At 67.8% G+C, this 44,371-nt stretch carries 38 protein-coding genes and 2 pseudogenes (1 of these 40 cut by a window edge); 25 read left to right on the top strand and 15 right to left on the bottom strand.

The annotated features are described in order from the left end of the window. On the bottom strand, window positions 1-140 hold a 140-nt coding region (locus tag RHOOR87_RS19905), incomplete at its 3' end, for a DUF4372 domain-containing protein (RefSeq protein ID WP_155950949.1). 401 nt (window positions 141-541) lie between these two features. Between RHOOR87_RS19905 and RHOOR87_RS0111800 the strand changes: the two genes are divergently transcribed. Together RHOOR87_RS0111800 and RHOOR87_RS0111795 are read left to right on the top strand one after the other, a co-directional pair. Next, window positions 542-754: a DUF2945 domain-containing protein gene (locus RHOOR87_RS0111800; RefSeq protein WP_027485132.1), complete on the top strand. Its 213-nt coding sequence runs from the start codon at window positions 542-544 to the stop codon at window positions 752-754. Between the two features lies 1 nt (window position 755). Further along, window positions 756-1,301 (top strand): DUF488 domain-containing protein, encoded by a 546-nt coding sequence (locus RHOOR87_RS0111795; protein ID WP_027485131.1) that lies wholly within the window; start codon window positions 756-758, stop codon window positions 1,299-1,301. A gap of 743 nt (window positions 1,302-2,044) precedes the next feature. On the opposite strand, the gene gnd is transcribed toward RHOOR87_RS0111795, so the two are convergent. After that, window positions 2,045-2,950, bottom strand: coding sequence for a phosphogluconate dehydrogenase (NAD(+)-dependent, decarboxylating) (gene gnd / locus RHOOR87_RS0111790; protein ID WP_027485130.1), 906 nt, complete (start codon window positions 2,948-2,950; stop codon window positions 2,045-2,047). Window positions 2,951-2,984: 34 nt separating this feature from the next. Continuing rightward, window positions 2,985-4,319: a glucoamylase family protein gene (locus tag RHOOR87_RS0111785; RefSeq protein ID WP_027485129.1), complete on the bottom strand. Its 1,335-nt coding sequence runs from the start codon at window positions 4,317-4,319 to the stop codon at window positions 2,985-2,987. Window positions 4,320-4,497: 178 nt separating this feature from the next. On the opposite strand from RHOOR87_RS0111785, the gene RHOOR87_RS0111780 reads away from it, so the two are divergent. Beyond that, window positions 4,498-8,385, top strand: coding sequence for a glycosyl transferase family 36 (locus RHOOR87_RS0111780; protein ID WP_027485128.1), 3,888 nt, complete (start codon window positions 4,498-4,500; stop codon window positions 8,383-8,385). Window positions 8,386-8,455: 70 nt separating this feature from the next. Here RHOOR87_RS0111780 and ntrC read toward each other — a convergent pair whose 3' ends face one another. The 3 genes from ntrC to RHOOR87_RS20790 all read right to left on the bottom strand — a co-directional run bounded on the left by ntrC (window position 8,456) and on the right by RHOOR87_RS20790 (window position 11,435). Beyond that, window positions 8,456-9,877, bottom strand: a complete 1,422-nt coding sequence (gene ntrC, locus RHOOR87_RS0111775) for a nitrogen regulation protein NR(I) (RefSeq protein WP_027485127.1) — start codon at window positions 9,875-9,877, stop codon at window positions 8,456-8,458. Beyond that, on the bottom strand, window positions 9,870-10,880 hold the full coding sequence (locus RHOOR87_RS0111770; protein ID WP_007510237.1) for an ATP-binding protein: 1,011 nt from the start codon (window positions 10,878-10,880) through the stop codon (window positions 9,870-9,872). The genes ntrC and RHOOR87_RS0111770 overlap by 8 nt, the downstream gene beginning before the upstream one ends. A gap of 285 nt (window positions 10,881-11,165) precedes the next feature. Next, a complete protein-coding gene (locus RHOOR87_RS20790) occupies window positions 11,166-11,435 on the bottom strand; it encodes a hypothetical protein (RefSeq protein ID WP_231381781.1) in 270 nt (89 codons plus the stop codon). A gap of 3 nt (window positions 11,436-11,438) precedes the next feature. On the opposite strand from RHOOR87_RS20790, the gene RHOOR87_RS20785 reads away from it, so the two are divergent. From RHOOR87_RS20785 to RHOOR87_RS0111745, 5 genes are read left to right on the top strand one after another with little or no spacing between them, the layout of a single operon-like run. Next, the gene (locus RHOOR87_RS20785) at window positions 11,439-11,609 is read left to right on the top strand and encodes a hypothetical protein (RefSeq protein WP_231381780.1); all 171 of its coding nucleotides are present in this window, start codon (window positions 11,439-11,441) and stop codon (window positions 11,607-11,609) included. Window positions 11,610-11,636: 27 nt separating this feature from the next. Then, window positions 11,637-12,149: a redoxin domain-containing protein gene (locus RHOOR87_RS0111760; RefSeq protein WP_015446419.1), complete on the top strand. Its 513-nt coding sequence runs from the start codon at window positions 11,637-11,639 to the stop codon at window positions 12,147-12,149. Beyond that, window positions 12,149-12,697, top strand: a complete 549-nt coding sequence (locus RHOOR87_RS0111755) for a DsbA family protein (RefSeq protein ID WP_027485126.1) — start codon at window positions 12,149-12,151, stop codon at window positions 12,695-12,697. Before RHOOR87_RS0111760 ends, RHOOR87_RS0111755 begins: the two co-directional genes overlap by 1 nt. A gap of 49 nt (window positions 12,698-12,746) precedes the next feature. After that, window positions 12,747-14,003, top strand: coding sequence for a M20 family metallopeptidase (locus tag RHOOR87_RS0111750; RefSeq protein ID WP_007510229.1), 1,257 nt, complete (start codon window positions 12,747-12,749; stop codon window positions 14,001-14,003). Window positions 14,004-14,041: 38 nt separating this feature from the next. Next, window positions 14,042-15,271 (top strand): amidohydrolase family protein, encoded by a 1,230-nt coding sequence (locus RHOOR87_RS0111745; protein WP_027485125.1) that lies wholly within the window; start codon window positions 14,042-14,044, stop codon window positions 15,269-15,271. A 52-nt stretch (window positions 15,272-15,323) separates the two neighbouring features. Here RHOOR87_RS0111745 and ygiD read toward each other — a convergent pair whose 3' ends face one another. Continuing rightward, window positions 15,324-16,103, bottom strand: coding sequence for a 4,5-DOPA dioxygenase extradiol (ygiD, locus tag RHOOR87_RS0111740; RefSeq protein ID WP_027485124.1), 780 nt, complete (start codon window positions 16,101-16,103; stop codon window positions 15,324-15,326). 275 nt (window positions 16,104-16,378) lie between these two features. Here ygiD and RHOOR87_RS0111735 point away from each other — a divergent pair, with 275 nt between their 5' ends. The 5 genes and pseudogenes from RHOOR87_RS0111735 to RHOOR87_RS19900 form a co-directional block, all read left to right on the top strand. Further along, entirely contained in the window at window positions 16,379-17,854 is a 1,476-nt protein-coding gene (locus RHOOR87_RS0111735; protein WP_027485123.1) for an aldehyde dehydrogenase family protein, read from the top strand. 225 nt (window positions 17,855-18,079) lie between these two features. Then, entirely contained in the window at window positions 18,080-18,691 is a 612-nt protein-coding gene (locus RHOOR87_RS0111730; RefSeq protein WP_015446414.1) for an NAD(P)-dependent oxidoreductase, read from the top strand. 53 nt (window positions 18,692-18,744) lie between these two features. Then, complete coding sequence (locus RHOOR87_RS0111725; RefSeq protein WP_027485122.1) at window positions 18,745-19,293, top strand: DNA starvation/stationary phase protection protein; 549 nt, start codon at window positions 18,745-18,747, stop codon at window positions 19,291-19,293. A 51-nt stretch (window positions 19,294-19,344) separates the two neighbouring features. After that, window positions 19,345-19,917, top strand: a complete 573-nt coding sequence (locus RHOOR87_RS0111720; protein WP_027485121.1) for an NADPH-dependent FMN reductase — start codon at window positions 19,345-19,347, stop codon at window positions 19,915-19,917. A 19-nt stretch (window positions 19,918-19,936) separates the two neighbouring features. Next, window positions 19,937-20,280, top strand: a pseudogene (locus RHOOR87_RS19900) (cation transporter); the annotation flags it as partial. Window positions 20,281-20,456: 176 nt separating this feature from the next. Here the strand turns inward: RHOOR87_RS19900 and RHOOR87_RS0111705 are convergent. After that, window positions 20,457-20,807: a DoxX family protein gene (locus RHOOR87_RS0111705; RefSeq protein WP_037114865.1), complete on the bottom strand. Its 351-nt coding sequence runs from the start codon at window positions 20,805-20,807 to the stop codon at window positions 20,457-20,459. Between the two features lie 971 nt (window positions 20,808-21,778). Then, complete coding sequence (locus tag RHOOR87_RS0111700; RefSeq protein ID WP_027485119.1) at window positions 21,779-22,768, bottom strand: YncE family protein; 990 nt, start codon at window positions 22,766-22,768, stop codon at window positions 21,779-21,781. Window positions 22,769-22,984: 216 nt separating this feature from the next. Here RHOOR87_RS0111700 and RHOOR87_RS0111695 point away from each other — a divergent pair, with 216 nt between their 5' ends. The 3 genes from RHOOR87_RS0111695 (at window position 22,985) to RHOOR87_RS0111685 (ending at window position 27,918) form a co-directional block, all read left to right on the top strand. Continuing rightward, window positions 22,985-25,657 (top strand): TonB-dependent receptor, encoded by a 2,673-nt coding sequence (locus tag RHOOR87_RS0111695; RefSeq protein ID WP_027485118.1) that lies wholly within the window; start codon window positions 22,985-22,987, stop codon window positions 25,655-25,657. 194 nt (window positions 25,658-25,851) lie between these two features. Further along, on the top strand, window positions 25,852-26,541 hold the full coding sequence (locus RHOOR87_RS0111690; RefSeq protein WP_015446410.1) for a response regulator transcription factor: 690 nt from the start codon (window positions 25,852-25,854) through the stop codon (window positions 26,539-26,541). 3 nt (window positions 26,542-26,544) lie between these two features. Continuing rightward, window positions 26,545-27,918, top strand: coding sequence for an ATP-binding protein (locus tag RHOOR87_RS0111685; protein WP_015446409.1), 1,374 nt, complete (start codon window positions 26,545-26,547; stop codon window positions 27,916-27,918). A 120-nt stretch (window positions 27,919-28,038) separates the two neighbouring features. Here the strand turns inward: RHOOR87_RS0111685 and RHOOR87_RS0111680 are convergent. Next, a pseudogene (locus RHOOR87_RS0111680) lies at window positions 28,039-28,254 on the bottom strand (hypothetical protein); the annotation flags it as partial. A 238-nt stretch (window positions 28,255-28,492) separates the two neighbouring features. Here RHOOR87_RS0111680 and RHOOR87_RS0111675 point away from each other — a divergent pair. The 6 genes from RHOOR87_RS0111675 (at window position 28,493) to RHOOR87_RS0111650 (ending at window position 34,695) form a co-directional block, all read left to right on the top strand. Continuing rightward, complete coding sequence (locus tag RHOOR87_RS0111675) at window positions 28,493-29,023, top strand: sugar dehydrogenase complex small subunit (RefSeq protein WP_027485116.1); 531 nt, start codon at window positions 28,493-28,495, stop codon at window positions 29,021-29,023. 14 nt (window positions 29,024-29,037) lie between these two features. Beyond that, window positions 29,038-30,681 (top strand): GMC family oxidoreductase, encoded by a 1,644-nt coding sequence (locus RHOOR87_RS0111670; RefSeq protein ID WP_027485115.1) that lies wholly within the window; start codon window positions 29,038-29,040, stop codon window positions 30,679-30,681. Further along, window positions 30,678-32,069 carry a cytochrome c gene (locus RHOOR87_RS0111665; RefSeq protein ID WP_027485114.1) on the top strand — a complete coding sequence of 464 codons (1,392 nt, stop codon included), beginning with the start codon at window positions 30,678-30,680 and terminating at the stop codon, window positions 32,067-32,069. Before RHOOR87_RS0111670 ends, RHOOR87_RS0111665 begins: the two co-directional genes overlap by 4 nt. A 5-nt stretch (window positions 32,070-32,074) precedes the next feature. Then, a complete protein-coding gene (locus RHOOR87_RS0111660) occupies window positions 32,075-33,388 on the top strand; it encodes a carbohydrate porin (RefSeq protein ID WP_051281152.1) in 1,314 nt (437 codons plus the stop codon). 333 nt (window positions 33,389-33,721) lie between these two features. Then, on the top strand, window positions 33,722-34,279 hold the full coding sequence (locus RHOOR87_RS0111655) for a Panacea domain-containing protein (RefSeq protein WP_231381779.1): 558 nt from the start codon (window positions 33,722-33,724) through the stop codon (window positions 34,277-34,279). 116 nt (window positions 34,280-34,395) lie between these two features. Beyond that, on the top strand, window positions 34,396-34,695 hold the full coding sequence (locus RHOOR87_RS0111650; RefSeq protein WP_007510190.1) for a hypothetical protein: 300 nt from the start codon (window positions 34,396-34,398) through the stop codon (window positions 34,693-34,695). Between the two features lie 184 nt (window positions 34,696-34,879). Here the strand turns inward: RHOOR87_RS0111650 and glnA are convergent, their stop codons facing one another. From glnA to RHOOR87_RS0111630, 4 genes are all read right to left on the bottom strand, one after another. Then, window positions 34,880-36,292, bottom strand: coding sequence for a type I glutamate--ammonia ligase (gene glnA, locus RHOOR87_RS0111645; protein ID WP_027485111.1), 1,413 nt, complete (start codon window positions 36,290-36,292; stop codon window positions 34,880-34,882). 197 nt (window positions 36,293-36,489) lie between these two features. Next, the gene (locus RHOOR87_RS0111640; protein WP_027485110.1) at window positions 36,490-37,812 is read right to left on the bottom strand and encodes an ammonium transporter; all 1,323 of its coding nucleotides are present in this window, start codon (window positions 37,810-37,812) and stop codon (window positions 36,490-36,492) included. Between the two features lie 22 nt (window positions 37,813-37,834). After that, window positions 37,835-38,173, bottom strand: coding sequence for a P-II family nitrogen regulator (locus tag RHOOR87_RS0111635; RefSeq protein ID WP_027485109.1), 339 nt, complete (start codon window positions 38,171-38,173; stop codon window positions 37,835-37,837). A gap of 24 nt (window positions 38,174-38,197) precedes the next feature. Continuing rightward, entirely contained in the window at window positions 38,198-38,959 is a 762-nt protein-coding gene (locus RHOOR87_RS0111630; RefSeq protein ID WP_027485108.1) for a TorF family putative porin, read from the bottom strand. 362 nt (window positions 38,960-39,321) lie between these two features. Between RHOOR87_RS0111630 and RHOOR87_RS0111625 the strand changes: the two genes are divergently transcribed. Then, window positions 39,322-40,119, top strand: a complete 798-nt coding sequence (locus RHOOR87_RS0111625; RefSeq protein WP_015446399.1) for an undecaprenyl-diphosphate phosphatase — start codon at window positions 39,322-39,324, stop codon at window positions 40,117-40,119. A gap of 44 nt (window positions 40,120-40,163) precedes the next feature. Here RHOOR87_RS0111625 and RHOOR87_RS0111620 read toward each other — a convergent pair whose 3' ends face one another. Continuing rightward, a complete protein-coding gene (locus tag RHOOR87_RS0111620) occupies window positions 40,164-41,135 on the bottom strand; it encodes a LysR family transcriptional regulator (RefSeq protein ID WP_027485107.1) in 972 nt (323 codons plus the stop codon). A gap of 144 nt (window positions 41,136-41,279) precedes the next feature. Here RHOOR87_RS0111620 and RHOOR87_RS0111615 point away from each other — a divergent pair, with 144 nt between their 5' ends. Together RHOOR87_RS0111615 and RHOOR87_RS0111610 are read left to right on the top strand one after the other, a co-directional pair. Next, entirely contained in the window at window positions 41,280-42,527 is a 1,248-nt protein-coding gene (locus RHOOR87_RS0111615) for an efflux RND transporter periplasmic adaptor subunit (protein ID WP_027485106.1), read from the top strand. A 192-nt stretch (window positions 42,528-42,719) separates the two neighbouring features. Beyond that, window positions 42,720-44,371, top strand: the 5' portion of a protein-coding gene (locus RHOOR87_RS0111610; protein WP_027485105.1) for an efflux RND transporter permease subunit. Its footprint extends 1,540 nt past the window's final position; the window shows 1,652 of its 3,192 coding nt (coding positions 1-1,652); it begins with the start codon at window positions 42,720-42,722; the stop codon falls past the right edge of the window.

The raw sequence follows: 44,371 nt of genomic DNA, 5'->3' as shown, positions 1-44,371 counted from the left end.
AAGGCCATGCACAAAAACTGGTCGAGGCAGCCAAAGCGTTTCACGTAGCGATCGCCGTCGTACTTCGCGACGAGGCGTCGGAACGTATGCATAGGCAGATGCCGCATGAGCTGCGTGAACACAAACTGGCCTTCGTGCATGGCGACGCCCTCCCCGTGAGGTCGTCCAGGTTGAGGCCTGCATGGTTGAAATCGCTAACACCCCGGAGCTGTCATTTTTTATCGCATGATCAATCGTTTACTGAGATCGCCGAGCAATTTCCCCGGACAGTACTGAGTACGAGAAATAAAAGCACGTATCACGCTCCTGCTTCCCAATGAGATTCCAGAAGTCGGCGGCCTTTAGGATTTCTGCTCGCGCTGTCAGTGCGCTGCGTGCTGAAAGTGGAGGGTCACAGTCAACTTTCCATTGCCACACACACGAAAGTGCAACCGGACCCTTGTTTAGCTTGTTTGGGAATCCATGCGGCAAGCCCCGCTCCACCTGGGCTGAACGAACGGCGTGCTTCAATGGCCGCTGACCTACCGCCAGGAGAGCCGGCATGGCCCACCCCTACAAGATCGGCGACCACGTGCGCTGGAATTCGGAGGCAGGCTTCGTCACCGGCCGGATCATCGCGGTGCACACGCGCGACACCGATTACAAAGGCCACATGCATCGTTGCAGCGAGGCCGATCCGCAGTACGAGATCCCGAGCGACAAGACCGACCACGTCGCCATGCACAAGGGCGCGGCGCTGCACAAGATCGACTGAGATGCCCGCCGACCCTGCCACGATCTGGACGATCGGCCACTCCACCCGCACGCTTGAGGAGTTCCTCGGCTTGCTATCCGAATACCGGATCGAGGCGGTCGCCGACGTGCGGCGCTTCCCCGGTTCGCGCCGCCATCCACATTTCGCCAGCGACGCGCTGGCCGCCACGCTGCCCGCGCACGGCATCGCCTACCGCTGGATGCCCAAGTTGGGCGGCCGCCGCAAGGTGCAGCCCGGCTCGCCGAACACCGCGTGGCGCAACGCCTCGTTCCAGGGCTACGCGGATTACACGGCCACCGCGGAGTTTGCCGAAGGCCTGGCCGAACTGCTGGCGCTGGCCACCGGCAAGCGCACCGCGATGATGTGCGCCGAGGCGGTGTGGTGGCGCTGCCATCGCTCGATCGTTGCCGATGTGTTCAAGCTGCGCGGCATCGAGGTCATCCACATCCTCGACGCCGTGCACAGCACGGTGCACCCGTACACCTCGCCGGCGCATATCGTCGACGGTCGGTTGAGCTACGCGCCGGCGCAAGGCGGTTTGCTGTAGATCGAAAGGCGAGAGCGGCAAAGCCGGAACAAGAGCTCTTTGGCTCTTTGCTCTCGCAACCGCGCAGCGGTTGCACACCGAGTACGCACCATGGCGAGGGCATGGATGCCCGAGTTGAGGCAACGCAGGAGCGGTTGCCCGATGGCCCGTGCTCTACTGGGGTCCCTTGCGCGGCGGTGAGGCGGGGGCGACTGGCCGCATAGCGGGCGAGTCCATGAATGGACTCGCCTTTTCGCGCGGGCACGATGCCCGCTCGAAAAGCCCGGCCCCGGCTCACGGACTTGCCGCCCACGGCGAGGGCATGGATGCCCGAGTTGAGGCAACGCGGGAGCGGTTGCCCGATGGGCGGCAAGCACCAAGCGGGGTGGCCTTTCTCTTTGGTTACTTTCTCTTTACTCCGGGCATCCTGCCCTACGCCCTTCGGGCCAGCTTCGCTGTTCGCGCACGCAAAGAGAAAGTGACTCGGGCGCCGTAGGCGCACGAAAGCTCTTGCTCTGCCTGCAGGCTCGGCCACAAACATGATGGATGAAGTGCGATGCCTGCCTTCGCAGGCATGACGAGGAGCGGAGATGCGGCGCGAGCGGCCTGCCTTCGGCGGCACGACGAGGTGAGGATGCGATGCCTGCCGGTGCGAACGGTGGGGGGGGGAAGTCAGCCGTTCGGGCACAGGCATGGGCGCGCAAGAGCATCGCCCGCGAGCGGGCTCCTACGGAGGGCATAGGGGCGCGGCGACGCGGGCTGCGTTACTCCTTCTTGATCGCGTGCCCGCCGAACTCGTTGCGCAACGACGCCAGCAGCTTGTCGGCGAACGAGTCGCTGTCGCGCGAGCGGAAGCGCTCCATCAGCGACAGCGTGATCACCGGGGCGGACACGTTGAGTTCCAGCGCGGCGTTCACGGTCCAGCGGCCTTCGCCGGAATCGACCACGTAGGGCGCAATGCCGTCCAGGTTCGGGTTCTTGCCGAGCGCGTCGGTGGCCAGGTCGAGCAGCCACGAGCGCACCACGCTGCCGGTGCGCCAGATCTCGCCGACCTGGTGCAGGTCGAGGCCGAACTCCTGCTTGTGCTTGAGGATTGAGAAGCCTTCGGCGTAGGCCTGCATCATCCCGTACTCGATGCCGTTGTGGACCATCTTGGTGTAATGGCCGGAACCGGCCGGGCCGACCCGGCCCCAGCCCTGGTCCTTCGCCGGCGCCAGCGTCTCGAAGATCGGCCGCAGCGCCTCGACGGCTTTTTCGTCGCCGCCGATCATCATGCTGTAGCCCTCCTTGAGGCCCCACACGCCGCCGCTGGTGCCGCAGTCGACGTAGCCCAGGCTGTGCTCGGCATACCGTTGCGCGCGGCGCAGCGTGTCCTTGTAGTTGGAATTGCCGCCATCGATCACGGTGTCGCCCTTGGCCAGCAGCGGCAGCAGCGCGTCGACGGTGTCGTCGGTGATCTTGCCGGCCGGCACCATCAGCCACAGCACGCGCGGTGCGGGCAGGGCCGCGACCAGTGCCGCCAGCGAGGTCGCCGGCGCGATGCCGTGCGCCGCCGCGGCCTGGCGCGCGTCGGCGCTGGGGTCGAAACCCGCGACCTTGTGGCCGCCCTTCACCAGGCGTTCGGCCATGTTCGCGCCCATGCGCCCGAGACCCACCATGCCAAGTTCCATCGTGTTCACTCCGTAACGGGAAAGGTTGTCGTGTTCATGCTTGCTGCTGGCCGGCATCCAGCCAGCCGCCGTCGAAGCCGGCGCGGCGCAGGCCATCGACGATGGCGCGGCAACCGCGCATCAGTTGCCACGGCAGGCCGCTGCGATGGTTCTCCACCATCAGCACGATCGGGCCGAGGTTGAGGCCGAAGAAATACGGCGAGACCCAGCCGCCCGGCGCCCGGCCGGACGTGTCGGTCCAGGTCTGGTTGAAGCTGGCCTTGAAGCCGTAGGGATGCGCGTCGTGCAGCTGCAGCGTGTGGATGAAGTGGTGCACCGTCGGCAGCACGATCTCCGGCGCGAACGGCAGCGAGGCCGCCACCGCCCACGGCGCCAGCGTGCCGTCGTCGAAGCCGTACGGCACGCCGCGGCCGACGTAGTCCTCGAAGCGGCGTTCGATGCCGTCGATCCTGCGCGTGGCCGGGCCGGGGCCGTCGCAGGCGGTGATGCCCCAGCAATGCTCGCTGTAGCCGTTGAAGCCGAGCGGGTTGTCGATCGCGTAGCGCTGCTGCACCTGGGTGGCGCGGCGGCTGTTCTCGAAGTAGTCGATGCCCTTGTCGCGCATGAACGCGTCCTGGATGCCGCGGAAATCGATCCATGCCTGCGACAGCTGGTGGGTGAACAGCGGGCCGCAGTACAGGTAGTCGATGTCGTAGCAATGCTTCCACTCGTAGGTGGACGACCACGCCGCGTACGCCGCCGGCAGCAACGGATGGGTGGGCGAACCCAGTGCCAGCACGTACAGCAGCAGGCCCTCGTCGTAGCCCTGCCAGCGATGCGGGATGAAGCCGCTCTCCGGGTGCCAGCCGTGGCCGAGGGTGCCGTCCGCGGCCTGCGCCCACGGCCACTCCGCACGCTGGTAGAGGAAGTCCGCGGTGTCGCGGATCTCCTTCTGCTCGGCGCTGTCGCCGTCGAAGTACGCCGCGGCGGTCAGCATGCCGGCGAACAGGAAGGCGCTGTCCACCGTGGACAGTTCGCACTGCCACGCGCGCCGGCCGGTCTGCATGTCGAGGAAGTGGTAGTAGAAGCCGCGGTAGCCGCTGGCGTCGGGTTCGGTGCCCTGCGGGCTGTCGCGGAAGAAGCGCAGCGTGGCCAGGGTGCGCTTGATTGCGGCATCGCGGCTCAGCAGGCCGCGTTCGACCGCCACCGGGTAGCAGCTCAGCGCCAGCCCGGTGGCGGCGATGCTGGCCGGCCAATCCGTTGCGGTCTTGTCCGCCACCAGACCATTCGCCAGGTTCGTCTCGCACCGGAAGTAGGCGAACGCCTTGTCCTGCAGGTGTTGCAGCAGCGGGTCCGCTGCGGACGGATGGCTGGGGGGTCGGGAGGGCATGGATCTCGTCGTGGTCTTTCGCGGTGACCGCAGCATGCAAACGAAAGATGCTGCGACGGCCAATCGCCGGCCGATATCGCGGGCATCGTACTCCGCGACGTGGTGAAGCGCAGGTTGACGCCGCGCATGCCGTGGCCGGCGCATGCTGGTTTTTTTGCCGCCGTCGACAGGAGTCGCCATGTCATCGCCTTCCCCCCGCAGCACCGATGCGGAGCAGCGCTGCCTGCTGTCCAACGGTCGCTACAGCGTGATGCTGGGTGCGAACGGCGCCGGCTTCAGCCGCTGGCGCGGCCTGGCGGTGACGCGCTGGCGCGAGGACCCGGTCGGCGACGGCTGGGGCAGCTACCTGCTGTTGCGCGACGAGGACGGCGGTGAAACCTGGTCGGCCAGCCGGCAGCCGTACGGCACGCACAGGCCGGACGACGCGGTCGCATTCGAGCCGAGCTGCGCCCGTTTCAGTCGGCGCCACCACAGCGTGCACAGCGTGCTGGAAGTCGCGGTGGCGGCCGAGGCCGACGTCGAGTTGCGCCGGCTCACCCTGAGCAATCACGGCGACCGTACGCGCACGCTGTCGCTGACTTCGTACGCCGAGCTGGTGCTCGGCCCGATCGGCGCCGACAACACGCACCCGGCGTTCTCCAAGATGTTCGTGCAGACCGCATGGGACGAGGCGCACCGCATGCTGCTGGCCACGCGGCGGCGGCGCGACGGCAGCGAAGCCGAAGTGTGGGCCGCGCAGGCGCTGCAGGTCGTCGGGGAGGATGGCGGCGATGCCGGCGAATTCGAAACCGACCGCGCACGCTTCCTCGGCCGCCTGCACACGCTGCGCGACGCACAGGCGATGCAGCCGGGCGCCGCGTTGTCGCACACCACCGGCTGCGTGCTCGACCCGGTGTTCAGCCTGCGCCGGCGCTTCACGCTGGCGCCGGACAGCAGCGTGACGCTGCTGCTGTGGACCCGACTGGCCGATTCGCGCGACGGCGCCATCGCCCTGACCGCGCAACTCGGCGATCCGGCCGCCGCCGCGCGGCTGTTCGACGGCGCGGCACGACAGGCCGAAGCCGCGTGCGCGCAGCTCGGCATCGACGCGGCGCAGGCGGCGCGCTTCGCGCGCTGGATGAGCGCGCTGCTGTGCAACGATCCATGCCAGCGCGCGGCGCCCGACGTGCTCGTACGCGGCCACGGCGGCGCGCCGGTGCTGTGGTCCGCCGGCATCTCCGGCGACCGGCCGATCCTCCTGCTGCGCCTCGGCGAGAGCGACGACCTGACGCGCGTGAGCGAGGTGCTGCAGGCGCAGCAGCATTGGCGCCGTCAGCAATTCGCCGTCGACGTGGTGCTGCTGCAGGCCGCCGGCGAGGCGCGGCAGGCCGCGCTCGATTCGCTGGTGGGTGCGCAGCAGGCGCGCCTGAAAACCGACGACCAGCTGCCCAAGGCCGAGCAGTTCGCGTTGCGCGACGACGCGATCGGCGCGGATTTGCGCAGCGGCCTGCTGACGGCGGCACGCGTGGTGCTGGACGAGGCGCCGCCCGCGCAGGCCGCGGCCGGATCGCCAGCCGCCCGCGCCGTGCCCGCGCCGATCCGCGCGACCGCCATGGCAGCGGCCGTCACCGCCAACGCCGATGCGCCGGAATTCGCCAACGGCCACGGCGGCTTCGTCGACGGCGGCCGCGCCTACCGGATCGACCTCGACGAGGCGCATCCCACGCCCGCGCCGTGGGTCAACGTGATCGCCAACCCCGCGTTCGGCTGCATGCTGTCGGCCGAAGGCGGCGGTTATGCGTGGTCGCTCAACAGCCAGCAGAATCCGCTGACGCCGTGGCCGAACGACCCGGTCAGCGACCGCCCGCACGACGTGCTGTACCTGCGCGACGAGGACAGCGGCGCGCTGTGGAGCGCGTGCGCGCTGCCGATCCGCGTGGCCGGCGCGCACTACGCGGCCACCCACGGCAAGGGCTGGACGCGCTTCGAGAACGACGCGCACGGCATCGAGCTGGAGCTGCTGCAGTGTGTGCCGACGGACGACCCGCTCAAGCTGTCGCGCCTGCGCCTGTGCAATCGCTCGCCGCGCTCGCGACAGCTGTCGGTGACTGGCTATGTGGAGTGGGCGCTGGGCGCGAACGGCAGCACGCCGGCGCCGTTCGTGATCACCTCGCGCGACGAACGCACCGGCGCGTTGTTCGCGCGCAACCGCTGGCGGCCCGACTTCGGCGACCGCGTGGCGTTCATCGACCTGGCCGGGCCGGCGCATTCGACGAGCGGCGACCGCCACGAATTCCTGGGACCGCTCGGCACGGTCGCGCAGCCGCTGGCGCTGCGCGACGGCACGCCGCTGTCCGGCCGCCTCGGCGCCGGGCTGGAGCCCTGCGGCGCGCTGCAGGTACGCATCGAACTGCCGCCGGGCACGCAACTCGACCTGCGCTTCCTGCTCGGCGACGCCGCCGACGAAGCCGCCGCGCAAGCGTTAATCGGCAAATATCGCACGGCGGATATCGATGGCGTGCTCGCCGACGTCGCCGCGCAATGGAACGACCTGCTCGATGCCGTGCAGGTGCGCACGCCCGATCGTGCGCTGGACCTCCTGCTCAACGACTGGCTGCTGTACCAGGTCACCAGTTGCCGGCTGTGGGCGCGCACCGCCTACTACCAGGCCAGCGGCGCCTACGGTTTCCGCGACCAGCTGCAGGACGTGATGGCGCTGTGCGTGAGCCGCCCCGATCTCGCCCGCGAACACCTGCTGCGTGCGGCCGGCCGCCAGTTCGTCGAGGGCGACGTGCAGCACTGGTGGCTGCCGCCGGGCGGCCAGGGCATCCGCACCAGGGTCAGCGACGACCGCCTGTGGCTGGCGTATGTCGCCGCGCACTACGTCGAGGTGAGCGGCGACGCTGAAGTGCTGGACGAGATGCTGCCGTTCCTCGCCGGCCAGCCGATTCCCGACGGCGCCACCGACGCGTTCTTCCTGCCCGGGCACTCCGACCAGCAAGCCACCGTGTACGGGCACTGCGCACTCGCGATCGACAGCAGCCTCACCCGCGGCGCGCACGGCCTGCCGCTGATCGGTACCGGCGACTGGAACGACGGCATGAACGCGGTCGGCGCCGCGGGGCGCGGTGAGAGCAGCTGGCTCGGCTGGTTCCTGCTCGCCACGATCGCCGCGCTGGCGCCGTACGCCGAGCGACGCGGCGAGAAGGCGCGCGCGCAGCGCTGGCGCGACCATGCCGACGAGCTGCGTGCCGCACTGGAGCGGGCGTGGGACGGCCAGTGGTATCGCCGCGGCTACTACGACGACGGCGCACCGCTCGGCTCGCGCGAAAGCGACGAATGCCGCATCGATACCATCGCGCAATCGTGGAGCGTGCTGGCCGGCATCGGCGATCGCGCGCATGCGGCGCAGGCGATGGACTCGGTCGATCGCCTGCTGGTCGACCACGACCATCGCATCGCCCGCCTGTTCACCCCGCCGTTCGACCACGGCCGCGAGAACCCCGGCTACATCAAGGGCTACCCGCCCGGCGTGCGCGAGAACGGCGGCCAGTACACGCACGGCGCGGTGTGGTCGATCTTCGCCTGGGCTGGCCTCGGCGACGGCGACCGCGCCGGCGCCCTGTTCGACCTGCTCAACCCGATCCGCCATGGCGACGGCCCCGCCGCGGAGGCGCGCTACCAGGTCGAACCCTATGTTGCCTGCGCCGACGTCTATTCGGTCGCCCCGCACACCGGCCGCGGCGGCTGGACCTGGTACACCGGCTCGGCCGGCTGGCTGTACCGCGCCGGGCTGGAGGCGTTGCTCGGCTTCCATCTGAAAGGCGACCGGCTGCGCATCGATCCCTGCATGCCCCGAGACTGGCCGGGGTTCGAACTGACTTACCTCCATCGTCGAACTCGCGTCAGCCGCTACGTGATCCGCGTGGAGAATCCGACGCGGGTCTGCCGCGGCGTGGCGCACATCGACATGGACGGCCAGATGCTGGATGCCGATGCTGCACTTGCACTGCCTGATGATGGCGAAACGCACCAGCTACTCATCACGCTGGGCTGCGTGCCTACCCGCACGCATCCAGACCCGTAACGCCACGGCGGGTACCGCCCGCCGGCTCCCCGAAACTGCTCCCCGACGATGGACCGGCAGATCGGGGACGCTAGCCTCGCCGCGTGCGCGAAGCGCCGAGCTTGCGCGTCAGCGTGTTGCGGCCCACGCCGAGTGCCTGCGCTGCGTTCTGCCGATGCCCCTCGTGCGCCTGCAGCGCGGCCTGCAGCAGGGTCTGGTCAAGCGCCGCGCGGGCGCGCGCGTGGATGTCCGCCTCGCCATCGGCCAGCGCCTGCACCGCCCACTCGCGCAGCGCGTCGGTCCATTCGCCGCCGCGCGTCGCATCGGCGCTGCTGCCGAGGTCGGCCGGCAGGATCTCGCTGCCGGGCGCGATCACCGCCAGCCGCCGGCACAGGTTTTCCAGTTCGCGCACGTTGCCGGGATAGTCGCGCTGGGCGACCAGTTTCAACGCGGGCTTGGAGAAACGCTTCGGCGGCAGTTTCAGCTCCTGCGCGGTGGCGGCGAGGAAGTGCCGGGCCAGCAGCGGAATGTCGGCACGGCGGGCGCGCAGCGGCGGCAGCTCGATGCGCACCACGTCGAGCCGGTGCATCAGGTCGGCGCGGAACGCGCCGGCGGCGACACGCGCGGCCAGATCCTGGTGGGTGGCCGCGACGATGCGCACGTTGCAGCGGATCAGCTCGCGCCCGCCGACCCGGTAGAACTCGCCGCCGGCCAGCACGCGCAGCAGGCGCGTCTGCAGGATCAGCGGCATGTCGCCGATCTCGTCGAGGAACAGCGTGCCGCCCTCGGCCTGCTCGAAGCGCCCGGCCACGCGGCGGGTGGCGCCGGTGAACGCGCCGGCCTCGTGGCCGAACAGCTCGCTCTCCAGCAGCTCGCTGGGAATCGCCGCGGTGTTCAGCGCCACGAAGGGCTGGCCGCGGCGCGCGCTTTCCTCGTGCAGCGCGCGCGCCACCAGTTCCTTGCCGGTGCCGGTCTCCCCGGTGACCAGCACGTTGAGGTCGCTGGCGGCGACGCGGCCGATCAGCCGGAACACCTCGCGCATCGGCGCGCTCTCGCCGAGCAGCGCATGGGTCGGCGCGAGCGCCGCACCGGCGACCGGCGTCGGCGCGGCCACGCTGGCCAGCGCGCGCTGCACCGCGGCCACCGCCTGGTCGAGGTCGAACGGCTTGGCCAGGTAGTCGACCGCACCCAGGCGATACGCCGCGGCGGCGGTGGCCACGTCGGTATACGCGCTCATCACGATCACCGGGCCGATGCCCTGCGCCTGCAGCTCGCCGAGCAGGTTCAGACCGTCCTCGCCCGGCATGCGCACGTCGGTCAGCAGCAGCGCGGGACGCGCCTCGCGCAGCGCCTCGCGCACGCCGGCCACCGCGTCGAACTCGCGCACCGCGAGCCCGGCGTCGCGCAACGCCTCGGCCAGCACGAAGCGCACGCCGCGGTCGTCGTCGGCGATCCAGATTTCTTGCAGGAGCGCAGGCTGCGCTCCTGCCGGTGATTTGGCTCGATCAGTCATGCGTGCGCTCCAGCGGCAGGTACAGCGAGAACACGGTGTGGCCGGGGCGGCTGGCGTGGCGCAACTCGCCGCCGTGCTCGTGGGCGATCTCGCGCGCCAACGCCAGGCCGAGGCCGCTGCCGTCGGCGCGGCCGGAAACCAGCGGCTGGAACAGCGTGTCGCGCAGCGTGGGGGGCACGCCGGCGCCGTCGTCGATCAGGTCCACCCGCAGCGCCATGCGCAGCATCCGTTCGCCCACGCGCACGCCGTGCTCGACCCGCGTGCGCAGGGTGAGCGTGCGTGCGCCGGCTTCCAGCGCGTTGCGCGCCAGGTTCAGCAGCAGCTGGTGCAGGCGGTCGGCGTCGCCGTGCAGGTCCGGCGCGCTGGGGTCGTAGTCGTGATGCAGTTGCGGCGGCGCAGGCTCGGCCAGCAGCAGGTCGGCGAGCCGTTCCAGCAGACGATGGATGTTGACCGGGCCGAGTTGCGCCGCGCCGTCGTGATGCAGCAGGCGGTTGGCCAGTGCGCCGAGCCGGTCGGCCTCGGCGATGATCATGCCGGCCAGCGCCTGCAGGTCCTCGCCCTCGACCCGCCGCTGCAGCAGCTGCGCGGCGCCGCGCAGGCCGGCCAGCGGGTTCTTCACCTCGTGCGCGAAGCCGCGCAGGGTGGCCGACAGCGGCGAAGCGGACGACGGCGGCTCGGCCAGCACGTGCACTTCCAGCAGCAGGCCGTCGCCGAACGGCTGCAGCGCGATGTCCGCGCTGAGCTCGCGGTCGTCGGCCGCGGCCAGCGCCACGGCGCGCCACTGCGCCGGCCGCTGCTCCGCCCGCACCTTCGCCGCCCGCGCCATGCCTTCGTCCGCATCGTCCAGCAGCAGCCCGAGCGGCTGTCCCACCGCATGGCGGAAAGCCAGCCCCAGGCACTCGACCAGGGCGGGGTTGAGCCAGCGCAGGCGCAGCTGCGCGTCGACCAGGGCCAGCCCGGTCGCCATCTGCTCTGCCCATGTCCGCCACGCCTGCTCGCTCATTGCACCATCATGGGCAATGTCTCGTCTTGGTGCAAATTGGCCCTGGGCTGCGTTCCGGCGCTTAGTCGCGATGCCCAGCCGATCCGGCCATCGCGACCGCACGCGCGGAGGCACGGTCACCGCAGCGTCGAGCGCACCGATGGCCTCATCCAGCACGGCCGGGAACGGCCGGCACAGGATCACCCGGGCCAGCCGCAGGCACTGCCGTTCGCCGCCGGAAAGCCGCCCGCTGAAGCGGCTGCGCCGGAACCGGCGGCGATCCGCCGGACGATTTTTACAGCGCATTCACCCGGCTGATTCCACTGTGCGCAGACGCGCGAGCAGACACCGCGGGCAGGAGCATCCCATGTCGTCCGAACCGCAGGCCGGCCTGAGCCGGGCCTTCATCGAGCAGCAGCGCCAGCGCCTGGTCGCGTTGCGCAGGCGGCTGCTGGGCAGCGAGCAGGATGGGCTGGCGGCGAACGCGACTTCCAGCTCGAGCACGGCGACGAGGCCGCCGAAGACGAGGACGCCGCACAGGCTTCGTCGCGGCACGAAATCGAGCAGGCGCTGCACGACGTGGACGACCGCCGCCTGGCGAACATCGAGCGCGCGCTGCAGAAGATCGCCGAGGGCAGCTACGGCTGCTCCGACCTCAGCGGCGAGCCGATCCCGCTGGTGCGGCTGCGGAGCACGCCCGAGGCGGTGCTCACCGTGCAGGAAGAACGCGCCCGCGAGGCGCGCGGATAACCCATCGACCCGATCATCGAGTCCGCCATGACCATCCTCGCCGCCGGCACCCGCGCACCGGCCTTCACCCTGCATGCCAGCCCCGACCAGAGCGTGGCGCTGAAGGAGTTCCGCGGCCGCAACGTGGTGCTGGCGTTCTACCCCGCCGACTGGAGCCCGGTGTGCAGCGACCAGCTGGCGCTGTACAACGAGCTGCTGGACGAGTTCGCCCGGTTCAACGCACAGCTGCTGGCGATCTCGGTGGACGGCGTGTGGAGCCACGCCGCGCTGGCGCGCGAGCGCAGGTACCGCTTCCCGCTGCTGTCCGACTTCGAGCCGAAGGGCAAGGTGGCGCGCGCCTACGGCGTGTACGACGCGCAGCTCGGCCTGGCGCAGCGCGCGCTGTTCGTGATCGACGGCGACGGCATGATCCGCTGGAGTCACCTGTCGCCGATCGGCGTGAACCCGGGGGCGGCCGGCATCGTCAACGCGCTGGAGGCGCTGCCCTCGAACAACGTGCAGAAGGCGCTGCCCGTGAACCTCGCGCGGGAGGCCTCCTGATGCTGCACGAGGACTCGATCCTGGCCGCGCCGGTCGCCGCGCACGACCATGTCCAGGGCAACGGCCACGCCGTGGTGACGCTGCTGGAATACGGCGATTTCCAGTGTCCGGCCTGCGGCAGCGCCTACCCGCTGGTGAAGCAGCTGCAGCACCGCTACGCCGGCAACCTGCGCTTCGTGTTCCGCCACTTCCCGCTGGCCCAGGCGCACCCCTACGCGACGCTCGCCGCCGAGCTGGCCGAGGCGGCGGCGGTCGAGGGCCGCTTCTGGGCGATGCACGACTGGCTCTACGAGCACCAGCCGGACTGGGCTTCGTCCGGCGGCGCCGGGCTGGAGGCCGGCGTGCGCGCGCTGGGCCTGGACGAGGCGACGATCGCCGCCACGCTGCGCAACCCCGACATCGATGCGTCCATTCGGCGCGACTTCATGGGCGGCGTGCGCAGCGGCGCCAACGGCACGCCCAGCTTCTTCGTCAACGGCTACCTGTACCAGGGCGACTTCGACACGCTGGCGCACAGCATCGGCCGGGTGATCGCGCGGCAGCAGTGACAGCGTGCGGCCGGCACCCGAAACGCCCACCACCACGAACGAGAAGACCATGCCCTCCACCGAACCATTGCCGGGAAATCTCCAGGCGCTGCTGCCGCGACTCGAAGCGCTGTACACCGACATCCACGCGCACCCCGAACTCTCGATGCAGGAGACCCGCACCGCCGGCCTGGCCGCCGACCACCTGCGCGCGGCCGGCTACGACGTGACCACCGGCGTCGGCAAGACCGGCGTGGTCGGCCTGCTGCGCAACGGCGACGGCCCCACCGTGATGCTGCGCGCCGACATGGACGCGCTGCCGGTCGAGGAAGCGACCGGCGCGCCGTACGCCAGCAAGGTCACCGCGACCGACCACGAGGGCAACACGGTGCCGGTGATGCACGCCTGCGGCCACGACATGCACGTCGCCTGGCTGGTCGGCGCCGCGACGCTGCTGGCGCAGACCCGCGACAGCTGGCGGGGCACGCTGATGGCGGTGTTCCAGCCGGCGGAAGAGACGGCCGAAGGCGCTCAGGCGATGATCGACGACGGGCTGTTCAAGCGCTTCCCCAAGCCTGACGTGGTGCTGGGGCAGCATGTCATGGTGGGCCCGGCCGGCGCCGTCGGCGGGCGCAAGGGGGTGATCACCTCGGCCGCCGACAGCCTGCAGATCCGTCTGTTCGGGCGCGGCGCGCACGGCTCGATGCCGCAAGCCAGCATCGATCCGGTGGTGATGGCGGCGGCGACGGTGCTGCGGCTGCAGACCATCGTCGCCCGCGAGCTGGCGCCGACCGAGGCCGCGGTGCTCACGATCGGCTCGCTGCAGGCCGGCACCAAGGAAAACGTGATTCCCGACGAGGCCGTCATCAAGCTCAACGTGCGCACCTTCGACGAGGGCGTGCGCGCACGCGTACTCGCCGCGATCACCCGCATCGTCAACGCCGAGGCGGCGGCATCGGGCGCGCCGAAGCCGCCGGAGATCACGCCGCTGGACAACTATTCGCTGGTCACCAACGACGACGTGGCGACCACGCGCGTGGTCGAGGCCTTCCACCGTCACTTTCCCGCCGAGCGCATCCGCGAAACCGGCCCGACCTCGGCCAGCGAGGACTTTGGCTCGTTCGGCGCCGAGTGGCAGGTGCCGTCGGTGTTCTGGTTCGTCGGCGGCACCGACCCCGACACCTATGCGAAAGCGAAGGCGGCGAACCGGCTCAACGAGATCCCGACCAACCACAACCCGCGCTTCCTGCCGGTGCTGCACCCGACCCTGCAGACCGGCGTGGAAACGCTGATGGTGGCCGCGCGGGCGTGGCTGGCGGCGCCCTGAGCCTTGGCAGCGCCGGCACCACGGCGCAAGGAACTGACATGGGAACCTGCGTCTTGCAGTGCGGCCGGATGTTCGATGGCGTCCCCGCACGCCTGAGCGGTCCGCTCGAGATCCTCGTGGAAGAGGACCGCATCGCGGCGATCGGACCCACGGTACGCCGGCCGCCCGATGCGCAGACGATCGACCTGTCGGAGCGCACCGTCAGCCCCGGCTTCATCGACTGCCACGTCCACCTGACCATGGATGCCGCCGACCTGGCGCAGCAGACGCTGGCCTCGTCCGCAACCAAGGCGCTGAAGGGGCTGAGCATCGCCCGCGAGTACATGCGCTACGGTTTCACCACCCTGCGCGACATGGGCTGCGTCGATCCGGACTTCCCCACCGTGGACCTGCGCAACGCACTCGCCGCCGGCCTCGTCGAGGGGCCGCGGCTGATCGTCGCCGCGCACATCATCAGCTCGTCGGCCGGGCACGGCGACCTGCGCGGGTTCTACGGGCCGCGCTGGGACATCCCCGTCTCCGCCCTCGCCGACGACGCGGGCGCGATCAAGGCGCTGGTGCGCCGCGAGCACACCTTCGGCAGCGACTGGATCAAGACCACCAACACCGGCGGCTACTTCAGCCCCGGCGACGACCCGGCCCGGGTGACGTGGTTCGACGACGAAATGAACCTGCTGGCCGCCACCGCGCGGCAACTGGGCATGCCGGTGGCGGTGCACACCGGCGCCGCCGACGGTTGCCGGCAGGCCATCCGCGCCGGCGCCCGCAGCCTGGAACACGCCTATCTGATCGACGCCGAGGCACTGGCGATGGCGCAGCAGGCCGGCGCCTGGCTGGTACCGACGATGCAGATGACCCAGGAAGACCTGCACGCCCTGCACGAGCACACCTTGCCGTGCCAGGCGGTGTGGAAGTTCAGCCGCGACAGCGGCTCGATCGTCGCATCGCAGCGGCTGATCGCACAGAGCGAGGTGAAAATCGCCTACGGCACCGACTGCGGCATGTTCCCCTTCAGCCACGGCATCCTCGAATTCCAGGCAATGGTGGCGGCGGGCCTCACGCCGCTGTGCACGCTGAAAGCCGCCACCAGCGTCGCGGCGGAACTGCTCGGCCAGGACGACATCGGCGTACTCGCGGCCGGCAAGCACGCCGACATCGTGGCCATGCCGGGCGACCCGCTGGCCGACATCGGCGTCACCGCCAGGGTGGATTTCGTGATGAAGAGCGGGCGCGTCTATCGCGGACCGGCGACTGCGACGAGCCACTGAAGACTGGAACGCGACGTGACCCGTCAACGGGGGCCGCGGGCTCCGCCGGCGCTCAGCCGAACTGCACCGACAGCATCGAGATCGAGCCGCCGTCCATGCCCTCGACCGGGAACGTCGCCGCGTCGCCTTCGCCGCTGGCGCCGAGCACGTACAGCAGCGGCAGGTAGTGCTCCGGCGTCGGCACCGACAGCTCCGCGTCCGCACCCAGCGACTCGTAGTTCACCAGCGACTCGTGGTCGCCCCGCAGCATCAGTTCGCGCACCCGCGACTCGAAACGCAGCGCCCAGTCGAACGGCTGCTGCGGATGCCGGCCCCAGGCATAGGCGTGCAGGTTGTGCACGATGTCGCCGCTGCCGACCAGCAGGATGCCCTCGTCGCGCAGCGGCCGCAGCAGCCGGCCCAGCCCGTAATGGAACGCCGGCGGCTGCGACTCGTCGATCGAAAGCTGCACCACCGGCACGTCGGCGGCGGGAAACACATGACGCAGCACCGACCAGGTGCCGTGGTCCAGCCCCCACGCAAGATCCGCGCGCACCTCCAGCGGCTGCAGCAGTTCGCGCACGCGACGCACCAGATCGAGATCACCGGGCGCAGGATATTGCACCTCGAACAGCTCGCGCGGGAAGCCGCCGAAATCGTGGATGGTGCGCGGCGCCGCCATTGCGGTGACCGCGGTGCCCGGCAGGTACCAGTGCGCCGACACCGACAGCACCGCACGCGGCCGCGGCAGGCGCTGGCCGAGCGCCGCCCAACTTCGGCTCCAGTCGTTGTCGTGCAGGGCGTTCATCGGATTGCCGTGCCCGAGGAAAACCGTCGGCATACGCGTATTCATGGCATGTCCCGTGAGTGGTGGTGAACGAGCCGCGCCGACGGCAAGGCCCGCCATGGGCGCGGGTTTCTCGATCGGCGGCACGCACGCCGCGGAGGCCGGCCTTCGAGCGTGCCCGCGGGCCCCAGTTTCATGCACGTATTGGTTACATGCTCCGCGTTAGTCTGCCGTGATCGTCAGTGCAACATCCAACCATATGGAAGGCCATCTGCCGGCCTCTCAGCGGGCAGGTTGCCAATGCCCCACAACCTCGGGTTGAGGAGAAAGCCGTGGCCGCCATGCCGGCATCACCAAAAACTTTCGAGGGGTTCGAAGCCCTGCCGATCGCCGGAACCTGGCGCAGCGGCCGATCCACCCGCCACAACACCGACATCGATCCCTACGCCGGCGACACCTTGGTCACGATTCCGCTGGCCACCACGCAGGACGTGGACGATGCCTACTTGGCGGCCGGCGCGGCGCAGGCCGCCTGGGCCGCCACCGCGCCGGCCGAGCGTGCGCTCGTAATGCACAACGCCGTGCGCGTCTTCGACGAGCGCCGCGAGGAGATCCTGTCGTGGCTGATCCGCGAAGCCGGCTCGACCCGGCTGAAGGCAAACATCGAATGCGACAGCGCGCGGGCGGTCACGCTGGAGGCCGCCTCGTTCCCGTACCGCGTGGCCGGCCGCATCCTGGCCTCGGACATTCCCGGCAAGGAGAACCGGGTCTACCGTCGCGCACTGGGCGTGATCGGCATCATCAGTCCGTGGAATTTCCCGCTGCATCTGACCCAGCGCTCGCTGGCACCGGCGCTGGCGCTGGGCAACGCGGTGGTGGTCAAGCCGGCCAGCGACACTCCGGTCAGCGGCGGCCTGCTGCTGGCGAAGATCTTCGAGGAGGCCGGCCTGCCGCCCGGCGTGCTCAACGTCATCGTGGGCGCGGGCCGCGAGATCGGCGATTACTTCGTGGCACACCCGCAGCCCCGGCTGATCTCCTTCACCGGCTCAACCGCCGTGGGCCAGGGCATCGGCCGCCTCGCCAGCAGCGGCACGCACCTGAAGCGGGTGGCGCTGGAACTGGGCGGCAACAGCCCGTTCGTGGTGCTGGGCGACGCCGATGTGGAACAGGCCGCGCGCGCCGCGGTGTTCGGCCGCTTCCTGCATCAAGGCCAGATCTGCATGAGCGTCAACCGCATCATCGTCGACGCGCAGCTGCATGATGCGTTCGTCGAGCGCTTCGTGGCGCGCACGCGGACGCTGCAGGTGGGCGACCCGAACGACATCGCCACCGCGATCGGCCCGATCATCGACGCCGCCCAGCTGCGCGGCATCGTCGAGAAGATCGCGCTGGCCAAACAGCAGGGCGCCACCGAGTTGCTGGGCGGCGAGGCCGATGGGCAGCTGCTGCCGCCGCACGTATTCACCGACGTCCCGGCGGACAGCTCGCTGTTCCGCGACGAATCGTTCGGCCCCATCGTGCCGATCGTGCGCGCGAAGGACGAGGCCGACGCGCTGCGGCTGGCCAACGCCACCGGTTACGGCCTGTCCAGCGCGGTGTTCTGCGGCGACATCGATCGCGGCGTGCGCTTCGCCCAGCGCATCGAGGCGGGCATGACTCACGTCAACGACATGTCGGTGAACGACGAACCGCATGTGCCGTTCGGCGGCGAGAAGAATTCCGGCATCGGGCGTTTCGGCGGCGAGTGGATCATCGACGAGTTCACCGCGGCCCACTGGATCTCGGTGCAGCACGTCCCACGCAGCTACCCGTTCTAGACCGCCGGCACGAACCATCACGAGCAGGACCATCCGCATGGCAACCGCAAACAGCATCCAGAGCAAGCCCGGCCCGGGCAGCGGCGGGCTGGTCATCCGCGGCGTACTGCCGGTCCTCGCTGATCTTCACCGGCGTCTGGCGCACTGCGCTGGGCAACGAACTCCGCTCCGGATGATCGCGGCTCCGGAGCACATATCGACAACCATGCAAGCGGGAGCCATGTCATGCACATCGCCTTGATCGGGGTCAGTGGGCGCGTCGGCTCGCGTCTGCTGGCAGAGTTGCTCCGGCGCGGCCACCACGTCACCGGTATCGCCCGCAATGCCGCGATGGTGGCCGCCCAACCACGGCTGGTGCTGAAGAACGCCGACGCGAACCAGCCGGCACAACTGGCGCCGCTGCTGGAAGGCCACGACGCCGTGGTTAGCGCGATGAAATTCGCCAGCACCGATGCGGCGGCACTGATCGCCGCGGTGAAGCAGGCCGGTGCGCAGCGGCTGGCAGTGGTGGGTGGGGCCGGCAGCCTGGAAGTCGCGCCCGGCCAGGCACTGATCGACGCGCCGGACTTCCCGGCGGCGTACAAACCGGAGGCGGAAGCCGGGCGCCGCTTCCTCGACATGCTGCGCAAGGAACCGCAGCTGGACTGGACCTTCCTGTCGCCCTCCGCCGAGTTCGCTCCCGGCGACCGCACCGGGACATTCCGCCTCGGCGGCGACCGCCTGCTCACCGACGCGAATGGCCGCAGCTGGATCTCGATGGAAGACTTCGCGATCGCCATGGCCGACGAACTGGAGACACCCAGGCATTCGCGGCAACGCTTCACCGTCGGTTACTGACACCCATCCGCATCGAACCCCGTTCCTCGGCCGTTTCACCCAAGGATCCCGCCATGAAGAAGAAACCCGTCACCGACCAGGCATCCCTGCTGCGCAAGCAGCGTGCGCCGCTGGTCACACCCACCGACCTCGATGCCAGGGCCACCCGCGATGTGGCCGGCGCGATGAACGCGATCCTGGCCGACGTGTTCGCGCTGTACCTCAAGACCAAGAACTTCCACTGGCACATGAGCGGCCCGAACTTTCGCGACTACCACCTGATGCTCGACGAGCAGGGCGACCAGCTGTTCGCGATGACCGACCCGATCGCCGAGCGCGTGCGCAAGCTCGGCGGCACCACGCTGCGCTCGATCGGCCACATCACACGGCTGCAGCGGGTCGACGACAACGACGCCGAGTACGTCGAGCCGGCGGACATGCTGGCCGAACTGCGCGGGGACAACCTGGCGCTGGCCGCGCGCCTGCGCGAAGCCCATGAAGTCTGCGACGAGCGCCGCGACATCGCCAGCGCCAGCCTGATCGAGAACTGGATCGACGAGACCGAACGGCGCACCTGGTTCCTGTTCGAGAGCGCCCGCCGCGGCGATTCGACCGGCCACTGAAAGGCCCATCCGCACTTCCGCGGCAACACCACCCACTTCCGAGGAACCCCCATGAAGACCTACAAAGTCGGCTATCTCGTCGGCAGCCTCGCCAGGGGCTCGATCAACCGCCTGCTGGCCAAGGCGCTCGTGCGGCTCGCACCACCGGGGCTGGCGCTGGTGGAGATCCCGATCCGCGAGCTGCCGCTGTACAGCTACGACTACGACGCCGACTACCCGCCGGTGGCGCGCGCGTTCAAGCAGGCGATCGCCGAGGTCGACGCGGTGCTGTTCGTCACCCCGGAATACAACCGCTCGATCCCCGGCGCGCTGAAGAACGCGATCGACTGGGCCAGCCGGCCGTGGGGCAAGAACTCGTTCGCGCGCAAGCCGTCCGGCGTGATCGGCACCTCGCCCGGCGCGATCGGCACCGCGGTCGCCCAGCAGCAGTTGCGCGGCGTGCTGTGCTTCTGCAACTCGCCGCTGATGAACACCATGGAGGCATACATCCAGTTCAGGCCGGGGCTGATCGCCGAGGATGGCACGGTCAGCGACGAATCGACCACCGAATTCCTCGGCAACTACATGAAGGAACTGCACCTTTTCATCGAGCGCGTGCTGATCGTGCTGCCTCGCGAGGGCTGAGCGAAACCGCGGCGGGCGCATGGCCGGATCCGCCACGGCGGGGACTCCGTCCACGCGCCTGACCGTGCATGCCGCCCTGGTCGGCAACCTGCTGGTCGCCACCACCAAGACCGTGGCGGCGGCACGGACCGGCAGTTCGGCCATGCTCAGCGAGGCAGTGCATTCCTTCGTCGACACCGGCAACGAGGTCCTGCTGCTGTAAGGCATGCGCCGCTCGCAACGCCGGGCCGACCCGGAGCATCCGCTGTGGGCTACGGTCGCGAGCTGTATTTCTGGAGCTTCATCGTGGCGCTGCTGGTGTTCGCGCTCGGTGCGGGCGTGTCGCTCTACCGGGGCATCCGGCATGCCCGCCAGCCGCGGCCGATCAGCCTGCGGATTCGCCGGCTCCACCCGGAGGTCGTGGCACTGTTCGTGAAACCGCAGACCCACCGGGCTTTCCGGGAAAGCGTTCACCGACGGGCGGGCGAGCCTCCGGAAACCGGATGACCGCCGCCCGGCGAAGGCCAGGCGACGATCATCGTGCTCTTCCGGCTTGCGCCCTACTTGCTTCCGATCTGTGCGTCGACGCTGGCCGTACCGCCGCCATTCCTGACGAACCACAGCAGGCCGCCGGCGATCGAGAGGTTCTTCATGAAATTGATCGCCTGCGCCTGGTCGGCAAAATGCGTGTGCGCGACCAGCGCCGAGCCCACGCTGAACAACGCGATCACGGCCGCCACCCAACGGGTCTTGAAACCGAACAGCAGGGCCAGCCCGCCGCCCAGTTCAATCAGGATCACCAGGGGCGTCACCAGGCCGACCATGGGGATGCCCATCGAGGCCAAATAGCCTTCCGTGCCGCTGAACCCGGTCAGCTTCTGCCAGCCGGAGATGATGAAAAGCTGCGCCATCAGGATGGCGTGCCACTACGCTGATCAACTTGTCCACGACGTTCTCCTCGGATCTCGTCAGATTGAATATGCCGGCTCGTCCAGGACGGGCGGCATGCCCGGATTGGGCTTGAACCTCGCAACATCAACATGGCCGGATGACCAGCGGTCACACACGTCGTCCGGCTGCGATCATCGCCCTGGAGACGACGGCACGCAATCCGTCCACAGGCCCGGACGGGAGACGCGGGCGCCCATGGTTGCGGGTGCCCCGCGGGTTCCGATGAGGGAAAGCCTTCTGCCATTTCTTGCGGCAAGGCACGCTGTCCGCACCTTGCCTCTGGCCGCCTCGGGCCTTCACCTTTCTTGTACCGCCGGCGGCATGGTTTTTCCGAACAGCCCGACCCCTCGCGTGGCCGATCTACCGAGGCCGCCTACTTTCGCCTGCGGCGCGTACGGCACTTGGACCAGCAAGCTCCTTGGCGGGGTGTCTCAAGAACAAGTAGCACCAGATTGGGAAATGAACGGAGCTGGTGGTGACCGACGCGGAGCGCGCGGAGCTGCTGGCACGGCTGGCGATCCGCAAGGCGCCTGCGATTCCATGCGCACTTCATCTCCGCCTGTACCCCTTGGCTCAATCGGGTCGAACGTTCTCCCGGCAAGATCAGCGAGCAAAGGATCAGGCGCAGCACACGCACCCGCGTGGCTGGTCTGGAGCAATCCATTCGCGAGTACGTCGACCGGCGCAACGCCGATCCCAGGCCTTTCGTCCGGTACAAGAGCGCCGGTACGATTCTCGCCAAGCTCGCGCGGGCAACGGCCAGCCTCGTTCAAACTTTTTCTTGGGACACGACGCCAGGGATGCCCTGGTTCGCGCGCCAGGTCACCCGGCATTCCTTGCCCGGACCCGCACCGGACGCCAGCTCCCATCCGTGAAGCGACCGTGTGACGGCCGGCAGGTGGGCAGAACGGTCATGCGGCAAACTTGTCGATCAATGCGGATCCACAACAAGCATCGTGAATCCGCTTACCGGCTTGCCCTTTACCGCACTCTTCGCGCCCACCAGGAAAATCTCGTGCGATGCGGGGTCAAGCGCCAAGGTACGCGCGCTTTTCAGCGTCGGGACGGCCTTTGCGGAGGAGTAGTGGTCTTTGTCCACCTGGTGGATCACGTCCAGCACGCCTTCCCGGCTCGAACTGAAAACCGTGTGGGTCCGAGCATCGTAGGCGACCGCATCGGGGGCCTTGCCGATCGGCAGCCTGGCGACCTGATGTCCGGAGCCGGCATCCGTGACGATCAGCCATCCGTTCGCGCACACGGAAAACAGCCGCTGGTTCACCGCGTCCAGTGCGAGGCCGGTCGGGCCTTCGCATGGCGACAGGGACCAGGTCTGCTTTACGGCATTGGCCCTTGTATCGATATGCGCCAGCTCGCCCTTGTCCTCGAGATTGACGTACACGTTTCCATGCCCATCGCTTGTGGCGAATTCGGGGTTGCCCGCAAGGGCGATGGTCTGCAGCTCTTTGCCGAGCCTGGGATCGATCACGCTTATGCTGTTGCTGTCCCCGTTCATCGCCAGGACGTGCGACGTCGCGCTGTCGTAAATGATGGCGTCGGGATCTTTTCCGCCAACGGGAATGCTGCCTGCCACGGCGAGTGTCTTGAGATCCACGACGCTGACATCGTTCGCGTCCCCGTTGGTGACGTAGGCGCGCTGCAGATCCGGCACCAGCGCAACGCCATGTGCGTGTTTCATCCCCGGGATCTCCTTGACCACCTTGCCGCTTTTCGTGTCGACAACCATGACGCGATTGTCGCGAGCGACGAAGAGACGATTGGTGGAAGGGTCGAGCGTCAAATAGTCCCAGCCACCCGATCCTCCCAGCGCGTACTGATGCGTAACCCGGTAGTTACCCGACGGTGGCGCAGCACCCCATGACGGAGCCACGACCATGCACGCGAGGGTCAGAACCCATGCCATTGTCTTCAATTGATCATCCTCAGCTACGCAAGTTGACTGACACGCAGGTGGCGAGTCTAGCCAGAAGGACCACGCATCGGCAGCTTACGGATCGGTAAGTGCGCAGCAACTTGTCTGTCACAGCCCCCGCCTAGCTTCGAGGGACTTCCCACTCCCCAGCCCCACCACGCTCCGCGCGGTGGAACGGATGGTTTGTCCCCGATTGAGGCCAGCTCGATGCACCGTTCAAAATTACGCGTTGCCCTGCTTAGTTGCACCATCCTCTCGTGTCTCGGGGCACTGAGCGCGCCGACGGATGTGTTTGCTTTTGCGGCTACGGCGTCGGATACGCCGGCCCCGGCGCATGACGGATCGACAGCGAGCGACACTGCCAACGCAAGTGGCGCCGATCGCCAGCACAGGCAGAAGTCCAAGCAGGAAGTAAAAGACCTGCAGGGAGTCAGTGTTGTAGCCCCGCGCACGTCCGATGACATTGCCCGCAAGACGCAGGAAAACGCGCCCAACCTGATCAATATTCGTACCGAGGAACAAATCCGGGCGCTGCCGGATGTGAGTGCCGCCGAAGCCGTTCGCCGCATTCCCGGCATCTCGCTGGAAACCGACGAGGGCGAAGGTCGCTATGTCAACATCCGCGGATTCGACGCCGATCTGAACAGCACCACCTACGCTGGTGTCCGGCTTCTTCCCACCAACAATGCCTCGCCGTTCGGCGGCTATCGCGGCGTGGCCCTGGATTCCATCCCGGTGGGCTTCATCGGCGCCGTCAAGGTGACGAAGTCGAACCTGCCGAGCCAGGATGCGGAGGCCCTCGGCGGCACGATCGAAGTGCTGCCGAAACGGGCCCCCGATGAGCAGGGCGCGTTTTTCGAGGGCAGCGCGGGCGGCGGTTACGAGCCGCTGCGCGGCACGCCGATCAGCGAATTCTCGCTGGTGGGAGGTGGCCGATTCGGTCCCTTCTCGATCGTCCTGACGGCATCGGGCCACAACGATTCACGCAGCATCGATGACGTCGAGCCCGCCTATTTCAACGATTCGGCGCATCCGTACCAGGCGGTGAACGATATCGAGCAGCGCGATTACGAGCTGCATCGCCGGCGCCACGGCTACGCGATGGATATCGACTATCAGCCCGATGACGACAACGACTGGTATTTCCGTGCCTTCGATGCGGGCTACACCGAAAGATACAAGCGCCAGTTCATGGACATCCTGCCTGACGGCAACACCACGGTGCTGTCGAACGGAACGCTGCAAGACACCCTCTCTTTCCCGGGCGCGATCACCAAATCGCTGCGCGACGAGCAGGAAACGTCCACCGAGCGACTCTACATGCTGGGCGGCAAGAACATCCTGGGCGACACGACCGTGGACTATCACGTCGCCTACGTCGAGGGCACGTACAAGAAGCCCTTCGACTACAACTCCACGTTCACGTACAACTCCCCCTCCACGCCAGCGGGGCAGATCACGTACGGCCCGACGGGTCCCGGCCACGTTCCCGTCTACACGCTCTCGAACGCGCCGGGCTACCTCGATCCGGCCAACTACGCACTGACCAGCCTCAGCAACAGCACGGCGTACAACTTCGACCGTGAAATGTCGTACGCCATCAATTCCGATACGCCGGTGAATTGGGGGAGCCTGACGGATCAAAACCTGCGGTTCGGCCTGAGCGTGCGCCAGCGGCATAAACGGACGACGGCACAACCGTACACGCTCAATCCCACTGCCCTGCCATTGACCGCCGTCTCAAGCGGTTCCAACGAAACCTACTACGACGGGCTCTATCAGAACGGCGTGGATATCGCCCCCGGCGTCTTGCGGGGCATCTTTGGCCAAGGCACGATCGAGGCCGGCGATGTATTGAGCGCCCAGCAGCAGTACCTCGACGCGCATGAGGACATTTCCGCGGCCTACGGTGAATACACGGGCAGCTACGGCAACCTCGGCATACTCGCCGGCGTTCGTTTCGAACAGACGCATGATCGAAGCGGCGCATTCTCCGCCGGCATGGACGCCTCCGGCAATCCATTCGCGTATCCGATCAACATCAAGCACAACTACGACAATTTCTTCCCAAGCCTCCAGTTTCGCTATGAACTGGCGCCCGACACGATCCTGCGCGCGGCTTATTCGTCGACCATTGGCCGCCCGGGCTTCAACCAGGCCAACCCGGCGCTGGCGATCGACGTGGGCTCGGGCATCGTCACCACCGGCAACCCGTCGCTGAAACCAGCGACGGCCAACAGCTTCGATTTCAGCATCGAGCACTACCTGGACGGCGGCGGCATCATGTCCGCCGGGGTGTTCGACAAGGAAATCTCCAACTACATCATCCCGATCGAGACGACCCAGACACTGCCGAACAACAACCTGTACCCGGGCAGTCCGCAGCCGTTCCATATCTTCACGTTCGAAAACATCGGCTCCGCATACGCGCGCGGCCTGGAGCTGAACTGGGTTCAACAGTTCCGCAACCTGCCGGGCTGGCTCGATGGCCTGGGTGCCAGCGCCAACTACACTTGGGTCAATTCGCGGATCCAGATCCGTCCCGGCGAGTATTCGCTGCTCCCGTCGACATCGAAGAACACCTGGAACGCCTCGATCTTCTACAAGCGCGCTGGTCTCTCGCTGAACCTGGCGGCGTATTCGGTATCGTCCGACCTGTTCGGCATCGGCACCGATCGCACCAGCGACATCTACAACGCACGCCGCACATCGATGGACTTCAGCGCCAGCTACGAGTTTCCGGCAGACTGGTCGATCTATTTCTACGCCAAGAACCTGCTCGATACGCCCCATGCATTCTATCAAGGCACCCCGGACCATCCGATCCAGCGCGAGTTCTATGGGATAACCTACATGGCAGGTGTGCGCTTCGAGTTCTGATCGGATCCGGGACGACATGCCGGTATCCGACCGCGCCAGCCACTGTGGACCGCGCCAACTTCAACGGGCCGGTCCACGGGCGTGTGGCGGTCCTTCCACATGCCGTGCCGGTTTGATCGGAGTCGGCTTCCGCACCGGCTGGCCCTTGAGCGCACTTTGGATAGCCCTGCCCGACGCAGCGAAGCAATCGCCTCATGAACATCCTGCTGATCGAAGACGACGCCGAGACCCAGGCCTATATCACCAGGGAGCTGACGAAACTTGGCCATGTGGTCGAACAGACGATGGACGGCCGGGAAGGATTGCAGCGCGCCTCATCGCAGGAACACGACGTACTCGTCATCGATCGCATGTTGCCGGGACTTGACGGCATGAGCCTGGTGAGAGCGTTGCGGTCGGCACGCGTGGTTACGCCGGTCTTGATGCTGACGGCGTTGGGCGACGTGGATCAGCGCGTCGAAGGCATCGACGCCGGCGCCGACGACTATCTTTCGAAACCCTTCGCATTCAGCGAACTGGCGGCTCGCGTCGGTTCGCTGGCAAGGCGGATGCAAATGGCGGCGCCTTCGGAGACGCTGCTGCGCGTGGCCGATCTCGAACTGGATCTGCTCAAGCGCGAGGCCTGCCGGGGCGGTCATGTCATCGACCTGCAGGCGCGTGAAATCCGCCTGCTCGAATACCTCATGCGTCATGCCGGCCACATCGTCACCCGCGCAATGCTGCTCGAAAACGTGTGGGAATATCAATTCGATCCACGGACCAGCGTCGTGGAGACGCACATGAGCCGGCTTCGCGCCAAGATCGACCGCGGCTTCCCCGGCGGCGAACTCATTGATACGGTGCGGGGCGCAGGTTACATACTGCGCTTGCCGGACAGACACTGAATCGTGAACATCCGCACCAAGGAGCAGATCTCCCGGCTGTTGCACAGCGCCGCATTTCGACTCGGCGTTCTGCAAGCCGCATCGTTCGCCTTCGCGGCACTCGTGCTGTTTGCGATTACCTGGGTTTCCGTAAGCGGCTATGTCACCGCACAACTCCGTCAGGAAATCAGCGACGAATCGAGCGAAATGACCGCCGTGCCCGGCAGCATTCGCGTGGCCTCGATCAACAAAGCCGTTGCTCATGCGCAAAAGGGAACGTTCTTCTACGGACTGTTTTCCCCCCGTGGCGATCGCATCGCGGGCAGTCTGGCAAAGATGCCGCCGTCACTCGGTTGGACCAGGTTGCACGAACTTCGCCATATCGATAGCAAGCACTCCGTGCCCGGCCACCTTCTGATCAATTCGTCCCGTCTCGAGGACGGCAACATCCTGGCGGTGGCCCACGGGACCTTGCAGGCGGACCAACTGAATGAACTCCTGTTGCAGTCCTTCATCTGGGCCGGGCTCGCGGCCGTGGTGCTGGCACTGGCCGGTGGCGTGCTTACGGCCAGAAGTTACCTGAGCAAGGTCGAGACGATCACTCAGGCCGCATCGAACATCGTCAAGGGCGATCTGGGCACGCGAATCGTGGTAACGGATCGCGACGACGAATTCGACCGCCTCGCCCGCTCGCTGAACCGAATGCTGGCCCGACTTCAGTCACTGATGGAGGGCATGCGCCAGGTCTCCAACGATATCGCCCACGATCTGCGTACACCTTTGACGCACTTGCGCCACAAGCTTGAAGCCACGACGCTTCAGGTCACCAGCGTCGAAGGCTACCGGGAATCCTGCACGACGGCCCTGGCCGACGTCGACCATGTGCTGGCTACCTTTGCGGCTTTGCTCAGGATCGCGCAAATCGAGAACCAGAAGCAGCAGGAAAACTTCACTGATGTTGATCTCTCGGGCTTGCTTGGCGTGCTGGTCGGCGACTTCGCACCCGTATTCGAGGATCAGGGCCGCAGTCTTCATGCCCGAATCCATCCGGGCGCGATTGTGCGCGGCGATGCGATGCTGTTGACGCAGATGTTCGCCAACCTGGTCGAAAACGCGCTGCATCACACCCCGCCCCACACACCCGTATTTCTGTCGTTGCTGCCGATGCCCGGATGTGCCCGGGCGATTGTTCGCGACACGGGACCAGGCATCCCGAAGCACGAGCGCGAACGCGTACTGCAACGCTTCGTCCGCCTGGACTCCTCTCGAAGCACGCCCGGGAGCGGCCTCGGACTCGCGCTCGTGACCGCAGTCGCCCAGCTGCACGAGATCACGGTAAGCCTGGGCGATGGCGAACCCGGCCTCGCCGTGCAAATCGACTTTCAACGACCCGTCTAGGCGCCGCGCAAGGCCTCGCGCCGATTCAGCACGCAGACACGCGACCGGCCGCCGCCCCGGTCCACGGGGCGCCTATCGCGCGACCGCCAAAGACGATGGGTGCCGCAGCGCCCATCATTTTCAATCCCCCGATGTCTCCGCGATCGGGGGCGGGCAATACATCCGGAACTCCGGCAGATGCGTGTTGGCGCGGCACGTGGTGGCCGCCTTCATCGTCACCTCGATGCAGGCGTCCGTGAACACGCCGCCGGTCTTGAGGAAGTCACGATCCTTGTCCGGCGCTTCCAGCGCGGCGTCGAGGCTGGAGCACACCTGCGGGATGGTCTTTTCTTCTTCATCGGCCGCTGCGCCCACTGAATAGCCATCGAATGCGGTCGACACCCGTCGAGGGTTCGGCACTCTCCACGCCTGTCGACGGCATCCCGTTATTTCTTGCAGCAATGCGTTCCGCCACATTCCCCCAACCATCTCGAATCTTCACGTCGCCTTGCACCGTAACCAGAGTAAGGTCGGCCCCGCCTTGGCAGCGGTCCCAGTCGCCAGCTGCACGGCAATCCGCAAGGGGGGAGGGTCAATGGCGCCGGAAGAACCCGACAGCGTCGCCGCGCGCCGCAACGGCCCCGTCGACCCCTCGCGTCGCCGCCTGCTGGCGGGCCTGCTCACCGCGTACACCGCCTCGCTGATTCCCTGGGCGCTGGCGCAGCCCGCGCCGCGCGCCGACCTCGGCGCGTTCACCGCGCTCTCCGCGATCCTGGTCGGCCGGCAGGCGCTGGATGCCGCGCAGGCCACCCGCCTCTACGACGCCCTCGCCGCCGCGCACCCGAACTTTCCGGCCGACGTGCAGGCGCTGCTGGCCCTGCTCAACGAACGCCACATCGATCCGCAACAGTTGCAGGGCGTGCTGGACGGCGAGCATTCGCCGCTGGCACCGCTGCCGCGGCAGATCCTCGGCGCCTGGGCGCTCGGCGTGGTGGGCAGCGGCGAAGGCGCGCGCTGCGTCGCCTACGAGACCGCGCTCAACGCGGTGATCGTGGCCGACGTGCTGAAGCCACCCACCTTCGCCTACGGCGCGTACGGCAGCTGGACCAGCAAGCCCAATATCTGAGGAGTGGAAACCGAATGTCCGCACAGCTATCGGCTGACATCGTGGTGATCGGCTCGGGCATCATCGGCGCGCTGGCGGCGCGCCGGCTGGCGCAGCAAGGCGCCTCGGTGCTGATTCTGGAGGCGGGGCCGCGGCTGGAGCGCGCCCGCGTCGTCGCTGCGTTCCGCAACTCGCCGATCAAGGGCAACTGGATGGCGCCGTACCCGCCCTCGCCGTGGGCGCCGCATCCGATCTACGTGCCCGAGGACAACGGCTACCTGAAGCAGGCCGGGCCGTATCCCTACCAGGCCGAGTACATCCGCGCGGTGGGCGGCACCACCTGGCACTGGGCCGCGCAGGCGTGGCGGCTGGTGCCGAACGACGTGCGCATCAAGAGCCTGTACGGCGTCGGCGTGGACTGGCCGCTCACTTACGAGGAGCTCGATCCGTGGTACCAGGAGGCGGAGGAGATCCTCGGCGTGGCCGGCGCCGACGACACCGGTTCGCCGCGCCAGCATCCGTTCCCGATGGAACCGGTGGCCGAGCCGTGGTCGATGCGCCGCTTCCGCGAGCGGCTGGCGCCGGCCTACCCGGTGGTCGCCAACACCGTGGCGCGCAACAGCCGCGGCTACGACGGCCGCCCCGCCTGCGTGGGCAACAACAGCTGCCAGCCGATCTGCCCGGTCAACGCGCAATACCTCGGCATCAATGCGGTGGAGGCGGCCGAGGCCGCCGGCGCCAAGGTCGTTCCCAACGCGGTGGTCTTCCGCATCGAGCACGACGCGAAGGGGCGCATCGCGGCGGTGCGCTACTACGCGCCGGACAAGAGCGAACACCGCGTCACCGGCGCCACTTTCATCCTCGCCGCGAACGGCATCGAGAGCCCGAAGCTGCTGCTACTGTCGGCCAGCGACAAATATCCGAACGGGCTGGCCAACAGCTCCGGCATGGTCGGCCGCCACTTGATGGACCACCCCAGCACCTCGCTCACCTTCTACGTCGACGAGGAACTGTGGCTGGGCCGCGGCCCGCAGAGCCCCAGTTCGATCAACACCCTGCGCGACGGCGCGTTCCGCTCGCAGCATGCGCCGTACCGGCTGGACTTCACCAACATCTCGCAGGTGCTCAACGTCACCGGCGACCTGATCAAGGAAGGCGTCTACGGCGTGGAGTTCGAGAAGCAGCTGCGCTGGCGCGCCGCGCGCCAGGTCAACGTGAAGAACGTGCTGGAGGTGCTGCCCAATCCCGACAACCGCATCACGCTCAGCGCGGAGAAGGACGTCATGGGCATCCCCAAGCCCGAGGCGCACTACGCGATCGACGACTACACGCGCCGCGGCGCGGACGTGTCCAAGGCCGACTTCGCGCGCATCGCCGAACTGATGGGCGGCACCGGCCTGCGCTACAGCGCGGACGGCCAGTTCGCCAACAACCAGCACATCACCGGCACGATGAGCATGGGCAACGATCCGGCGAGCTCGGTGGTCGACGCGTTCGGCCGCACGCATGACCACGAGAACCTGTTCATCTGCAGCACCGGCGTGATGCCCACCGCGGCCACGATGAATTCCACGCTCACCGGCGTGGCGCTGGCGCTGCGCACCGCCGAGCACATCCTGCCGGCGAAGGCATCGCGCACCACCACGGCGGACAGCGGGCGCGAGGCGAGCCTCGCATGAACGTTTCGACCTGCGGCCGGCTGCTGCTCGCCCTGCTCGTCACTGCGTCGGCCCATGCCGCCGACACGACGGACACCACCCTGCTGCAACGCGGCCAGTACCTGGCCACCGCCGGCGACTGCGTGGCCTGCCATACCGCACCCGGCGGCAAGCCGTACGCTGGCGGGCTGACGGTGCCCACGCCGGTCGGCAACATCATCAGCACCAACATCACGCCGTCGACCACCGCCGGCATTGGCCGCTACACCGAGCCGCAGTTCCGCGACGCCCTGCGCAAGGGTATTCGCGCCGACGGCGCCCACCTGTATCCGGCGATGCCGTACACGTCGTATGCGCAGGTCACCGACGACGACGTGCGTGCGCTGTACGCGTACTTCATGCACGGCGTGGCGCCGGTGGACAACAGGCCGGCACTGACCCGGCTGCCGTTCCCGTTCAACCTCCGCCTGTCGATGGCAGGGTGGAACCTGCTGTTCCTCGACCGCAAGCCGTTCACGCCCGATCCGGCCAAAGACGCCAAATGGAACCGCGGCGCCTACCTGGTGCGCGGGCTGGCCCACTGCAGCACCTGCCACACGCCGCGCAACCTGCTGATGGCCGAGCGGTCGTCGCGCGAGCTGGCCGGCGGCATGGTCGGCAGCTGGTTGGCGCCGAACATCACCGCGGACGCGAACAGCGGCATCGGCGGCTGGAGCGAACAGGACCTGGTCGACTACCTGCAGCTCGGCCACGCCCGCGGCAAGGCGCAGGCCGCCGGACCGATGGCCGAGGCGGTCGAGCACAGCCTGCAACACTTCGAACCCGCCGACCTGCAGGCGATCGCCAGCTACCTGAAGACGGTACCCGCACGCCACGACCCGGCCGACACCCGCGCCGTCGGCGGCTGGGGCGGCGCGTTCGACGGGATGGCCGACCAGCGCGGCATCGCCCCGCCCGCCGACGCGGAGCAGTGGAGCGGCGAGCAGTTGTACGACGCCCACTGCGCCAGCTGCCACCAGGCCGGCGGCGAAGGCAGCTTCGACGGCGGCCTGCCGCCGCTGTTCCACAACACCGCCACCGGCCGCGTCGCCAGCGGCAACTTGGTGCTGGTGATCCTCGAAGGCATCCGCTGGCAGACCGGCGACTCCGGCGTGCACATGCCGGGCTTCGCGGGCGATCTGAGCGACCAGCAGATCGCCACCCTGGGCAATTACCTGACGCTGCGCTACGGCAACCCCGCCGCACGGATCACGGCGACGCGGGTCGCCAACCTGCGCGCCGGCGGCGCGCCATCGCACCTGGCCGCGCTGGTCCTGCTGGCGATGGTCGTGGTGGTGGTGCTGATCCTCGCCATCATTGTTCTGTGGCGCCGGCGCAAGCGGCGCCGGACTTCCTCCGGCCCGGCCTGACCCTCATGCGCCATCCACCCTGCACGATCCCCGGCCTGGCGCTCGGCAGCACGTTGTGGCTGTGCACGTTGCCGGCCCTGGCACAGCAGGCCGGCGGCTGGCTTGGGCAACCCACGCTGACCGGCGACTGGGGCGGCACGCGCACGCAGCTGCAGGGCGACGGCACCACCCTGCGCGCGCACTGGACCACCGAGAGCGCGGGCAACCTCTCCGGCGGCCATCGCCAGACCGCGCGCTACACCCAGCAGCTCGACCTCGGCGCGGACTTCGACCTCGACAAGCTGTGGGGCGTGCCCGACGCGAAGATCCAGTTCACCGTCACCGAGCGCGACGGCCGCAGCCTGTCGGCCGACGCGATTGGCAACCAGTTCTCGGTGCAGGAGCTCTACGGCGCGGGACAGAACTTCCGCCTGGCCGCATTGAACTGGCAACAGGATTTCCTCGACCACCGGGTCTTCATGGAGTTGGGCTGGTCGCCGGCGGGCGACGACTTCGCGCGACTGCCTGCGTTCTGCAATTTCCAGAACGGCATCATCTGCGGCCACGCCAACGCGATGACCACCAACAGCGGCGCGCACAACTACCCCACCGCGCAATGGGGCGGCCACGTGAAGTGGCATGCCACGCCGGACTTCTACGCCACCGTCGGCGCCTATCTCAACAATCCCAACGCCGGCAACAAGGACCAGGGCTGGAACCTCAGCCTCAAGCATCACGGCGTGTTCCTGCCGGTCGAGGTGGGCTGGTCCAACGGCTACGGCAGCGGGCAGCTGCCCGCCGATCTCAAGCTCGGCGCGTACTACAACACCGTCGGCACGCCGGACGTCTACACCGACGTCAATGGCCAGTCGGCCGGCCTCACCGGCGCCGGCTTCATGCAGCACAATGGCCGCTCGGGCGGCTACTTCATCGTCGACAAGATGGTCTACCGTGAAGGGCCCGACACGAAACGCGGGCTCACCTTGGGCGCGATGGGCGGCGTGGGCGATGCGTCGACCGCGAAGTACCGCTACTTCTGGATCGTCGGTGGCCACTACCAGGGCACCTTCCCCGGCCGCGACGACGACGTGGTCTCGCTCATGGTCGCCAGCGGCCGCACCAACCCGCGGCTGACCCGCTACCAGCGCGACCGCGATCTGGTGGCGCCCGGCAGCATCGGCATCCAGCGCTACGAAAGCGTCGCCGAGATCGACTACGGCGCCAAGCTCACTCCCTGGCTCATCCTGCGCCCCAATCTGCAGTACGTGATGCACCCCGGCGGCACCGGCGGCATCCCCGATGCTTTCGTCATCGGCCTGTACACGCAGGTGACGTTCTGAATTGCACGCCGGGGCTCGGCATCACCCCCGCCTTCGCGGAGAAGGAGCACCGGAGCGCACCGCCGATCGACCACCGCACGTGGCCGGCGCCCAAGTGCCGGGCCGTGAACGCGCCCCAACCATCCCTGCCCATCTTGACTTCTCGGCCGCTCGCTTGTGGTACCTTTTTTCTTGATCAGTCAGACATTTCCGCGGCTCACGCGGCCACCGACTCTTCAGCCACTACCTTTGATCCGTATCAGTTGGATGGCGCCGTTACCCAGCCATTCCCGACAAGCAAAAGTCTGGCGAACATCGCAACGCCGATTCCCGGGGCAGATGAAGGCCAAAGCCATGTTCAACGAAAAGAAAGTTTCCCAGATGGCCGCGTTCTTCCTCGAGAAGGGCCACGGCAGCATGCCGGTACTGAAGCTCATGAAGCTTCTGTACCTAGCTGACCGCGAATCCATGGATCGCTACGACGAGCCGATTTCCGGCGACCGCATGGTTTCGATGCCGCACGGCCCAGTGTTGTCGCGGACGTTGGAGCTCATCAACGGCGAATGCTCGGATACCAACGATTGGTCTCATTGGGTCACCGGCAGGGCCGGTTACGAGGTCGGCTCGGCCAAACACGGGCCGCTGAATCGTGACTCATTGGGTGCACTCAGCGATGCCGACATCGAGGTTTTGACCGACACCTGGGATCGTTTCGGCCAGCTCGGCAAGTACGAGATTCGCGATCTCACCCACACGATGTGTGGAGAATCGACCGACCCCAAGGGTTCCATGAACCCAATCCCGCCGCGCGATGTCTTTCTCGCGTTGGGCCGGAACATGCAGCAGGCGAATGAAGCCCAGGAGCGTCTGGCCGAGGCGGCGATCGTGGATCGTCTGTTCGCCACGATCTGATGTTTTTCGCGACCAAGCGCGCGACGGTGCTTATACCGTCCGGGTCGATTGATCGACCCGATCTGCGTCATTTGTTCGTGCTGCTTTGAGACCTCTTTGGCGAGCCACTCAAGTGTTTGCTCGTCAGCCTCAGCACGGTTCGTCAGAACGCCTATTACGACCCCGCCTGTCTGCTGTACGCAGGCGACCATCCGTTCGTGAAACAGACCAACTACGTCAAGTACAGCACCTGCCGGCTGGAAGAAGCCGCCAAGCTGGTGAGAGCCGTGGAGTCCGGTGTTTTCAGACAGCACGACATGATGGACGGCGCCATCGTGGCTCGGATCATTCGTGCATGCCTGTCTTCCAGGCACACACCGAAAGAAATCAAGGATCTGATCGTCGCCCACGGCTGGGTCGATGCCGTCGACGAATGATCTTCACCGCAGCGACCGCTGACCGCGGGTCCCACACGCAGCCACAACCGAACGATCGCAAATTCGGTTGGTAGATGGATTCGAGGCGGTGGGTTTCAATAGCAAGCGCATCGAGCTTGGCGGCACCGCCGAAACGACAACGGGCGCCAAAGCGCCCGTTGTCCGCATCACATGATGGGCCGGCTCAGAGCGAGTAGTACATCTGGAACTCCAGCGGATGCGTGCTGGCGCGGTATTTGGTCACTTCCTTCATCTTCACCTCGATGTAGGCATCGATGAAGTCGTCGGTGAACACGCCGCCGGCCTTGAGGAAGTCGCGGTCCTTGTCCAGCGCTTCCAGCGCGGCATCGAGGCTGGAGCACACCTGCGGGATGTTCTTCTCCTCTTCCGGCGGCAGGTCGTAGAGGTCCTTGTCGGCCGGCGCGCCCGGGTCGATCTTGTTGATGATGCCGTCGAGGCCGGCCATCATCAGCGCGGTGAACACCAGGTAGCCGGAGTTCATCGGGTCGGGGAAGCGCACCTCGATGCGGCGGCCCTTGGGGCTGGCCACGTACGGGATGCGGCAGCTCGCCGAGCGGTTGCGGGCCGAGTAGGCCAGCATCACCGGCGCCTCGAAGCCCGGCACCAGCCGCTTGTAGCTGTTGGTGGTGGAGTTGGCGAACGCGTTGATCGCGCGGGCGTGCTTGAAGATGCCGCCGATGTACCACAGCGCGGTCTGGCTGAGGCCGCCGTAGAGGTCGCCGGCGAACAGGTTCTCGCCGTTCTTGGCCAGCGACTGGTGCACGTGCATGCCCGAGCCGTTGTCGCCGACCAGCGGCTTCGGCATGAAGGTGACGGTCTTGCCGTTCTGGTGCGCCACGTTCTTGATGACGTACTTCATCGTCAGCAGTTCGTCGGCCTTCTTCACCAGCGTGTTGAACTTCACGCCGATCTCGCACTGGCCGGCGTTCGCCACCTCGTGGTGGTGCACCTCGACGGTCTGGCCCAGCGATTCGAGCACCTTGCACATGTCCGCGCGCAGGTCGCCCAGCGAGTCGACCGGGCTGACCGGGAAGTAGCCGCCCTTCACGCCCGGGCGATGGCCGCTGTTGTTGCCGTCGTACTTGTAGCGCGAGGACCACGCCGCTTCCTCGGAACCGATCTCGTAGAACACCCGGCCCGGGTCGTTCTGCCAGCGCACCGAGTCGAAGATGAAGAACTCCGGCTCCGGGCCGAAGAACGCGGTGTCGGCGATGCCGGTGGATTTCAGGTACGCCTCGCCGCGCTTGGCGATCGAGCGCGGGTCGCGGCCGTAGGCCTGCATGGTGCTCGGCTCCAGCACGTCGCAATGCAGGATCAGCTGGGTGTGCGAGCTGAACGGATCGAGGTGGGCGGTGTCCGGGTCGGGCAGCAGGATCATGTCCGACTCGTTGATGCCCTTCCAGCCGGTGATCGAGGAGCCGTCGAACATCTTGCCGTCCTCGAACGTCGACTCGTCGATCGCGTGGGCCGGGAAGGTGACGTGGTGGTGCACGCCGAGCATGTCGGCAAAACGGAAGTCGACGAATTCGACCTCGTGTTCCTGGATCAGGTCGAGCACGTGGTGGGCGGTGGACATGGAACAACCTCGACGTGGATGGATGAGCGGGATGAGGCGGATGGAGCAAGGCGCGTGCCAGCGAGCGAACCCGTTGCGCCGCAAGGGGTGGCGGGCTTCCGGGGTGCTTCGGGGCAGTCGGAAGGTTTCATGCTGGTGCAGTCGATAAAACGCATTGCACCATCATGGAACATCCGGCCGTGGCCCGGCCACCCGGCTCAGCCATCGTAGGCGCTTTCGCCGTGCGAGGTAATGTCCAGCCCCTCCCGCTCGGCGTCGTACGGCACGCGCAGGCCGAACACCACCTTCACCACCAGATAGCCCAGCACCGACACCACCCCGCTCCACAGCACGGTGATGGCCACGCCCAGCGCCTGCACGCCGAGCTGGTGGATGACCGAATAGTCCGCCGCGCCGGTGCCGCCCAGCGCCGGCGCGCTGAACACGCCGGTCAGCAGCGCGCCGACGATGCCGCCGACGCCGTGCACGCCGAACACGTCCAGCGCGTCATCCGCGTGCAGCAGCTTCTTCAGCCCGGTCACGCCCCACACGCAGCACACGCTGGCCAGCGCACCGATCACGATCGCGCCCAGCGGCCCCACCGTGCCGCAGGCCGGGGTGATGCCGACCAGGCCGGCCACCGCGCCGGAAGCACCGCCCACCATCGAGGCGTGGCCGCGCCGCACCGCCTCGATCGCCAGCCACGCCAGCACCGCCGCCGCGGTGGCCAGCAAGGTGTTGAGGAAGGCCAGCGCCGCGCCGGCGTTCGCCTCCAGGTTGGAGCCGGCGTTGAAGCCGAACCAGCCCACCCACAGCAGCGCCGCGCCGATCATGGTGAAGGTCACGTTGTGCGGCTTCATCGGTTCGCGGCCGAAGCCCAGCCGCGGCCCGACCAGCCAGGCGCCGACCAGGCCGGCCACCCCGGCGTTGATGTGCACCACCGTGCCGCCGGCGAAATCCAGCGCGCCCTTGGCGAACAGGTAGCCGCCCGGGCCGGCCCATACCATGTGCGCGATCGGCAGGTAGGCGAAGGTGAACCAGATCGCCGCGAACAGCAGCACCGCGCGGAAGCGCATGCGCTCGGCCAGCGCGCCCACGATCAGCGCGCCGGTGATGCCGGCGAAGGTGGCCTGGAACGCCACGAACACGTACTCGGGCAACGACACGCCCGGGGTGAATGTGGCCGCCAGCGTGTCTTTCGTCACTCCATGCAGGAACAGCTTGGCGAAGTTGCCGATCACCGCGCCGCTGCCGCTGAAGGCGAGGCTGTAGCCATACGCCACCCACAGCAGCAGCAGCAGCGAGAACACCGTCAGCACCTGCATCAGCACCGACAGCACGTTCTTCGCGCGCACCAGGCCACCGTAGAACAGCGCCAGCCCCGGCACCGTCATCAGCAGCACCAGCAAGGTGGAAGTGAGCATCCACGCCACGTCGCCCTTGTCGACCATCGGCGCGGGCGCGGTGGCGTGCAGCAGCGGCGCGGCCAGGAGCAGCAGCAGGCCCGCGCCGATGCCGCGACGGAACTTGAACGCTTTCATGGGAAACCTCACGGGGTGCGGGTCAGAGCGCATCGACGTCGAGCTCGCCGGTGCGGATGCGGATCACCTGCTCCACGCCGGTGACGAAGAGCTTGCCGTCGCCGACGTTGCCGGTGCGCGCGGCGCGCTGGATCTCCTCCAGCACTGCGTCGAGCAGTTCGTCGGGCACCACCACCTCGACCTTGAGCTTGGGCAGGAAATCGACCACGTACTCGGCGCCGCGGTACAGCTCGGTGTGGCCCTTCTGGCGGCCGAAGCCGCGCACTTCCGTCACCGTGATGCCCGACACGCCGGCATGCGCGAGCGCGTCGCGGACCTCGTCGAGCTTGTACGGGCGGATCACGCTGGTGATCATTTTCATGGATGGCTCCGGATGGAATGTCTTTCAGAACGACCTGGCCACGCTCAGCACCGCCGTGGCGCCACCCAGGTAGTGGCCGCGCGCGTTGGTGTACGCAGCCCGGCGCGCGTCGGTGTCGCAGTAGCCCAGCGCCAGCGACCAGCCGCTGCCGAAGTTGCGCGTCACGCCCAGCTTCCAGTCGCTGTACGAGGTGCCCGGCACGTTCGCCACGTGCTGGTGCCCCACGTGCGCGTTGAGCAGCCAGCCCGGCGCGAACTCCCGGCTCCACGACAGGTCCACATAGCCGCTGTGCCTGCTGCCGGCATAGCCGAACAGGTCGGTGAACGCGTACGAGTACTTCAGCGACACGCTTTTCCAGGCCAGCGCGGCATAGCCCTCGGTGGTGTGCGGCCGGGTGAACCCCCGTGGATAGCTGCCCGGGTACTGGTAGCGATACAGGCCCGCATCCCAGCTCCAGCCGCCGCCGACATCGCCGCGCCAGCCGGCGTAGAGATCCAGCTCCACGCTGCTGGAAATCGGCGCGGTGGAGGTCGAGGCATCGGCCAGCCAGCTCACGTTGCTGCCCCAGCCGCCGACGTACCCGCCGCCGGCATGGTCGAATTCCACGCCGGCCTGCACGGCAGGCCGGCGATCGGTCTGCGACAGGCCGCGGAACAGGTAGTCGCTGACCACGCCGGCGCTGCCGAGCCACCGGCTGGCCGGGGTGTCGCCGGCCCGCGCCGGCATCGGCGCGATGGCGGCCCATCCCGACGCAACCACCGCCGCGGACATCCAGCTTCGTCTCATGGGCCGCACTCCCTCCGCTGATGGTGCCTGGGTGATGGCCGTCCGGACGTCCAGACGTCCATGCGCCGTTGCGTCGCGGCCATGCACCTGGATGGCTCCCCCTGTCCCTCAGCAAGCCACGTGCCACGCGCGGAAACCGTGGTCGAGACGGCATCGGCGGCATCGCAACGAAGCGGCCGCGCCCGAGTTCGCACCATCCGCACCCGTCGAGGCGACCGCTTTGCACTGTTGCAGTGCGCATCCGGCCCGGCCGCCTGCTCGGCTGCCGGCCATCCGGCATCAAGGCAAAACCCGTAAGCTATGCCGCTTCATGCCGGCGATCCGTTCGACGGCACACCTCCACCCTGCCAACGGACCCGCCCGTGACCGACCTGCTCCATGTCATCCTGCTCGGCATCATCGAGGGCATCACCGAATTCCTGCCGATCTCCTCGACCGGGCACCTGCTGATCGCGGAGAAGTTCGGGCTGGGCGCGCGCTCGGACCTGTTCAACATCGGCATCCAGGCCGGCGCGATCCTGGCGGTGACGCTGATCTACCGCAGGCGGATCTGGCTGCTGCTGACGCAGTGGCGCGAGCCGGGCAACCGCGATTACCTGTTGAAGCTGACCGTGGCCTTCCTGATCACCGCCGCGCTCGGCCTGGTCGCGGTGAAGCTCGGCTTCAAGCTGCCGGAGACGGTGACGCCGGTGGCGTGGGCGCTGGTGATCGGCGGCCTGTGGATGATCGCCGCCGAACGGCTGGCCGCGCGGCAGCCGGATCGCCGTGAAGTGACCTGGAAAGTGGCGATCCTGGTCGGCATCGCGCAGATGATCGCCGGCATCTTTCCCGGCACTTCGCGCTCGGCCGCGACGATCTTCGCGGCGATGCTGTTCGGCACCAGCAACCGCGCGGCGGCGACCGAGTTCGCCTTCCTGGTCGGCATTCCCACCATGTACGCGGCCACCGGCTACGAGCTGCTGAAGGTGGTCAGGGGCGGCGGCGCGGCGCACGAGGACTGGACCGCGCTGGTCGTCGGCTTCGTGATCTCGGCGATCATGGCGTTCGTGGCGGTGAAGTGGTTGCTCGGCTACATCCGCGCGCACGCGTTCACGCCGTTCGCGCTCTACCGCATCGCGTTCGGCGTGGCGCTGCTGTGGCTGGTGCCGGCCGGCGGCTGAGCCCGCCGCGGCCGGACCCTGCGAACCAGCGCCGGCGGTGGCGCCTACGCGGCTTCGACCAGCGCCTTCCGCGGCGCCGGTTTCGGCGGGGTCTTCGGGGCGTCGACCGCACACTGGCCCGGCTGGTTGGTGCGGTCGAACAGTTCGCGCACCCATTCGATGAAGGCCTGCACGCGCGCCGACAGGTGCTTCTTCTGCGGGTAGACGATCCACACCGGCTTGCCGGTGGAGTGGGTGTCGGTCATCACCCGTTCCAGCATGCCCTTCTCCAGCAGGCACGCGGCCAGCATGCGCGGCACCTGGGTGATGCCCAGCCCGGCAGCCACCGCCTGCAGCACCGATTCGCCGTCGTTGATCAGCATGTGCGCGTCGATGTCCACGCTCATCTGCCCGCCCGGCGTGTCGAACTGCCACTGGCGCGGCCGGCCGTTCGGGTAGACGTAGTTGATGCAGCGGTGGCTCTTCAGATCCTCGATGCTGCGCGGCGCGCCGTACTTGCGCAGGTACTCGGGCGAGGCGCACACCACATTGCTGAGGTAGCCGATCTTGCGCGCGATCAGGCTGGAATCCTCCAGCTCGCCGACGCGGATCGCGCAATCCAGGCCCTCGCCGTTGAGGTCCGCCGGCGAGTCGCTCATCGACAGCTCCAGCCGGATGTCCGGGTAGCGCTGCTCGAACTCGGTCAGCCGCGGGATCACCGCGGCGCGGCCCACCGACAGCGAGATGCCCACGCGCAGCTTGCCGGTCGGCTTGCTGTTGGCAAAGTTCAGCGCCTCGGTCGCCTCGGCCAGGTCGGCAAGGATCTCCTTGCAACGTGCATGGAACGAGGCCCCATCGTCGGTCAGCCGCAGGGAGCGGGTGGAGCGGAACAGCAGCCTGGCGCCGAGCTGGGCTTCCAGCCGGGAAACGGCCCGGCTGACCCCGGACGGGGTCATGCCGAGCTGGCTGGCGGCGGCGGCGAAACTCTTGGCCTCGACCACGCGGACGAAGGTCGAAATGGCGGAAAAGTCTTCCATTGTTTCAATTCCTCGTCGATTCGTGACTGCGGCGCACGAGTGTAGTGCGCAAGGAACGGATTTTCTATACCGGAAAGTACACCTATTCTCTCGACCCTTCGCCGGGTTCCCCCTCCCCGGCCAACAAGGTGTTGGGAGTGCAAGATGAAAAAACAATGGATGCTGGTTCTCCTGGTTGCAGCCGGAGCCTTCGGCAGCTGGCTGCTGCTGCACGGCAACGACAGCCGCGCGCAAAGCCCCGCCGGCGGGCCGCCGCCGGAAGTGACGGTGGCGCAGGCGTTGACCCGCCAGGTCAGCGACAGCGCCGAGTTCACCGGCCGGCTGGAAGCGGTGAACACGGTGCAGGTGCAGCCGCGGGTCGGCGGCTTCGTGGAGTCGGTGCATTTCCAGGAAGGCGCGCTGGTGCACAAGGGCGACGTGCTGTTCCAGCTCGACGCCCGCCCGTACCAGGCCGAGGTCGACCGGCTGGTCGCCAACCAGGCACAGGCCAAGGCCGAGTTGAGCCTGGCCGAAACCAACCAGCGCCGCGCCGAGATGCTGCTTGCCCAGCACGCGATCGCGCAGCAGGAAGCCGACCGCCAGGCCACCACCGCGCAGAGCGCACGCGCCCAGCTGGGCGCCGCCACCGCCGCGCTGGCCGCGGCGCGGCTGAACCTGGACTTCACCCAGGTGCGTTCGCCGATCGACGGCCGCGTCAGCAACGCCCGCGTCACCCCCGGCAACCTGGTCACCAGCAACGACGTGCTGACCAGCGTGGTCTCGGTGAACCCGGTCTACGTCTACTTCGACGTGGACGAGCAGACCTGGCTCAAGCTCGACCACCTGCGCGCCCGCGCGAAGCAGGCCGGCCGCAACGCGCGGATCGAGGCCGCGATGGGCCTGGCCGACGAGACCGGCTACCCGCATGACGGCCGCCTCGACTTCGTCGACAACCAGTTGCACAGCGGCTCCGGCACGATGCGCCTGCGCGCGGTGTTCGACAACGCCGACGGGCTGTACACGCCCGGCCTGTACGCCCGCGTGCAGCTGCAGAGCGGCCAGGCGCGCCCGCGCGTGCTGGTCGACGACCGCGCGATCGGCACCGACCTCGGCAACCAGTTCGTCTACGTGGTCGACAAGGAGCACAAGGTGCAGTACCGCAAGGTCGACACCGGCGCGCTGTTCCACGGCCTGCGCGTGATCGACAGCGGCTTGGGCGCCAACGACGTGGTGGTGGTGAACGGCCTGCAGCGCGTGCGCCCCGGCGTGGAGGTGAATCCGCAGAAGGTGGCGATGAGTTATCGGCTGGAGGCGGCCGACAAGGCGCTGGTCGAGAGCGGCGATGCGCCGGATGTCGATGCGCGCACCGCGCAAGCCGGCACGACAGCTCCGCAGAGTCGCCCGCAAGGCTGAACACCGCTCCCTCCCCTGCGGCCGAAGAAAGTCCCTTTGCGGGACGTGCAGCAGGGGAGGGCTGGGGAGGGGTGAAGCCCTCCGGCGAAGCCAAGAGCAAGAGCGTCACCCCCTCCCCACCTCCCCCTGCGATGCAGGGGGAAGAGCAAAGCAGACCGAGGCCGCGAAACGGCTTCGTCGAGGATCTTTTGCATGAAAAACATCGCCCAATTCTTCGTCGACCGGCCGATCATGGCCGCCGTGCTGTCGCTGCTGTTCGTGATCACCGGCTCCATCGCGGTGTTCAAGCTGCCGATCAGCGAATACCCCGAAGTGGTGCCGCCCACCGTGGTGGTGCGTGCTGCCTACCCCGGCGCCAACCCGAAGGTGATCGCGGAAACCGTCGCCACCCCGCTGGAGGAACAGATCAACGGCGTGGAGGGCATGCTGTACACCTCCTCGCAGGCGACCAGCGACGGCGCACTCACCCTCACCGTGACGTTCGCGCTCGGCACCGACCTCAATACCGCCCAGGTCGACGTGCAGAACCGCGTGGCGCAGGCGCTGCCGAAATTGCCGGAGGAAGTGCAGCGGCTCGGCGTCACCACCCAGAAGAGCTCGCCCGACCTCACCATGGTGGTGCACCTCACCTCGCCCGACCAGCGCTACGACATGCTGTACCTGTCGAACTACGCGCGACTGCACGTGAAGGACGTGCTGGGCCGGCTCGATGGCGTCGGCGACGTGCAGATCTTCGGCGCCGGCGAATACTCGATGCGCGTGTGGCTGGACCCGCAGAAGCTGGCGCAGCGCTCGCTCACCACCGGCGACGTGATCAACGCGATCCGCGAGCAGAACGTGCAGGTCGCCGCCGGCGCGCTGAATGCGCCGCCCGGCCCCACCAACTCGGCGTTCCAGCTCAACATCAACACGCGCGGCCGGCTGGTCAGCGAGGACGATTTCCGCAACATCATCGTGCGCACCGCCGCGAACGGCGGCGTCACCCATCTGGGCGACGTGGCGAAGGTCGACCTGGGCTCGAACAACTACGCGCTGCGCAGCCTGCTCGACAACAAGCCGGCGGTGGCGCTGCCGATCTTCGCGCGGCCCGGCTCGAACGCGATCCAGATCTCCGACGAGGTGCGCGCCACCATGGCGCAGCTGAAGCAGGATTTCCCGCAGGGCGTCGACTACCAGATCGTGTACGACCCCACCGTGTTCGTGCGCGGCTCGATCGAGGCGGTGGCGCACACGCTGCTGGAGGCGATCCTGCTGGTGGTGCTGGTGGTGATCCTGTTCCTGCAGACCTGGCGCGCCTCGATCATCCCGCTGGTGGCGGTGCCGGTATCGCTGATCGGCACCTTCGCGGTGATGTACCTGGCCGGCTTCTCGCTCAACGCGCTGTCGCTGTTCGGCCTGGTGCTGGCGATCGGCATCGTGGTCGATGACGCGATCGTGGTGGTGGAGAATGTGGAACGGCACATCGAGCTCGGGCAATCGCCGCGCGAAGCCACGCGCAAGGCGATGCACGAAGTCACCGGGCCGATCGTCGCCACCGCACTGGTGCTGTGCGCGGTGTTCATCCCGACCGCCTTCGTCAGCGGCCTCACCGGCCAGTTCTACCGCCAGTTCGCGCTGACCATCGCGATCTCCACGGTGATCTCCGCGTTCAACTCGCTGACCCTGAGCCCGGCGCTGGCCGCGGTGCTGCTGAAGGGTCACGACGCGCCGAAGGACCGCCTCACGCGCGGCATCGACCGCGCGTTCGGCTGGCTGTTCCGCCCGTTCAACCGCCTGTTTCATCGCGGTTCCGAACGCTACGTGGGCGGCGTCCGGCGCATCGTCGGCAAGGGCAAGCTGGCGCT

It is taken from the genome of Rhodanobacter sp. OR87, from assembly GCF_000473345.1.
GTDB classification, from domain to species: domain Bacteria; phylum Pseudomonadota; class Gammaproteobacteria; order Xanthomonadales; family Rhodanobacteraceae; genus Rhodanobacter; species Rhodanobacter denitrificans.
Note: the sequence above shows the minus strand (reverse complement) of the source record. Positions and strands in the feature narration are given on the sequence as shown.

Coding starts and splice junctions, on each gene's coding strand:
- RHOOR87_RS0111700 (WP_027485119.1), bottom strand. CDS start 22,768: ATGGCATGGGTTCTGACCCTCGCGTGCATGGTCGTGGCTCCGTCATGG.
- RHOOR87_RS0111675 (WP_027485116.1), top strand. CDS start 28,493: ATGGCGCCGGAAGAACCCGACAGCGTCGCCGCGCGCCGCAACGGCCCC.
- glnA (WP_027485111.1), bottom strand. CDS start 36,292: ATGTCCACCGCCCACCACGTGCTCGACCTGATCCAGGAACACGAGGTC.
- RHOOR87_RS0111745 (WP_027485125.1), top strand. CDS start 14,042: ATGGGAACCTGCGTCTTGCAGTGCGGCCGGATGTTCGATGGCGTCCCC.
- RHOOR87_RS0111800 (WP_027485132.1), top strand. CDS start 542: ATGGCCCACCCCTACAAGATCGGCGACCACGTGCGCTGGAATTCGGAG.
- RHOOR87_RS0111770 (WP_007510237.1), bottom strand. CDS start 10,880: ATGAGCGAGCAGGCGTGGCGGACATGGGCAGAGCAGATGGCGACCGGG.
- RHOOR87_RS0111785 (WP_027485129.1), bottom strand. CDS start 4,319: ATGCCCTCCCGACCCCCCAGCCATCCGTCCGCAGCGGACCCGCTGCTG.
- RHOOR87_RS0111630 (WP_027485108.1), bottom strand. CDS start 38,959: ATGAGACGAAGCTGGATGTCCGCGGCGGTGGTTGCGTCGGGATGGGCC.
- RHOOR87_RS0111635 (WP_027485109.1), bottom strand. CDS start 38,173: ATGAAAATGATCACCAGCGTGATCCGCCCGTACAAGCTCGACGAGGTC.
- ygiD (WP_027485124.1), bottom strand. CDS start 16,103: ATGAATACGCGTATGCCGACGGTTTTCCTCGGGCACGGCAATCCGATG.
- RHOOR87_RS0111660 (WP_051281152.1), top strand. CDS start 32,075: ATGCGCCATCCACCCTGCACGATCCCCGGCCTGGCGCTCGGCAGCACG.
- RHOOR87_RS0111760 (WP_015446419.1), top strand. CDS start 11,637: ATGACCATCCTCGCCGCCGGCACCCGCGCACCGGCCTTCACCCTGCAT.
- RHOOR87_RS0111620 (WP_027485107.1), bottom strand. CDS start 41,135: ATGGAAGACTTTTCCGCCATTTCGACCTTCGTCCGCGTGGTCGAGGCC.
- RHOOR87_RS0111655 (WP_231381779.1), top strand. CDS start 33,722: ATGTTCAACGAAAAGAAAGTTTCCCAGATGGCCGCGTTCTTCCTCGAG.
- RHOOR87_RS0111730 (WP_015446414.1), top strand. CDS start 18,080: ATGCACATCGCCTTGATCGGGGTCAGTGGGCGCGTCGGCTCGCGTCTG.
- RHOOR87_RS0111695 (WP_027485118.1), top strand. CDS start 22,985: ATGCACCGTTCAAAATTACGCGTTGCCCTGCTTAGTTGCACCATCCTC.
- RHOOR87_RS0111670 (WP_027485115.1), top strand. CDS start 29,038: ATGTCCGCACAGCTATCGGCTGACATCGTGGTGATCGGCTCGGGCATC.
- RHOOR87_RS0111755 (WP_027485126.1), top strand. CDS start 12,149: ATGCTGCACGAGGACTCGATCCTGGCCGCGCCGGTCGCCGCGCACGAC.
- RHOOR87_RS0111735 (WP_027485123.1), top strand. CDS start 16,379: ATGCCGGCATCACCAAAAACTTTCGAGGGGTTCGAAGCCCTGCCGATC.
- RHOOR87_RS0111720 (WP_027485121.1), top strand. CDS start 19,345: ATGAAGACCTACAAAGTCGGCTATCTCGTCGGCAGCCTCGCCAGGGGC.
- ntrC (WP_027485127.1), bottom strand. CDS start 9,877: ATGACTGATCGAGCCAAATCACCGGCAGGAGCGCAGCCTGCGCTCCTG.
- RHOOR87_RS0111665 (WP_027485114.1), top strand. CDS start 30,678: ATGAACGTTTCGACCTGCGGCCGGCTGCTGCTCGCCCTGCTCGTCACT.
- gnd (WP_027485130.1), bottom strand. CDS start 2,950: ATGGAACTTGGCATGGTGGGTCTCGGGCGCATGGGCGCGAACATGGCC.
- RHOOR87_RS0111750 (WP_007510229.1), top strand. CDS start 12,747: ATGCCCTCCACCGAACCATTGCCGGGAAATCTCCAGGCGCTGCTGCCG.
- RHOOR87_RS0111690 (WP_015446410.1), top strand. CDS start 25,852: ATGAACATCCTGCTGATCGAAGACGACGCCGAGACCCAGGCCTATATC.
- RHOOR87_RS0111640 (WP_027485110.1), bottom strand. CDS start 37,812: ATGAAAGCGTTCAAGTTCCGTCGCGGCATCGGCGCGGGCCTGCTGCTG.
- RHOOR87_RS0111615 (WP_027485106.1), top strand. CDS start 41,280: ATGAAAAAACAATGGATGCTGGTTCTCCTGGTTGCAGCCGGAGCCTTC.
- RHOOR87_RS0111795 (WP_027485131.1), top strand. CDS start 756: ATGCCCGCCGACCCTGCCACGATCTGGACGATCGGCCACTCCACCCGC.
- RHOOR87_RS0111725 (WP_027485122.1), top strand. CDS start 18,745: ATGAAGAAGAAACCCGTCACCGACCAGGCATCCCTGCTGCGCAAGCAG.
- RHOOR87_RS0111705 (WP_037114865.1), bottom strand. CDS start 20,807: ATGGCGCAGCTTTTCATCATCTCCGGCTGGCAGAAGCTGACCGGGTTC.
- RHOOR87_RS0111780 (WP_027485128.1), top strand. CDS start 4,498: ATGTCATCGCCTTCCCCCCGCAGCACCGATGCGGAGCAGCGCTGCCTG.